The following is a 55,090-nucleotide window of genomic DNA, read 5'->3' as shown; positions in this document are numbered from 1 at the left end:
TTCGTCGACGGCGTCGGCGGCGATGAACGAGCCGAAGAGTGCCGGCCCACCCTCGCACAGGATCTGTCGCAGACCACGGTCGGAGAGTGCCTGGACGACTCGCGCCGGTTCGACGTGTTCCTCGCCGCACGCGACCACGTCGGCGACCGCCTCCAGTGCTGCGCGCTTCGCGGGGTCGGCGCGGTCGGTCGTCACGACGAGCGGCCGGACCGGTGCCTGGGTGAAGACCTCCGAGCGCAGGTCGAGGTCGAGCGAGCCCGACACGATCGCGAACACCGGGTGCAGGGGGAGGCCGTGGTCGTCGCGCCACATCGCGGCGTCGACATCGAGCCGCATGGCACCGTAGCCCTCGTCGCGCACGGTCCCGGCACCGACGAGCACGACATCGGTGAGTCGACGCAGGATGTCGAACACGGTCTTGTCGGCCGGGCCGCCGAGCCCGCCGGAGACGCCGTCGACGGTCGCCCCACCGTCCAGGCTCGTCACGAAGTTCACGCGGACGGTCGTGACGGAGCGGTCCTCGACGGTGTAGGCCGCCACGAGCTCGTCGACCGACAGCGGTCGGTCCTGCGCGGGGACCAGGCTCGTGATGCTGGGGGTGCTCATGTGACTCCTCGAGGGTTCCGGATCAGACGTTGTGGACGGGCGCCACCGGTGCGCGGAAGCCGAGGATCGCCTCGGTCATCCGCACGGCCGCGATCGACTCGGGCACGGCGTGCATCCGCACGATGCGGGCGCCGAGGAGGATGCACGCGGCAGCGGACACCAGGGAACCCTCGAGACGTTCCGACTTCGGCCGATCGAGGGACTCGCCGATGAAGTCCTTGTTCGAGACGGCGGCGAGCGTCGGCAGCCCGAGCGCGGCGATCTCGTCGAACCGTCGCGTGAGCTCGAGCGTCTGCACGGTGTTCTTGTTGAGGTCGTGCCCGGGGTCCACGATGAGCCGTGACTCGGGGATGCCGTGCGAGAGCGCGAGGTCGACGCGGGCTGCGAGGAAGGCGGCGACCTCACCGGCGACGTCGTCGTAGTGGGGACGGGGATGCGGCTGCCTGGGCCTGGCCAGACTGTGCGTGATGACGAGGGTGGCCTCGCTCGCTGCGACGACGTCCGCGAGCGCCGGATCGTGGATCCCCGTGGTGTCGTTGATGACGGAGGCGCCCGCCGCGATGCAGGCCGCCGCCACCTCGGGGCGGAAGGTGTCGACGGAGATGACGACGTCGCTCCGTGCGGCGAGCGCCTCGACGACGGGGAGCACGCGGTCGATCTCCTCGGCGGTGGGGATCTCCGGCCCGGGGGCGAACTTGGCTCCGCCGATGTCGACCCAGTCGGCGCCCTGTTCTGCGGCGGTCACGGCGGCGTCGACGGCGCGGTCGAGTGAGAACGTCGCGCCCTGGTCGAAGAAGGAGTCCGGGGTGCGGTTGATGATCGCCATGACCGCGACCTGCTTCGAGAAGTCGAACGTCCGCGCTCCGATCCGGCGGATCGGTTGGCGGATCGGGGGGAGCGGGAAGCCGCCGGTCCGTTCGGGGTGTCGGTCTGACCGGGGCTCCGTGCTCGTCATGGGTCAATCATGACGCGTCCGGCGCGCGAGGACGCCGCGTGACGCGTCGTCCGCAGCCGATTGACAGCGGTGACCGGCGGGCGATCGGGTCATGGGTGTCGGTGGCTCGGCGTAGGCTGTCCCGGTGACGCTTCAGGGTTTGACTCACGCGCTTCGGCGCGCCGCAACGATCGACGATGCCCTCGCGTACGCGGGCAAGAGCGCGGACTTCTCCGTGATCGACGGGCTGCGTGCACCGCTCCTCGCGGCGCTCATGGACGAGCGCGGTCGGCAGGGTGCCGCCCAGGCGGCCCTCGTCGTCACCGCGACCGGCCGTGACTCCGAGCGGCTCCGCTCCGCGCTCAGCGACCTCATGCCCGAGGCCGAGATCGTCGAGTTCCCGGCCTGGGAGACCCTGCCGCACGAACGCCTCAGCCCGAGCGCCGAGATCGTCGGCCGACGCCTGGAGGCGCTGCGGCGGCTCGGCGCCTGGACAGGGGAGCGGCCGTTCCTCCTCGTCGCCTCCGTTCGCGCCGCGCTGCAGCCCGTGGCCGACAACCTCACCGAGACCGCTCCGATCGAGCTCGTCCAGGGCGGTCGCGGGCACGACCTCGCCGCGATCGCGCTGCGCCTCGTCGAACTCGCGTACACCCGGGTCGACATGGTCTCGCGGCGTGGTGAGTTCGCGTTGCGCGGTGGCATCCTCGACGTCTTCCCTCCGGTCGCCGACCACCCGTACCGGGTCGAGTTCTTCGGCGACGAGGTCGACGGCATCCGGGCGTTCTCGGTCGCCGACCAGCGATCGCTGCCCGAGCCGGTCGACGCGATCCGCCTGCCGCCGTCTCGGGAACTGCTCCTCAGCCCGGCCGTCCGGCAGCGCGCCGCGGAGATGCAGCACGAGTTCCCGAGCCTCACCGGCATCCTCGAGAAGATCGCGGAGGGCATCGCGGTGGAGGGCATGGAGTCGCTCTCCCCGGCCCTCGTCGACCGCCTCGTCCCGATCACCCACTACCTGCCGGATGGAGCGGCCGTCGCCGTCGTCTCGCCGGAGCGCGTCGTCACGCGGTCGATCAGCCTCGCCGAGACGAACCGCGAGTTCCTCGCCGCCGCATGGAGCGCCGCGACCGTCGGTGCGAACGCGCCGATCGACCTCGCCTCCGGCGACTTCATCTCGCTGGGCGCCCTGAAGGAGTCCGTCACCTTCAGCGCTCCCGGCCAGCCGGCACCCGACCACCCGTGGTGGACGTTCAGCGGCTTCCGCGCCGGCCCCGACGTCGAGACGCTCCCGGAGCACCTCGAACTCGACGAGCTCCTCACCGTCACGGTCGACGGCGACACCGTGCCGAGCTTCCACGGCAACGTCGAGGGCGCCATCGAACACGTCGCCGACCGCATCCGCGAAGGGTGGACGGTCGTCGTCGCCGCCCGCGGGGTCGGTCTCGTCGAGCGCGCGGCGGACGTCCTCGCCGAGCACGAGATCGCCGCTCGCATGGTCGACGAGCTACCGGCCGACCCTGAGTCCGGCGTCGCCTACCTGTTGCAGGCCGACGTCGAGGGCGGCTTCGAGCTCGAGACGTCGAAGCTCATGCTGCTCGGCGAGACCGAGTTCTACGGACGCACCGCCGGGTACGACTCGCGCCTGGTCAAGAAGCTCGCCACCCGACGCAAGAACGTCGTCGACCCGATGCAGCTCCGGTCCGGCGACTTCGTCGTGCACCAGACCCACGGCATCGGCAAGTTCGTCGAGATGACCCAGCGCGAGGTCTCGAGCGGCGGACGCAACCCGGTGAAGAGCACCCGCGAGTACCTCGTCCTCGAGTACGCACCCTCCAAGCGCGGGTACCCGGGCGACAAGCTGCTCGTCCCCACGGACCAGCTCGACCTGCTCACCCGCTACGTGGGCGGCGAGGCTCCGCAGCTCAGCAAGATGGGCGGCAGCGACTGGTCGCAGGCGAAGAGCAAGGCGCGCAAGGCCGTCCGCGACATCGCCGTCGAGCTGGTCAAGCTCTACTCGGCGCGCATGGCGTCGAAAGGGCACGCCTTCGGCCCCGACACCCCGTGGCAGCGCGAGCTCGAGGAGGCGTTCCCGTTCGCGGAGACCCCCGACCAGCTGCAGACCATCGACGAGGTCAAGGCCGACATGGAGCGCGAGATCCCGATGGACCGCCTCCTCTCCGGCGACGTGGGGTTCGGGAAGACCGAGGTCGCCGTCCGTGCCGCGTTCAAGGCCGTCCAGGACGGCAAGCAGGTCGCGATGCTCGTGCCGACCACGCTGCTCGTCAAGCAGCACTTCGAGACCTTCCAGGAGCGGTTCGCCGGGTTCCCGGTACACCTGCGGCCGCTCAGCCGGTTCCAGTCCGACAAGGAGGCTCGGGAGGCGCTCGCCGGACTCGCCGACGGCACGGTCGACGTCATCATCGGGACCCACCGGCTCCTCACGGACAAGGTGCAGTTCAAGGACCTCGGTCTCGTGATCATCGACGAGGAGCAGCGGTTCGGTGTCGAGCACAAGGACGCCCTCAAGAAGTTGAAGACGAACGTCGACATCCTGGCCATGAGCGCGACCCCGATCCCGCGCACGCTCGAGATGGCGGTCACCGGCATCCGGGAGATGTCCACGCTCGCCACGCCACCGGAGGACCGCCACCCGATCCTGTCCTTCGTCGGTCCGTACAACGGCAAGCAGGTCGGTGCGGCGATCCGGCGCGAGCTCCTGCGCGAAGGCCAGATCTTCTTCGTGCACAACCGGGTCTCGTCCATCAGTCGGGTCGCGGCGGACCTCGCGGAGCTCGTCCCCGAGGCACGCATCGCCATCGCCCACGGGCAGCTCGGCGAGGCCGCGCTCGAACAGGTCGTGGTCGACTTCTGGGAGCGCCGCTTCGACGTCCTCGTCTGCACGACGATCATCGAGACCGGCCTCGACATCTCGAACGCCAACACGATCATCATCGACCGCGCCGACAAGTACGGCCTGAGCCAGCTGCACCAGCTGCGGGGTCGTGTCGGTCGAGGTCGTGAGCGCGCCTACGCCTACTTCCTCTACGACGAGCACAAGCCGCTCTCCGAGACCGCCCACGACCGGCTCTCGACCATCGCGGCCAACAACGAGCTCGGCAGCGGTATGCAGGTCGCCCTGAAGGACCTCGAGATCCGTGGCGCGGGCAACATGCTCGGCGGTGAGCAGGCCGGCCACATCGCGGGAGTGGGCTTCGACCTCTATCTCCGCATGATCGGCGAGGCCGTGTCCACCTTCCGCGGCGACGTCGCCGAGGGGCAGACCGAGCTCCGGCTCGAGCTACCCGTCGACGCACACATCCCCGAGGAGTACGTCGACAGTGAGCGGCTGCGGCTGGAGGCCTACCAGAAGCTGTCGGCCGCGTCCGGGCCGGCGGCGAAGGACGGTCAGATCGACCTCGTGATCGACGAACTCACCGATCGCTACGGTGAGCCGCCGGCACAGGTGAGCACGCTCATCGCCGTGTCGAGGCTCCGCCAGCGTGCGCAGCGCTCGGGACTCAGCGACCTCATCGCCGTCGGACCGAACCTGCGGGTCACCCCTGCCGACCTCCCCGACTCGATTCAGACGCGGTTGCGACGCATGTATCCCGGCGCGAAGTACCTGGCCCAGACGAACACCGTCATCGTGCCGTTGCCGCGCGTCGGCGACGAACCGCTGGCCGACACCGACCTCATCGCCTGGGTGCAGCAGTTCCTGAACGCGATCTACCCGCTGCCGGAGGGCTCGACGTCGTCCTAGCGGGCAGCAGGAGATGGGCCCGCGGGACGACAGCGTCGGTACCCGCGGCCGATCCGACAGCCGTCGTCCATCCCTAGCGTGGAGGGATGAAGAAGTTCCTCCGCATCGTCCTCACCGGGGTCGTGGCGCTCGTCGCGCTCGTGCTCGCCGGGCTCCTCACGACCACCATCGTCAACACCGCCGCATCGGCTGCTGAAGCCACGCGTATCGAGGAGTACGGGCAGCGGGTCGAGGTCGACGGTAAACGCATGAACGTGTCGGTGACGGGAGACGGTGACCAGACGATCGTCCTCCTGCCCGGCTTCGGCACCGGTTCGCCCGTGCTCGACTTCTCGCCGCTCGTCGGGGAGCTCTCGTCGTCGTACCGGGTGATCGTGGTCGAGCCCTTCGGTTACGGGCTGAGCGACCAGACCGACGTGCCGCGAACGACCGAGAACATCGTCTCGGAGATCCACGAGGCGGTCGCCGGGCTGGGCATCGACCGGTACGTGTTGATGGGGCACTCCATCGCGGGGATCTACGCGCTGGACTACGTCGAGCGGTTCCGCGACGAGGTGACGGCGTTCGTCGGTGTCGACAGCAGCGTGCCCGACCAACCGGGTATGGACGCCGCGCTGCCGGTCGACGCCCTGCGTGCGGCCAAGGCACTCGGCATCACCCGGGTCGTCACGGCGCTGTCGGGCGACCCGTACCCGGATCCGCCGTACGACCAGCACACGCGTGAGCAGCTCGGGATGATCTCGCTGCGCAACACCTCGAGTGCGACGTCCTCGGACGAGATGTCGCGCATCGCGGCGAACTTCCGAGCGGCGAAGGGGAAGACCTTCCCGGCAGACCTCCCGGTGCTGCTCTTCGCCCAGCGGGACAACCTGACGGTGGAGGGGTGGCTGCCGCTTCATGAGGAGCAGGCCGCGAGCGTCGACCGAGGAGAGGTCGTGCCGCTCGACGCCGACCACTACCTGCACCACACGACGTCCCGCGAGATCGCCGCGGACGTCGACCGCTTCCTCGCGACTCCGGGCGTCGGGTAGCCGGTCGACGGGCCAGGCAGTCGGTCTGCGGACGGACGTATGCTGGTGCCCACGATCCCGTCGAGTCGGAGGAACCCATGGCGACCAGCATCCGGACGAAGCAGGAGCCGAAGGTGGTCGTGGCCGACGCCGTGGCCCGGCTCCGACAGACCTTCGACCGCGGCACCACGAAGCCCGTCGCTTGGCGGCTCCGGCAGCTCCGTGCGCTGAAGCAACTGCTCCTCGAACGGGGCGGCGAGCTCGAGCGGGCGCTGGCGACCGACCTGGGCAAGAGCGGTACCGAGGCGCAGATCACCGAGATCGGCCTCCTCGTCGGCGAGATCGACCACACGCTGAAGCACCTGAAGCGTTGGGTGCGGCCCCGACGCGTCGCGGTGCCACTCACCCTCGCCCCGGCGTCGGCATCGGTCGTGGCGGAACCGGTCGGCGTCGTCCTCGTCATCGGCCCGTGGAACTATCCGGTCCAGCTCTGCATCGGTCCCGTCATCGGGGCGCTCGCCGCGGGTGACGCCGTCCTGCTGAAGCCCAGCGAGCTCGCCCCCGCCACGAGCGCCGCACTCGCGCGCCTCCTCCCGGAGTACCTCGACGACCGTGCCGTCGCGGTCGTCGAGGGCGATGCGGAGGTCGCCACCGCCCTCCTCGCCGAGCGGTTCGACCACATCTTCTACACGGGTGGCGCCACCGTGGGCAAGGTCGTCGCCCGGGCCGCGGCGGAGCATCTGACCCCGATCACCCTGGAACTCGGCGGGAAGTCGCCGGTGTACGTCGACGACACTGTTGACCTCGCGGATGCGGCCCGCCGGATCGTCTGGGGCAAGCTCATGAACGCCGGCCAGACCTGCGTCGCCCCCGACTACCTGCTCGCGACGCGGTCGGTCGCCGATCGGCTCGTCCCGTACCTGCGCGACGCGATCGCAGCCCTCTACGGCCCGGACCCCGCCGACAGTGCCGACTACGGCCGCATCATCTCCGACAGGCACTTCGACCGGGTCAGCGGTCTGCTCGACGGTCTCGAACCGGCCCTCGGCGGCGAGGTCGACGCCTCGGAGCGGTACATCGCCCCGACGGTCGTGAACGGCGTCGACACTTCGGCGTCGATCATGCAGGAGGAGATCTTCGGTCCGATCCTGCCGATCCTCCACGTGTCCGGGCTCGAACAGGCCATCGCGCACATCCGGGCGGGGGAGAAACCGCTCGCGCTCTACGTCTTCAGCGATGACCGCGCCACGCGGAAGCGGTTCACGCGCGACACCTCCTCTGGCGCGTTGGCGTTCGGCGTGCCGGCCGCCCACCTCCTCGTGCCGGGTCTGCCGTTCGGCGGTGTCGGGGCCAGCGGGATGGGCGCGTATCACGGTCGCCATTCCTTCGACACGTTCAGTCACGCGAAGGCGGTGTTCTCCAAGCCGCTGTCCCCGGACACGCTGTCGCTCGTCTACCCGCCTTTCACCGAAGCGCGCGACCGGATCGCGCGACTGATCTCGAAGACCGGCAGCACCGACGGCCGCCGCCCGTGGGGAGCCCGTCGGTGAGCAGCGAGCCCGTCGGCGACACCTCCGCTGAGCGCCTCGTCGACGCCATGCGGCAGATCCGCGACCGCTGTGTGTGGACGCAGGGCATCGATCACGACATGCTCGTGCCGTACCTCATCGAGGAGAGCTACGAGCTCGTCGAAGCGGTCGAGGCCGGGACGCGCGACGAACTCGTCGAGGAACTCGGCGACGTGCTGTGGCAGGTCGTCTTCCATGCGGAGATCGCATCCCGTGACGCCGATGCACCGTTCGACTTCGACGACGTCGCCGAGGCCGTCACCCGCAAGATGGTCCACCGTCATCCGCACGTGTTCGGCGACGAAGCAGCGCCGACCCCGGAGGACGTGGTGCGCGTCTGGAACGCCGCGAAGGCCGAGGAGAAGGCGAAGCGCAGCAGCGCGCTCGAGGGGATCCCGCAGGGGATGCCGTCGCTCGCCCTCGCCGACAAGGTGCTCGGCAGGGCCGTGCCGCTCGGAGTCGGACCGATGGCCGTCGCCGATGTCGTCGACGACGAGGACGCCCTGGGGGAGCAGCTCCTCGCCGTGGTCGCTGCAGCACGGGCGAACGGGCTCGACGCGGAACGGGCGCTCCGGGGTGCCGTCCGTCGGTTGAGCGCGCGGGTGCGGGACGCCGAGCGTCCGGTGGCGTCACCGACCGACGACTGAGCGAGGGTCGCCGGGCGCCTGCTCACGGTGCCCGTTCCCCGTCATGCCAGAATTGAGGCATGGCAGCTCCAGTGAACCCGCCGCGCGGCATGCGCGATTTCCTCCCCGCCGACAAGGCCCGCCGGGAGCACGCGCTGGGCACCATCCGTCGCGTCTTCACCGCGCATGGCTTCGACGAGATCGAGACGCCCGTGGTGGAGGAGTACGAGCGGCTGCACTCGGGGCTCGGCGGCGACAACGAGAAGATGGCGTTCAACATCCTCCGGCGGAAGCTCACCCCGGAGGCCATCGTGGCCGCAGCGGACAACCAGACCGAACTCACCGACCTCGGCCTGCGCTTCGACCTCACCGTGCCGCTCGCCCGGTTCTACGCGACGCACCGGGCCGAGCTCCCGCCGGTGTTCCGCTCGATCCAGATCGCGCCGGTCTGGCGCGGCGAACGGCCGCAGCAGGGCCGGTACCGCCAGTTCGTGCAGTGCGACATCGACATCATCGGAGAGTCGTCGAACCTCGCGGAGACCGAGCTCATCATCGCGACCCTCGGGGCCCTCGCCGAGCTCGGCATCACCGGCTGCAGCGTGCGGATCAACGACCGCCGACTCCTCATCGGGATGCTCGAATCGCTGGGCTTCCCCGCCGATGAGCACGCACAGGTGCTCATCACGATCGACAAGCTCGACAAGATCGGTCAGCAGGGCGTGGTCGCCGAACTGCGCGACCGTGGCGTCGACGCCACCGCCGTCGACGCACTCGAGGCCTTCTTCTCCCGTCCGCAGACGATGGAGTTCAACACCTTCGGTGAGCGGGCGATCCGCAAGGCGCTGCCGCTCGGTGCCGATGACGCCGTCGTCGCGGAGCTCGACGCGCTCGGGAAGGGCGTCGCCGCGGCGACCTCCCTCCAAGGTCAGCCGGCCGACCCCTTCGCGAACCCGCTGGTGTTCGACCCCTTCCTGGTGCGGGGCATGGGGTACTACACGGGCGCCATCTTCGAGATCGCGCACCCCGACCTCGGGTACTCGCTCGGCGGCGGTGGTCGCTACGACGGCATGATCGGGCGTTTCCTCGGCCAGGACGTGCCGGCGGTCGGATTCTCGATCGGCTTCGAGCGCATCGTCGACCTCATCGAGCTCCCCGCCGGAGCGGCCGCGGATGCCGTCGTGCTCGTGCACGACCGCGACGTGCCGCCGGTGACGCTGGTCGCGTTGAAGGCCAAGCTCGTCGCCCAGGGGCGTCGGGTGCGCCTCGAAGCCCGCGTGAAGAACCTCAAGGCCCTCCTCGACCGCGTGTCGGCAGCCGGCTTCGGCGCCTTCGCGTTCGTCTCGGCCGACTCGACGCTCGAGTCGCTCGAGTTCAAATCGCTCGACTGACGATTCCCGCGTCCGCTTCCCGATCCTCGGCGCGCTTCCGAGCGGCTGCCCAGCTCGTCGGTGCAGGATGGAGCATTCGGCCGGATCGCCTCCCTCGAGCGATCCGACCGCTCTGCCCCCGATCGAAGAACTGGTTCCCCGATGAGCGTCATGGCCCCTGCAGCGCGCCCGCAGCGCGCCCCGGAGTCGACCGGCCCCACGCGCCGCCGGGCGAGCCTCGTGCGGCGCCCGGCGACGACGCTCGCGCTGGCCGTCGGAGTCCCGCTCGCCCTGCTGACGGCCGCCCACGCCCTCGTCCCCGACATCCTCGGCCTCGGGCTCGTCTGGGACAACGCCCTGCCGTGGACGTGGGTCCTGCTGCCGGTGCTCTTCCTGGTCCTCCTCGTCGCCCGCACGCCGGGCGCCGTCATCGGTCTCCTCGCGCCGACGCTCGTCTGGGCCTTCCTGTTCGGCCCCGGCGTCGTCCCCATGGGCGACGGGCGCTCGGCGGTCCCGGCCGAGGCCTCCCTCACGGTCGCCAGCCAGAACCTCGGGCCGGAGGGCGACCCCGCGGTCATCGCGGGTTCCCTCCAGGCGAGCGGTGCGGATCTCATCGCGCTCCAGGAGATCGAGGACCACGACCGCGAACCACTCGCCGCGACGCTCGACGAGCAGTACCCGTACTCCGTGCTCACGGGGACGGTGGGTCTCTGGAGCCGCTATCCGATCGCCGACTCGGTCGGGCTGAAGCTCGGCCTCGACTGGTACCGGGCGATCAACGCCGTCGTCGACACCCCGTCCGGGGCCGTGAGCGTCTACGTGATCCACGCCGACTCCGCGCGTCCGGGTGCGCACGCCGAACGGGACGTGATGCTCGCGGAGTTGGCCGAAACCGTCGCGGCGAACACCCGTGATCGGATCGTCGTCATGGGCGACTTCAACGCCTCCGCCTCCGACCGGGCGCTCGCCGCACTCCAGAGCGAGGTGACGGAGCCCAACCAGAGTGAGGGCGGCTTCGGACTCACCTGGCCGGCCGGGACACCGCTCATGCGACTCGACCACGTCTTCGTCCGCGGCATGACCGCGACCCACAACGCCGTCGGCGACGCCGAGGGCAGCGACCACCACGGCATCGTGTCGAGCTTCCGGCTCGACCGCTGACCGCGCGCCTCGCGCGACGATCCGCGGCTCTGCGCCCGTTCAGCCGATGTCACTAGACTGAGCGCGGGCGGCCGTCGTACCCGTCCCACGTCCCAATCCCCACAAGGAGAACATCAGTGGCACTCATCGAGGCAGTAGGCGCTCGCGAAATTCTCGACTCCCGAGGCAACCCGACCGTCGAGGTCGAGGTGCTCCTGGAAGACGGCACGGTCAGTCGTGCAGCAGTCCCGTCCGGCGCATCGACCGGTGCGTTCGAAGCGTACGAGCTGCGTGACGGCGATGCCGCGCGTTACCTCGGCAAGGGTGTCGAGAAGGCGGTCGACGCCGTCCTCGACGAGATCGGCCCGGCACTCGAGGGCATCGAGGCGGACGACCAGCGCCTCGTCGACCACACCATGATCGAGCTCGACGGCACCGAGAACAAGAGCCGCCTGGGCGCGAACGCGATCCTCGGTGCGAGCCTGGCGGTCGCCCGTGCCGCTGCGGACTCCGCAGACCTGTCGCTCTACCGCTACGTCGGCGGCGCCAACGCCCACGTCCTTCCGGTCCCGATGATGAACATCATCAACGGTGGCTCGCACGCCGACACCGGCGTCGACATCCAGGAGTTCATGATCCTCCCGATCGGCGCTCCGAGCTTCCGTGAGGCGCTCCGCTGGGGCACCGAGACGTACCACACGCTCAAGGGCCTGCTGAAGTCGAAGGGCTTCGCGACCGGCCTCGGCGACGAGGGTGGCTTCGCCCCCGACTTCGAGCACAACCGTGCGGCCCTCGACTTCATCGTCGAGGCCATCGAAAAGGCCGGCTTCACGGTCGGAACCGACATCGCACTCGGCCTCGACGTCGCCTCCAGCGAGTTCTACAAGGACGGCGCGTACCAGTTCGAGGGCAAGGCGCTCGACAGCACCGAGATGACCGCGTACTACGCCGACCTCGTCGCGAACTACCCGCTCATCACCATCGAGGACCCGCTGGCCGAGGACGACTGGGCGGGCTACGCCCACCTCACCCCCGAGCTCGGCTCCAAGGTCCAGATCGTCGGCGACGACCTGTTCGTCACGAACCCGAAGCGTCTCGCCGACGGCATCGCCAAGGGTGCGGCGAACTCGCTGCTCGTCAAGGTCAACCAGATCGGGACGCTCACCGAGACGCTCGACGCGGTCTCCCTCGCTCAGCGCTCCGGCTACACGACGATCCTGTCGCACCGCTCCGGCGAGACCGAGGACACCACGATCGCCGACCTCGCGGTCGCGACGAACGCGGGCCAGATCAAGACCGGTGCGCCTGCGCGCAGCGAGCGGGTCGCGAAGTACAATCAGTTGCTGAGGATCGAAGAGGAGCTGGGCCAGGCAGCCGTCTACGCCGGCCGCAGCGCCTTCCCCCGGTTCACCGCCTAAGCATCGTCACCTGAAGGCTCTCAGGGGTGCCGATCGGCACCCCTGAGAGCCTTCGTCGTGTGCGGGAGGCGCCTGTGAAGAAGCCATCGATGCCGGCCGGCGGCGGGTCGAAGCCCACGCCGTCCGGCAGCGGAGCAGCGTCCTCCTCGTCCTCCGGCTCGTCGAAGCAGCGACCGGCGTCGAAGCCCCGGTCGAACTCCGCGGATGCCTCCGCCAAGCGCTCCTCCTCGTCGTCCAAGCGCCCGGTGGGAGCCACCGCGAAGCCCGCACGCTCCGCAGCGACAGCCCCGCGGTCGACGACGAAGGCACCGCGATCCGCGTCGGCCGGTTCCTCGGCACCGCGCTCGCGGACCGGCTCGACACGGACCGCCCCGGCACGCCAGTCGGACGCCGGCGGCTGGTTGCGGAGTCTGCGACTGTCCGGGTTCAGCGTCCTGCTCCTCGGGATCCTCGTGCTCGGGGTCGTCGTCCTCGCGCCGAACCTCAAGACCTTCCTCGAGCAGCGGCAGCAGATCGCCGCGCTGGAGGCCGGTGTCGCCGACACCCAGAAGCAGGTGGACGCGCAGCAGGCCGAACGCGAGCGCTGGAACGACCAGAGCTACGTCATGACCCAGGCGCGCGACCGCCTGTTCTACGCTCTACCCGGCGAGGTCAGCTACATCATCATCAACGACGTCGACCCGGCCTCGTTGCCCACCACCGAGACACCCGTGAGCGACACGCTCGTCGACTCGCAGTCCGACTGGCTCGACGGGCTGCTGTCCTCGCTCGTCGCCACCGGCTACTCGCCGGCCCCGGTCGCGACCGAGCCCCCTGCTCCCACGCAGACGACGCCTCCCGCCGGCGGCTGACGTCCGGACGCAGTGGTGAACCCGGCGATAATGGAACCATGAGCACCCCTCCCTTCGGCCCCGTCTCCGAGCGCGACGTCGAGATCGTGTCGGCGCAACTGGGACGCCCGGCGCGGAACGTCGTCGGCATCGCGGCGCGCTGTGTCTGCGGCGCCCCGACGGTCGTCTCCACCGCTCCTCGCCTGGCCGACGGCACGCCGTTCCCCACGTTCTACTACCTGACCCACCCGGCCGCCACGGCCGCGGTCTCCTCGCTCGAGGCGACCCAGGTGATGAACGAGTACAACGAGCTCCTGGCCGAGGACGAAGCGGTCCGCGCTGCCTACGCCACCGCGCACACGGCCTACCTCGCCGACCGCACCTCCATCGCCGAGGTCGCCGAGATCGACGGGATCTCCGCCGGCGGCATGCCGGTGCGGGTCAAGTGCCTCCACGCGCTCGTCGGCCACGCCCTTGCGGCTGGTCCGGGCGTCAACCCCATCGGCGACCTCGCGCTCGACCGCGCGAGCTGGAGCCCCGAGGTGTGCGCATGCGCGGACGGCCAGGCGGGGCAGGGATAGGCCCCGCACGCGACGGGGGTCGCCTGTGGGGGAGTGACGGACCGCGACGCGGAGACCGTCGTCGTCCGCGCGGCCTCCGCGGTGCGCTGTCGGCGCTGTCCGCGGTGCTCCTGGCGTTCTTGCTCGTGGGGACGCAGGCGCTCCCGGCGTCGGCGGACACGGTGCGCGACATGCAGTACTGGCTCGGCGACTACGGCTTCACGACGGCCTGGGAGACGACGAAGGGCGCCGGTGTCACCGTCGCCGTGATCGACACCGGTATCGCGAGCGGGCCGGCGGAGATGACCGGCGCGGTCGCGGGCGGCGTCGACGTCTCCGGGCTCGGGAGTCCCGACGGCCGGACTCCGGTGGGCTCCGAGGGGAGCGAGCACGGGACGCTGGTCGCCTCGATGATCGCCGGTCGTGGTCGCACGGGCGGTGCCGGGGTCATCGGCGTGGCCCCCGAGGCGCGCCTGCTCTCCGTCTCGGTCGGGTTCGGCTCCGACGGGTCGGCCGTCGTCCCCTGGGACGACCAGATCGCGACCGCTGTCCGTTGGGCGGTGGACAATGGCGCGGACGTCATCAACATGTCCCTGACGCGCAACAGTCTCGACTGGCCGACGAGCTGGGACGACGCCTTCCTCTACGCCTTCTCGCACGACGTGGTCGTGGTTGCTGCAGCGGGCAACCGGGGGAGTGGGACGGTCGAGGTCGGTGCTCCGGCGACGATCCCGGGCGTGCTGACCGTCGCCGGTGTGGATCGCACGGGGTCGGCGAGCTTCGACGCCTCGAGCCAGGGCATCACGATCGCCGTCGCTGCGCCGAGTGAGCAACTCGTCGGGGTGACGCCCGCCGGGTCCTACGTGCAGTGGCAGGGGACGAGCGGGGCGGCGCCGATCGTCTCCGGCCTCGTGGCCCTCGTCCGCTCCGCCTGGCCGGAGCTCAGCGCCGCCGACGCCATCAAGCGCGTGACGGCGACGGCGAAGCAGGTGGGCGACTCCGCGCAGAGCCCCATCTACGGTGCAGGTCTCATCGACGCCGCAAAGGCGGTCAGCGGTTCCGTCGGTCCGGCGACGACCTCGCCGGAGCAGCAGCTGTCCGACTGGATCACGCTCTACCGACGGGCACCGCAGGTCCCCGATCCCGATCCGGGTGCCGAGCAGCCGTCGCCGACACCGGAGCCGGTACCCCCGGCGATCCCGGAGAACGAAGCCGTCGAGGTGCGCGCCAACCCCTTCCTCCCGACGCCGAGCACCCTGCTCTACGGCTCGCTGCCACTGGCGCTCCTCCTCGGAACTGGTAGCCTGGTCACGCTCGGTGTCATAGGCGCTACCAGGCATTTCAAGCGGGTGCTGCAGAAGTAGTACTCTGTTCCGATATTCTCAGACACTCATCTGAACCAATCGTCTTGACGTAGGAGATCGTTCGCCGTGCCCAAAATTCTGATCGTCGGTGGTGGTTACGCCGGGTTCTACACCGCATGGAAGCTCGAGAAGCAGCTTCGTCGTGGTGAGGCCGAAGTCACCATGGTCGACCCGCTGCCCTACATGACCTACCAGCCCTTCCTGCCGGAGGTCGCCGCCGGTTCCATCGAGCCGCGTCACGCGGTCGTCTCGCCGCGTCGTCACCTGAAGCACACCAACGTGATCACCGCCAAGGTCACGGGCATCAACCACGCCGAGAAGAAGGCGACCATCACGCCTGAGGTCGGTGAGCCCTGGGAGGTCGACTACGACATCATCGTCGTCACCGCCGGAGCCGTCTCCCGTACCTTCCCGATCCCCGGTGTCGCCGACACCGCGATCGGGCTCAAGACCATCGAAGAGGCCGTCGCGATCCGCGACCGCGTGCTCTCCAACTTCGACAAGGCCGCGAACCTGCCGGCGGGTCCCGAGCGCGACCGCCTCCTGACCTTCACGGTCGTCGGTGGCGGCTTCGCCGGTATCGAGGTCTTCGCCGAGCTGCGTTCGTTCGCGAGCTCGCTGCTGAAGTTCTACCCGCAGCTGTCCTTCGAGGACACGCACTTCCACCTCATCGAGGCCATGGGTCGCATCATGCCCGAGGTCAAGATCGAGACGAGCCACTGGGTCCTCAAGAACCTGGCCGAGCGCGGCGCGCTCGTGCACCTCGACACGCAGCTGCAGTCGGCTGTCGACGGCAAGATCGAGCTCTCGACCGGTGAGTCGTTCGAGTCCGACCTCATCGTCTGGACCGCCGGTGTCATGGCGAACCCGGGCGTCGTCCGCGGTGGCGACCTCCCCGTCGAGGAGCGCGGTCGCATCAAGACCCGCGCCGACCTCCGTGTCGGCACCGACGACGACATCGTCGAGGGCGCCTGGGCGGCCGGCGACGTCTCCGCCGTCCCCGACCTCAGCGGTGGTGGCGTCGGCGGCTTCTGCGTGCCGAACGCTCAGCACGCCGTCCGTCAGGGCAAGCTCCTCGCGAAGAACATCACCGCGGTCCTCCGTGGCGAGGAGCCGAAGAACTACTTCCACAAGAACATGGGTGCGGTCGCCGGTCTCGGCATCGGCGTCGGTGTCTTCCAGTCCGGCAACCTCGCGATCAAGGGCCTCCCGGCCTGGTTCGCTCACCGTGGGTACCACGGGCTGGCCATGCCGAGCTTCGAGCGCAAGTTCCGCGTGTTCGGTGGCTGGTGGAACAACTTCTGGCTCGGACGCGACATCGTCTCCCTGTCGGCCGTGCAGAACCCGCGTGAGGCCTTCGAGACCTTCGCATCGCGCCCGAAGCCCCCGGCAGACGCTGCGGCCCCCGCAGCAGCTCCGGCGGCTCCCGCAGCGGCTGAGAAGCCCGCTCGCAAGGCTCCCGTGAAGCGCAAGCCGAAGGCCGCCCCGGCCGAGGCCGCAGCGCCCGCCGCCGAGGCACCTGCTGCAGAGGCTCCTGCCGGCACCGGCGCCCCCACCGGTGCCGACGACGAGCAGGCCTACGCGACGCCCGCTGAGGAAGTCAGCGCGAACAAGTAGTCCGGTCCGGAGCCCAGCTCCGTTCCTCGAGAGGCGCATGTCATCCGGTCCGCCGGGGCATGCGCCTCTCGGCGTTCGGCGCCTCGATACGATGAGGTGCACGCCCCCGTAGCCCAACTGGCAGAGGCAGGCGACTTAAAATCGCCGCAGTGTGGGTTCGAACCCCACCGGGGGTACCACTTTGCCTCCTCGGCCCAAGCCGCCCCCACCGTGTCGGCCCCTTTCCTGATGAAATGCACGGGTCGTGGGTTGTGCGAGCGGTTCACCGCCGGGTTCGACCGGACGGCGAGGCCATCGCGGACACCGGGAGGTGCCCCGCGGCGAGGACTGCTGCCGCGCCGGCGATCCACGGGTTGCTCAGCCACGCTGCGGCACAGAAGAACACCACGACCGGGAAGACTGCCATCGGAATCGGCACCCACCACCAGCGCTGGTAGAGCATGGTCCCGTCGCGACCGCCGAGCAGATACCGACCCCACAGCGTGTAGTACCCCGCCAACGCGACGAGCGCCGGGATCGCCCACCCCCACATGGGAACTCCCGGTGCGGTGATGGCCGGGACCACCAGGCACGACGCTTGACCTGCACGTTCGAGCCAGATCAGCGGACGAGGTGCCCGCGTGGCGGGGATGGGGACGGTCGGTGGGAACCGCAACAGCAAGAGGTTCGGTGCCAGGACCGCGAGTCCGACGATCAGACCCCACAAGGAAAACCCCATGCTCGGAGGATAGCTCCGACCACGCTCGCCCCTCGTCGAGCGCTCCGCCGACTCCGTGGGCCGATGGCGGCGAACGAGCGGCGTCAGAGCAACGACGACAGGCGCGCCTTCCGTCGGTTCTCCCGGATGATCCACGCGACATCGGGGTGCCGCTCGTCGAGCTCGCGGAACGCGGGAAGGCCCGTTCCGGGCCGGGCAGCCACCGCGACGCTCCAGCAGTACCCGAGTGCCTGTCGGAGTGCTCTGGCGTCGTGCTGTCGGTTTCGTTCTGGCGGCAGCGCGGCCAGGAACGCCGTCGTCATCTGGCACACCTCGATGGCCGCCGCTGCGACAGCCGGGTCGTGGAGCAGTCGCGGCTCACAGATCCCTGCGACGGCAGCGCGTTGCACGAGCGGCGACGCGTCTGCGGCCCATCCGCGAGTGACGTCCGTGAGCGCTGCTGCGTTCCTGTCTCCGAGATGTTGCAGACCGATGGCCACTCCTTCGCGGACCCGCCATCGGGCGTCTGCGGCCAGCTCGCGGGCGATGCCCTCGGGCCCGGACCGATCGGCACGGCTTCCGAGGACGGCGGCAGCGCACATCGCCTGGTACTCACCGCCGTCATCGAGGAGCATGCGGGCATCGGCCTCATCCGCCTGGGCGAGCAGCGCCTCCAGGAGACTGAGGTTCGCTCGTGGACCGGGTAGCCCCGAGTGCTCACCGAGGAGCTGGGGCCACGCACTGCGAGGGACGTTTCGCAACGTCGCGTCCCACTTCGTCGCATCCTCCATGACGTGAGCATATGGTGCCTCGAGTCTCCGTCGCACCGCCGTTCCCATGGAAGGATGGACGCATGGCTACCCGCACGATCACGACGCTCGTCGACGACCTCGACGGTTCCGACATCCCCCGCGGGCTGGGGGAGACGGTCCGGTTCGGCATCGACGGCGAGAACTACGAGATCGACCTGACCGACGACAACGCGGAGGCACTGCGCGAGACGCTTGCGTCGTACGTCGAGGCCGCACGACCCGTCATCGCGTCGGCGTCGCTCCGCCGCCTGCACTGAGCTGACGCCCGCACAGCGCGCTGTACCCGTCTCTGCACGTTCGCCTCGATCCTGCAAGGGTCCCTGCCGGGCGAGGGAGCGCGACTAGCGTGCTCAGCATGAGTACTCCGAGCGACCACGACCACGCACTGAACGACGACGAGCAGACGAGCAAGGACCGCGCGTACAGCCCCTCCAGCGAAGCGGAGACGGCGGCCAAGCAGGACGACGGGCAGCCCGTCGTCCGCGATCCCGACATCGCCTCCGGCATGATCGATGTCGCCCCCGGCACGGGTGGTCCTGACGACAACGGCGACGTCGACGTCGACCCAGGCGAGCTCCACATCCCTCGCGATCCCGACAGCGCGCACTGAGACAACGATGCCTCGGGTGTTGACCCCTGAACGGGGTTCGCAAAACGGACGACGCGAACGCGACACGGCGGTGTTGCGTCACGCAAGGTGCCTCCCGTCCGCTACCTTCGAGGTGGGGGCGTCACCCGTGAGCCGGTCCCGGAAGCCGCAAGCTTCTTGGTCGACCGGTTGCTAGACGCCTCAAGTGAGGGCGAGGTATTCGGGTTACCTCGCCCTCACGCTTGCCCGCCGCATCTCCCGGCCCGACCGCACGTCCTCGACGGTAGGCTGAAACGATGCAGGAGATCACCCCCACCGAACTGAGCAAGCTCGAGCAGGCCGTCATCATCGACGTCCGCGAAGCCGATGAGGTTGCCGTCGCCAGCGTGCCCGGTGCCCGGCACCTGCCGATGTCGTCTTTCCTCGACCACCTCGACGAGGTACCCCGCGAAGAGACCGTGTACGTCATGTGCCACTCCGGTGGCCGCAGCGCCCGCGTCACGGGCTACCTCGAGCAGCAGGGCTACGACGCCGTGAACGTCACCGGAGGCATCTCCGAGTGGGCTGCGAGCGGCCTGCCGGTCGAGCGTCCCGCCGACGCCGGCTGAGGCCTGACGGGCCGACCGACCGTCGAGCGTTCGGCCGTCGGTCAGCGCGCGTCGATCAGCGGCCGGAGGTGACGGTTCCAGGCCCAGGTCCCGGCTCCGACCGCCGCGAACGCGAGTGAACCGAGCAGGAGTCCGACGAGCGTGTCGCCCGCACCCGGAACCGTCGCCGTCGGGCCCAGGAGTCCGAACAGCAGGGTGAAGCCCACGAACGCGCTGCCGAGCCACGCCGGCTTCGACCAGGCGAGGATGGCGCGTCCACCGAGTGGCCCGAGGGGGAGGAGCGCGATCGACGCGGATCCGATCCCTGCGATTGCGGTCAGGTTCACCGCCTCGACCAGCATCGCGCCGACACCACCGTTCGGCTCGCCGGCCAAGGTCGAACCGAGCCAGGCGATCGAACCGAGCCCGGCGGCCGCAGCGATCCGGGCCAGCGCGAGGCGACCCGCGATGCGTGGCGTGATGGCATCGGAATCGGCCTCCACCGAGGCTGTCGAACCGACGTCATGCGTTTCAGGTCTCCGGGTCGGGCGGAGTTCGGTCAGCAGCGAGAAGAGGAGAGCCGGCTGGAGGGCCAGCAGGCGTGAGAGCGCGGTGACGATGCCGACCGTCACCAGTCCGCCGACACGGACGCTGACGCGCATCGACCCCAGACCGGCTCGGCGGGCGACGACGAGCTGCGCGAGGAGGCCCACGACGTTGATCGCGACCACGGCGACGAGCGAGGCGAACCACAGCCGGAGATACGCCGGCTGACCGCTCACGGGGTGCGCGAACATGAGGATGCCTGCCGCGAGCACGGCGGTGACGACGGCCAGCACCGTGCGACTCGGGAGCGGGACCGACGGGACCCGCTCGAACTCGTCCCTCGGTCGATTGCGCCCGGTCACTGCTGCACGACGACGGTCGGCGATCGTGGCGCGCCAGGGGGCGATGGAGGTCGCGAGGAGTCGGGCCGGGATGGCGATGAGCGCCACTGCCGCGAGGGCGAGAAGGGCGGCGAGCCACCACACCGGCTGGCCGCGGCCGTCGATCGTGGAGGCGAGGGTCTGCGTGAACGGCGTCGTCCCCGACCAGAGGCCGCCACCACCGGTGGGCGGGGCGGCACCGGGTGCCGGTTCGCCGCTCGGCGACGGGGTCGGCTGCTGCGTGCCCGGAGCGGGTGTCCCAGGCGCGGGCGCGGGCTCGGTGCCGTCGGACGGCGATGGGGAGGCGGACGGTGCCGGCGTGGCCGATGCATCGCCGAACGTCAGGGTGATCGCCCTGCTCGCCCCACTCGTGTTGCCGGCGGCATCCTGCTGGATCGCGAGGACGACGTGCGCGCCCGCCGGCACGCCACCGCCCGAGCAGCTCCAGGCGCCACCGGTGACGACCGCCGTGCAGACCGACGTCGAGTCGGCGAAGACCGTGACGGTCGCGCCTTCCTCGCCGGTGCCGGCGTAGCTGGCCGCCGAGATCGGCATCGCCTGCCCGGCCGTCGGTGAGGACATCACGGGCGGGGCCGGAGCGTCGCGGTCGACGGTGAGCACGACCGGGGCGGACGCGTCGGAGCGCTCACTGCCGCTGAACGACGCCTGCTGCGTCGCCGTCACGGAGAGGTCGCCGGACGGCAGCGGCTCGCCCAGCACGCAGAACCAACTTCCGGAGCTGTCCGCCGCGAAACTGCAGGTGGCGCCGGAGTCGGCACGGACCGTGACCGTCGCCCCGGGGTAGGCGGTGCCGCGGACGCCGCCGTTGCTCGGCGTCCCCGCGGTGATGGTGGGCGGGCCGAGCGCGGAAACGGAGATCTGCGCGGAGAGCGTCTCCGGACCGCCGACCTCGACGGCGGTGATGAGCAGTCCGCCGCCGTCGGGCAGGTCGATCGTGCAGGACCAGTCGGTGCCGTCGTCCTGCGGCAGGATGCAGACCGGCTCGAGACCGTCGCCGACCTGCAACTGGACCCCCGTGCCGGCGTCCTTCGTGCCGGTGACCGTGGTGCTGCCGCTGCCGATGAAGGAACCGGAATCGGGACTCGTGATGGTCGGCCCGTCGAGGGGCGGCGGAGTCGGCGTCGCAGCGCTCTCACTCGGGGTGGGGAGCGGCTCGGGCGTCGCGGATGCAGGACCCGCAATGGTCGTCGTCCAGAGTCCGGCCGAGAGGAAGACGGCGAGAAGGATCGCGACGCGTCCGATCGAGCGATTCGATCGGACTCCTGTTCCTGCGCGCGCGTGTTCCCCGGTCACCGTTTCCATTCCCCCAAGATCACTGCGGGAAGTCAACCTCCCGCGCCAGATCGGGTCACATTCTCGGCCGATCCGCACGGGAAAACGGTCGCGACAGGTGCGCTCCGGCGGGCGGTCGGCCATACTGGCCCGACTGGGTCATCCGTCCCAGTCGAGTCGACCGCGATGGAGTGGCACGACCCGCAGGCGCCCCGGGAAGGGTTGCGATGCCGAGGATCTCCGTCGTCGACCGACGAGCCGAGCTCATCAGGGCCGCCCTCCGCGTCGTCGCAGCCGAGGGCGTCGCCGCCGCCACGACCAGGGCCATCGTGGCCGAGGCCGGGATGTCGCTCGCCAGCTTCCACTACGCCTTCGCCTCCCGCGACGAGCTCCTCGCCGAATTGGTCGCACACGTCGTCGAGCATGAACGCGTCGTCCTCGACGTCGGCGAACTGCTGACGGACGCGGACGCCGGTCAGGAGCATCCGCCCACCCTCGCGGCCGTCGTCCATGCCGGCCTCGAACGCTACGTCGACCTCCTCCGCGCCGATCCGGCTCGAGAGGCGGCGATGCAGGAGCTCAGTGCCTACGCGATGCGGACGCCGGGCCTCGAGCACCTCGCGCTCGAGCAGTACCGGCGGTACGAGGAGCTCGCGTGTGAGGCGCTCGCGCTCGCCGCCACGGTCAGCGGCAGCACCTGGACCCAGCCGGTCGACGAGATCGCGCGGACCGTCATCGCCTTCACCGACGGGCTGACACTCGGCTGGCTGGTGCGACGCGACGACGCCGAAGCCCGGCGACTCGTCGGGACGGTGGCGCACCTCGTCGCAACCCTCGCCGAACCGGGGCCGAGATGAGCGGCCTCGGCACCGCAGCAGTCGACCACTCGGCCGACCGACGGGTCACCGGGCGATGGGTCGCCGCCTTCGCGGTCGCCTGGCTGGGCGTCTGGATGGCCCAGCTCGCCCCGCTGCAGCTCCTCCTGCCCGCGCAGATCGACGCGACGCTCGCTCCCGAGCACTGGGTGGACAGCGTCGTCGCCTTCGGGGTCGTCGCCGGGGCGGCCGGACTCTGCTCGATCATCGTGTATCCGCTGACGGGCGCCCTGTCCGATCGCACGCGGTCGCGGTTCGGGAGACGCCGCCCGTGGATCGCAGGTGGTGCGCTCGTCTTCGCCCTGGGGCTCGTCCTCCTCGGCCTCCAGACCGGCATCATCGGCATCGGCGTCTGCTGGTGCCTCGCTATCATCGGCTTCTGCATCCTGGGAGCGGCGCTCACCGCGACCATCTCCGATCAGGTGCCCGTCGGACAGCGCGGCTTCGTCTCGGGTTGGATCTCCGCTCCGCAGGCCGTCGGGGTCATCCTCGGCATCGCCCTCCTGCTCCTGCTCGGCACCCGGATGGCCGTCGGGTACCTGGCACTCGCCGTCCTCCTCATCGTGCTCGTCGTACCGTTCCTCCGGCTGCCCGATCCACTCCCGACGGGTGATCGACCCGTGACGCTCACCGTGCACGCGCTCCTGGAGAGCCTCTGGATCTCACCGCGACGGCACCCCGACTTCGCCTGGACCATGCTCAGCCGCGTCCTCGTGAACCTCGGCAACGCCTTCAGCACCTCGCTGCTCTTCTACTTCCTGCTCTTCGGGCTGGGGGACGCCGACGCCGAGACCGACCTGCTGCTGGTCACGATCGTCTACACGGTGTTCGTCGTCGGGTCCTCGATCCTGCTCGGCCGTCTGTCCGACCGCATCGGACGACGACGCGTCTTCGTCGTCGCGGCCTCCGCCTCACAGGCGCTCGCCGCACTCCTGCTCGCGATCTGGCCCTCACTGCCGATGGGGTTCGTCTCGGCGGCACTGATCGGGCTCGGCTACGGCTGTTTCATGTCGGTCGACCAGGCGTTGGCGACGCAGGTCCTGCCGGACCCGGCGTCGCACGGCAAGGACCTCGGCATCATGAACATCGCCCAGGCGGTGCCGCAGGCGGTCGCCCCGCTCATCGGCGCGTGCCTCGTCGCCTGGCTCGGCGGATTCGCCGGCCTCTACCTCGTCTCCGCGGCCTGCGCCGTCGCAGGGGCGGTCGCTGTCACCCGAGTACGAGGAGTGCGCTGATGACCATCGAACTGACCGCCGGCGGCCGGGTGTCCGAGCCGATGCCCTGGCTCGACCCGAGACGGTACTGGGGCGGTATCGAGCGGGCCGTCTCGGACGTCGACTCGCCCGTCGCCGTCCTGCATCTCGGAGCCCTCCGCCACAACACGCACGACATGCTCCGACGTGCTGCGGGGAAACCGATCCGCGTCGCCAGCAAGTCCATCCGCGTGCGAGCGGTGATCGACGCGCTCCTCAGACAACCCGGGTACGCCGGTGTGCTGGCCTACTCCCTGTCCGAGGCGCTCTGGTTGTCCGAGACGGTGGACGACATCGTGGTCGGTTACCCGACGGCGGAGCGCGGTGGCATCGCACGGCTGGCAGCCGACGAACATGCGGCCTCGCGGGTCACCCTCATGATCGACTCCCTCGACCACCTCGACCTCGTCGACGCGGTGACACCCCCGGAGCGACGCGCGCGCATCCGCGTGTGCATCGAGCTCGACGCCTCCTTCCGTGCGCCCGCCCTCGGCCACGTCGGTGTCCGCCGCTCGCCCCTGCGCACGCCGGACGAGGTCCGGGCTCTCGCGGAGGCGGTCGCCGTTCGACCCGGCTTCAGCCTGGTCGGGATCATGGCCTATGAGGCGCAGATCGCCGGGCAGGGGGACGACCTCGCGGGGCGACCGGCGTGGTCGGCTGCGCTCCGCGCGATCCAGCGACGCTCGTGGGCCGAACTCCGGGAACGTCGTGCCGCCGTGGTCGAGGAGGTCCGAGCGGTCGCGGATCTGGAGTTCGTCAACGGCGGTGGGACGGGATCCCTGGAGCTGACCGCGTCCGACGACTCGGTGACCGAGATCGCGGCGGGGAGTGGCGTCTTCGGCGGACACCTCTTCGACCACTACCGGGCGTTCACGCCGGCACCGGCTGCGGCGTTCGGTCTGTCGGTCGTCCGGAAGCCGTCGCCGGAACTGGCGACAATCCTCGGCGGCGGATGGGTCGCCTCCGGTCCGCCGGGGCTCGACCGCCTCCCGCTCATCGCGTGGCCGGAGGGCCTCGAGATGCTCCCGCGCGAGATGGCCGGCGAAGTGCAGACGCCGGTCGCCGGGGCTGCGGCGGCGTCGCTCAGGCTCGGCGACCGCGTCTGGTTGCGGCACACGAAGTCCGGGGAGCTCAGTGAACGGGTGGACGCCTTCCACGTGGTCGGGGACGACGGGGTGGAAGCCGTCCTACCGACGTACCGCGGCGAAGGGCAGGGGTTCGTCTGATGGGCAGGGCGACGGCGTGGACGAACTGGGCGCGCACCGAGCGGGCGTGGCCCGTGCGGGTCGAGCGGCCCGACTCGGTCGGCGCGGTGCAGCGCCTCGTGCGTGCTGCAGCGGGAGCGGGCCTCCCGATCAAGGCGGTCGGAGCCGGACACAGCTTCACCGGGATCGCCGTGGCGCCCGGTGTGCTGCTCGAGCTCGACGCCCTGAGTGGACTGATCAGGGTCGATCGGGAACGCAGCCGGGTGACCCTCCGCGCCGGCACGCGCCTCCACGACATCCCGCGTCTCCTCGAACCGTTCGGTCTCGCCATGCCGAACCTCGGCGACATCGACCGTCAGTCCGTCGCCGGTGCGATCTCCACCGGCACGCACGGGACCGGGATGGCGTTCGGCGGTATCGCGACGCAGGTCGTCGGGGTGACGATGGTGACGGCGGACGGCGAGCTGCTGACGTCGGACGCCGAGCAGGAGCCAGGGCTCCTCCCGGCGCTGGCGCTCGGGCTCGGGGCGCTCGGGATCCTCGTTGAGGTGACGCTGCAGTGCGTCCCGGCGTTCGTGCTGCACGCGGTGGAACGGCCGGAGTCGCTCGACGAGCTGCTGCCCACCCTGCTCGACCGGGCCGCCGCCGTCGACCACTTCGAGTTCTACTGGTTCCCGCACACCGCGACCGCCCTGACCAAGACGAACCACCGGTTGCCGGGTGATGCGCCCACGCAGCCACTCCGCCCGGTCGCGAAGTGGATCGACGACACGCTCCTCGCCAACGGGGTCTACCGGGTCCTCTGCAACACGGGCGTCGTCGCGCCGGCCATCGTCCCGCGCGTGAACCGGCTCGCGGACCGCCTCGTCGGCGACCGAGAGTTCACCGATCGGTCGCCGCGGGTGTTCACCACGAGCCGCACGGTGCGGTTCGTGGAGATGGAGTACGCGGTGCCGCTCGAGCACCTCCCGACCGCGTTCGCCCGGATCCGCACGCTCATCGAGGAGCGGGGGTGGCGGATCTCCTTCCCCATCGAGGTCCGGGTCGCAGCGGCGGACGAGCTGTGGCTCTCCACCGCATCAGGACGCGCGACCGGATACGTCGCCGTGCATCGCTTCTTCCGCGAGGACCCGGGGGAGTACTTCCGCGCCGTCGAGGCGATCATGATCGAGCTGGGCGGTCGGCCCCACTGGGGCAAACTGCACGGCCGTGACGCATCGTCCCTGCGTGGCGCCTATCCTCGCTTCGACGAGTTCACCCGCCTCCGCGACCACCTCGACCCCGGCCGCCTGTTCGGGAACCGCTACCTCGCCCGCGTCCTCGGCGAGTGACAGCCGGCCGGGAGTCCGGTGCGTCCGCGCTGCACGCCTGCTGCGTGCTTCCTCCGAACTCCCCAAGGGCACCGGCGGGTCGCAGGTAGAATGGGCAGACCCGCTCTCCATCGACTCACAAGGAGCCCATCCTCATGGAATGGCTGATCCCAGTCCTCATCGTCGTCGCCCTGGTCGTCATCGTCGGCATCTACTTCTGGGTGACGTACAACTCGCTCGTGACGCTGAACGTGCGAGTCGAGGAGGCGTGGAGCGACATCACCGTCCAGCTGAAACGGCGCGCCGACCTGATCCCGAACCTCATCGAGGCGGTCAAGGGGTACGCGGCGCACGAGAAAGCGGTGTTCGAGAACGTGACGAAGGCTCGTGCCGAAACGCTCACCGCCCAGGGACCGGCGGCCGTGAGTGAGGCCGAGACCCACATGCAGCAGGCGCTGAAGAGCATCTTCGCCGTCGCGGAGGCCTACCCGCAGCTCCAGGCGAGCCAGAACTTCCTCCAGCTCCAGTCCGAGATCGTCGACACCGAGGACAAGATCCAAGCCTCGCGCCGCTTCTACAACGGCGGTGTCCGGGAGCTGAACACCAAGGTCAAGGTGTTCCCGAACAACCTGTTCGCCAAGGGTCTCGGGTTCTCGGAGCACGACTTCTTCGAGGTCACCGACAACGCGGCGATCGCCGAACCGCCGCGCGTCCAGTTCTGACGTGCGGTAGCGCAGTCCCATGTACCGCGCCATCGCCAGGAACAAGCTCAACACGGTCCTGATCTTCGTCGTCTTCCTGGTCATCATCGGCGGCCTCGGTTGGCTCGCGGGGTATCTCTACCAGAACCTGACGATCACGATCGTGGTCCTTGTCGTGGCCGTCGTGTACGCGGTGATCCAGTACTTCTTCGCGGGGCGTCAGGCCATCGCGATGACCGGAGCGCAGCGCATCGAGCTGGCCGACAACCCGAGGCTGTACCGCATCGTCGAGAACCTCGCGATCACGACCGGGACACCGATGCCCGAGGTGTACCTCATCGCCGACCCGGCACCCAACGCGTTCGCGACGGGTCGCGACCCTCAGCACGCGATGGTGGCCGCGACGACCGGCCTCCTCGAGATCCTCAACGACGCCGAGCTGGAGGGGGTCATGGCCCACGAGCTCGGTCACGTCCGCAACTACGACATCCGCGTGTCCATGGTCGTCTTCGGCCTCGTCGTCGCGATCGGGTTCCTCTCCGACATGCTCCTCCGGATGACGATCTGGGGAGGCGGCAACCGGAACAACAACAACGGCGGCAACCCCGTGATGCTCATCATCGGCATCGTGGCGATGCTCGTGGCGCCGCTGCTCGCGACGCTCGTGCAGCTGTCCATCTCGCGGCAGCGTGAGTACCTCGCCGACGCGACGGGGGCCCTCACGACCCGTCATCCGGAAGCGCTCGCGAGCGCGCTGGGGAAGCTCGCCGCGTACGGCCGACCGATGGCGAAGCAGAACTCGTCCATGGCGCACCTCTGGATCTCCGACCCGTTGAAGCCCGGCGCGGTCGCCCGCCTGTTCAGCACCCACCCGCCGCTCGTCGAGCGGATCAAGCGCCTGAGCACCATCGGCGACGGTTTCTAGGCGAGGGCGTCCAGGCCCCGGACACACGAATGGGGCGGCACCCGGAGGTGCCGCCCCATTCGGCGTTCAGGCGAGAACCGTTACTCGGTCTGCTCGTCGGAGTCGAACGTCACCGTGACCTTGTCATCGGCGTCGATCGTGATCTTGCCGGGGAAGTTCAGGTACGTGTCCCACACCTGCTGACCCGCCACGGCGCTGCCGTACCAGGAGGCGTCGAACGAGCCGTCGATGCGGCCGTCCGAGGTGTAGAAGTACGAACCGCTCTCATCGACCTCGACGGTCGGGGGAGAGGTGAGCGTCCAGGTCACCGGGCCGACACTCGTGAACTGCTTCTGCTGCCAGTCCGGCATGACGCCGCAGCTGGTGTCGAGCGTGGTGACGTCGAGGCACTTCTCGATCATCGCGACGACCTGCTTCGTGACCTCGGTCGTGAGCGCCTCGGTGGCGGTCACGTCGATGTCGATGAAGGCTGAGCCCTCACCGGCCGTGTACGACGTGAGGGTGACGGTCTGCGCGTCGCCCTGCAGGAACTTGCTCTCCGGCGGAGCGATCGTGTAGACCGCCGGGTAGGCGAAGAGGCTCTCGTCGGACGCGCCGTCGAAGTTGACGCCGTTGACGCTGAACGCCGTGCCACCGAGACCGGTGTAGACGTTGATGCTGCCGACGAGGGAGCTGGCGAGCTTCCACTGGTCGAAGAACAGGAACTGCTTGCCTTCGCTCTCGAGCGTGACCGAGTCCTCGTACTTCTTGCCGGCGAGTTCGTACGTGACCTGCACGCGTGCCTCGCCGTTGCGGTTGTAGACCCGGCCGACCTCGGGGTTCTTGATGCGCTCGTCGGCGCCCTTGAGGACCTCGTTGGTGAGCAGCGCGGTCGGCTTGACGGCGGCCGGAGCCTCGGCTTCGGCGTCCGCATCCGGATCGGCCGACGCGGAGGGGTCCGGCGTGGCCTCGGGCTCTGCAGACTCGTCGTCGGTGCTGCCGACGATCGACGGGTCCGGCGCGACGAGGCTCGTCGCGAGCTTCGCGTCCCCGGCGGCGATGGCCTTGAGGTATTCCTCGACCTTCGCCTGCGGGCCGAACGCCGTGGTGTTCAGCACACCGATGGTGATGGCGGCTGCAGCGATGAGCACGAGTGCGCCACCGGCGATCGACGACCACAGGATGATCCGCTTCTTCTGCTTCGGGTCCATCGGCTGCTTCGGAGCGCCGGTCGCGTACGGGTTCTGCGCCGTCGCGTACTGGCCGTTGGGCTGCTGGCCCTGCTGGTACGGGTTCTGCGCGCCGGTCTGCTGTCCGGTCTGCTGACCGTAGGGAGCCGGGGGTGCCTGGTTCGGAGTCTGCTGCTGTCCGGACTGGTACGGGTTCTGCTGACCCTGCTGGTACGGGTTCGGGGTCTGCTGCTGGCCCGACTGGTACGGGTTCGGCGTCTGCTGCTGGCCCGACTGGTACGGGTTCGGCGTCTGCTGCTGTCCGGACTGGTACGGGTTGGGCTGCTCCTGACCCTGCTGGTACGAGGGCTGCTGGTCGCCCTGGGACGGCTGGTGCTGCTGCTCGCCCGGGTTCGGCGGGCCTGGTTGCTGTGGTGTGGTGTCGTCGTTGCTCATGGGCGGGTTCCCCTCGTTTCGGACCATGAAGGTGCCCGCCAATCCTATAGTTGTTGTGTATCTCCTGAGAGTGATTGTGCAGGCTGAGCATGGGGAGTAGTGCCCATGTCCGGCGTGAGTGGGAGGAGCCGGGTGCCGACGGCGTGCGCCAACGGTGCCGCCAGCGTCCCGCGGTCGACGACGGCCACCGCATCGAGTCCCTGCCAGTGGGCCGTCTGGCCGAGGAGCTCCGCCAGGCGTCCCGCGATCGCGTCATCGTCGACGGGACGAAGCCCCCTGACGACGGCATCCTGGTGTCCACGCTCGAACCAGGCGGACTGGACCCGCAGGACCCCGGCCTGACGGTCGCTCTTCAGGTCGACGCGCGCGACGATCTCGCCGTCGATGAGGACCGGGAGCACGTAGTAGCCGTAGACCCGCTTGGGCTCCGGCGTGTAGATCTCGATCCGGTAGTGGAGCCCGAACATGCGGAGGGCGCGTTCGCGGAACCAGACGACCGGGTCGAACGGGCTGAGCAGCGCGGCCCCCTCGATCCGCCGCGGCCGTCGGGCGTCGCGGTGCAACCATGCCTCCTGCGGCCCGCCGCGTCGCTCCCAGCCGGCCACGGTCACGGGTTCGAGGACACCGGCGTCCACGAGCTCGTCGACCGCCCGGCGGACCGCGGTCTGCGGCTTGATCCGGAAGTAGTCCGCGAGGTCGGCGACGGTCGCGACGCCGTGCGCTGCGGCGGCCTGCTCGACGAGCGCACGGATCGCATCGGCCCGGTCGATGTCGAGGTCGAGGAGGTGCTGCGGGAGCACCTGCTCGGCCAGTGCGTAACGGCGTTCGAACCGGTCGCGACCGGCCGTGACCACTTCGCCGTAGAGGAACAGGACCTCCAACGCCCGCTTCACATCGGACCATCCCCACCAGGGTCCGCGTCGGACGTTCGCGTCGTGTTCGATCTCACTCGCCTTCAGTGGCCCCTCGACGCGGAGGAGTGCTCGCACCCAGTCCAACATCTCCGTGTTCTGGCTCGCCCAGGTGGTCTCGTCGCCGGCATGCTTCGCGCGGTGCGCGTCCATCCGCCACCGGAACAGCGGCCACGAGTCGCGGGGGATGAAGGCCGCCTCATGCGCCCAGTACTCGAGGTGGGGCGCGTCGGCTCCGAGCGTCAAGCGATCGAGCAGTGTCTTGTCGTACCCGCCGAGCCTCGCGAACAGCGGCAGGTAGTGACTGCGCTCGAACACGTTGACGGAGTCGATCTGCAGGAGCCCCAGCCGGTCGATCGTCGAGCGCAGGGTGCGGGTACCCGCCGGGGTCGTGCGCTGCGGGGCGCCGAGTCCCTGCGCACCGAGCGCGATCCGTCGGGCGAGGGCGGGGGAGAGGGAAGCGGACACGGCCCGACGCTAGCACCGGCGTCGGACACCCGCCGTGCACTGCGGAGGCGCCGCCGCCCACCGGTGTCCGCATGCGCTCACCGACATGTGCCAGCCCTACACTTGAGCAATGGCGGACGACACTCCGAAGACCTGGTGGGGACGCTTCCTCCCCGAAGCGGCCTCGCCCGTGCGCGAACCGGACCTGAGCGGATCGAGCAGCGTCCCGCGCGGCATGCGCGTGGCCGCAGCGTGGTCCTGGCGGATCCTGCTGGTGGCCGCGGTCGTCGCGCTGCTCGTCTTCCTCGTCGTGCAGCTCCGCCTCATCGTCATCCCGCTCCTCATCGCCGTCCTCGTCTCCGCGCTGCTGAAGCCTCTCGTCGACGTCCTGGTGCGTCACCGATGGCCGAAGGGCCTCGCCATCGCACTCGCGATGGTCGGCACGCTCTCCGTGGTGAGCGGACTGATCTTCCTCGCCATCTCGCAGATCACCTCGCAGTTCGCCTCCGTACAGGCCCGCACCATGACCGCCTACGGCGATTTCAAGGCCTTCCTGCTCGCCAGCCCGTTGCACGTGACCGAGACGCAGCTCAACGACTTCATCGCCCAGGCGTTCGACTCGCTTCAGCAGGACAGCCAGGTCCTGCTCTCAGGCGCCCTGTCGATCGGTTCGACGCTCGGCCATGTCGCGACGGGCGTCTTCCTGACGCTCTTCTGTCTGCTGTTCATGCTCATCGACGGTCGGACGATCTGGCGTTGGACGGTGCGCGTCTTCCCGCAGCGGGCACGTCCCGCCGTCGACAGCGCCGGTCGCGCAGGATGGCGGACGCTCGGCAACTACGTCCGCACGCAGATCCTCGTGGCCTCGATCGATGCGGTCGGTATCGGACTCGGCGCGTTCTTCCTCGGCGTCCCGCTCGCGATCCCGGTCGCCGTGCTCGTGTTCCTCGGCTCATTCGTGCCGATCGTCGGTGCCGTCGTGACCGGAGCCGTGGCCGTCTTCCTCGCGCTCGTCTACAACGGTCCGGTCATCGCGCTGCTCATGCTCGGTGTCGTGCTCCTCGTCCAGCAGCTCGAGGGGCATGTCCTGCAGCCGCTCATCATGGGTACGGCCGTCAAGGTGCACCCACTCGCCGTCGTCCTCGCCGTCGCGGGCGGCACGCTCGTCGCCGGCATCCCCGGCGCCCTGTTCGCGGTGCCCGTGGTGGCCGTGATCAACGTGATGGTCCACACCATCGCCAGCGGCACGTGGCGGACCGGCGGCAGTGCGCCGCCGGAACCGGGTACCGACGGCGCCATCTGGCAGACCGTCCCGAGCCCCAGGCGAATCCGTCCGGGCTCCCGCTCGTCCCACGAGCCGCAGGATCGCCCAGGCGATCAGGAGCCCCAGCACCCCAGCGAAGACCTCCGAGAGACCTCGTCCCCAGAAAGTCCAGGACCCCGCACACCATGACCGATACAACGACCACCACACCCGTGTTCCCCGGCCCGTCGCTCGCCGCGTTCGAGCGAGCCAGGGACACCCTCGTCGGCACCGTCCAGCGCACGCCGATGGAGAGTTCCCGCTACCTCGCCGACGTCCTCGGCGTGCCCGTGCATCTCAAGTGCGAGAACCTCCAGCGCACCGGCTCCTACAAGATCCGCGGCGCGTACAACCGCATGTCGAGCCTCACCCCCGAGGAGCGGGCGCGCGGCGTCGTCGCCGCCTCGGCGGGCAACCACGCGCAGGGCGTCGCCTTCGCCGCCCGCGAGCTCGGCATCACCGCGACCATCTTCATGCCCGTCGGCGTCCCGCTCCCGAAGCTCGCCGCCACGCGCGACTACGGTGCGCACGTCATCCTGCGCGGCCACACGGTGGCGGAACCGCTGATCGCCGCCGCCGAGTTCGCCGCGGAGACCGGTGCCATCCTCATCCCGCCGTTCGACCACCCGGACGTCATCACCGGGCAGGGCACGCTCGGTCTCGAGATCCTCGAGGAGGTCCCCGACGTCGAGACGGTCATCGTGCCGATCGGCGGCGGCGGGCTCATCTCGGGTGTCGCGGGGGTCATGAAGCAGCGCGCGGCCCTCGAAGGACGCACCATCCGGGTGATCGGCGTCCAGGCGGCGAACGCGGCCGCGTACCCGGTGTCGCTGGAAGCCGGAACCCCGACGACCATCGCCGTGCAGCCGACCATCGCCGACGGCATCGCCGTGGCCCGTCCCGGTGAGCTCAACTTCGAGATGATCAGCGCGCTCGTCGACGAGGTCGTCACCGTCAGCGAGGACGACCTCGCCCGGGCCATCGTGGTCCTCCTCGAGCGCGCCAAGCTCGTCGTCGAACCTGCCGGAGCCGCCGGTGTCGCGGCGATCCTGGCCGGGAAGATCGAGCCGACCGGCACGACGGTCACCATCCTCTCCGGCGGCAACATCGACCCCCTCCTGCTGCAGCGGGTCGTCAGTCACGGACTCGCGGCCTCTGACCGCTACCTGACCCTGCGCATCCCACTGCCCGACCGGCCGGGCCAGCTCGCACGGACGGCGGAGCTCGTCGCGCAGGCCAATGCGAACGTCATCGAGGTGCTGCACACCCGACACGGACACGGCCTGCAGATCAGCGACGTCGAACTCGAGCTCAGCATCGAGACGCGCGGTCCCGACCACCGCGACCTCGTCGTGCAGACGCTCCGCGAGGCGGGGTACGACCCGCAGATCGTCGACGACTGATCCGACTGCCGGAACGCAGCAGGGCCCCGCCGTGTCGGCGGGGCCCTGCTGCGTCTGGTCGGTCGCGAACGACGCGACCTGCCGGATCAGGAACCGGTGTAGGTCTCCACCGCGCTGATCGACACCGTGATCTCCTTGCCGTTCGGCGCCTCGTAGGTGGTCTTGTCGCCGATCTTCAGACCGAGGATGGCGGCACCGAGCGGGCTGCCTTCGCTGTAGACGTCGAGGTCGGTGTTGCCCGCGATCTCGCGGCTGCCGAGCAGGAACCGCTCCTCGCCGCCCGCGACGACCGCCGTGATGACGGTGCCGGACTCCACGACACCGGTGGACTGCGGTGCCTCGCTCACCTTGGCGTCGCGCAACATCTGCGTGAGCGTCCGGATGCGGGCCTCCTGCTTGCCCTGCTCGTCCTTCGCGGCGTGGTAGCCGCCGTTCTCCTTGAGGTCGCCCTCTTCGCGAGCCGCTTCGATGCGCTTGGCGATCTCCTCGCGGCCCGTCGTGCTGAGGTGTTCGAGTTCCGCCTGCAGTCGGTCGAAGGCCTGCTGGGTGAGGAACGTCTCCTGGATCTGCTCGGACACGATGGAACTCCTTTGCATGGTGGGTCCGCACATGACGGCCGAAACGCCCGTCATATGCCAGACGCCCCGGCGGAATGCCGGGGCGTATGAAGTACTGTCTTCGAGTATCGCACGATCGGCGCGGGAGTGTGGCTCGCGCGCCGACGCCCTCGCTGGTCAGGAGCGGTGCTCGACCACCCAGCAGGTGTCGACGACGCCGGTGTTGCTGAGCTCCGTGGTGCGGACGCTCTCCGTGAAGGTGCGGGTGCGCTGCTCGGACGGCGGCAGCTCGACGATCTTCCATCCGACGACCGCGAACTGCTCGTTGAGTGCCTGGACCGAGCAGGCCATGGGGGTGTCCTGCGGACCGGTGACCTCGAAGGACACGCTGACCATCGTGTCGTCGACGATCTCGTGCGCCGTGTTGCGCGACTCGATGCTCGGCCGACTGCCGTCGAGACCGGCCCACACGACCCACGCGATGAAGACGACGGCGAACGCTGCGGCGGCCAGCCAGATCAGGCGGCGGTCACGGGCACGGTTGCCAGGGGTGCGTCCGTAGCGCGCCGCGATGGCGTCCTGGGGGCCGGCATCCTGCAAGGGAGAGGTCACGTCACGGGCTCCGGTTCGAACGGTTAAGCTGGACCAGGAGTGCGAGACGCCTCGAGGTCGACACCTCAAGCGTATTGCCTCTTCCTGGATGCGGAGTCCCGACCGCGTCGTCACGTCACGAGTCGCGAAGCGGTCCCCTCGCGCAGACCAGCCGGAAGGCGGAGCACCATGACCATGAGACTGCTCGCCGTGCACGCGCACCCCGACGACGAGTCGAGCAAGGGGGCGGCGACCCTCGCGCACTACCGGAGCCTCGGCGCCGAGGTCATGGTCGTCAGTTGCACGGGTGGTGAACGCGGCGACCTCCAGAACCCCGGACTCGCCGACGTCGCGATGATCGAGCGCGACCTCCCCGGGTACCGTCGCCTCGAGATGGCCGCGGCGCAGGAGATCCTCGACATCGAGCACCGGTGGCTCGGCTATCAGGACAGCGGGATGGCCCGCGACGACGGTACGGTCCCACCCGCGAGCTTCGCCGACATCCCCCTCGAGGTCTCGACCGGTGTGCTCGTGCGCATCGTCCGCTCCTTCCGACCGCAGGTCATCATCACCTACGACGAGAACGGGGGCTACCCGCACCCGGACCACATCCGGTGCCATGAGGTGAGCGTCGCCGCGTTCGAAGCGGCGGCCGATCCCACGCGCTATCCCGAAGCGGGCGACCCCTGGCGCGTCGACAAGCTGTACTACGACCGCTCGTTCAGCCCCGCCCGGCTCGAGGCCGTGTACGCCTACCTGCTGGAGCACCACCCCGACGACCCGGCGGTCGAGCGACTGGCCGAGATGCGGGAGTGGATGGCCGGCCGGCCCGATCTCGCGACGACGCACGTGCCCGTCGGCGACTTCTTCGAGGCTCGCGACGCCGCGCTCCGGGCGCACGGCAGCCAGGTGCCGCCGGACTCACCGTTCTTCTTCTGGCCCAACGACGTCCTCCGTGCCGCATGGCCGTTCGAGGACTACCAACTGGTCACGTCGCACGTCGCGTCGACCACTCCAGAGTCGGAGCTGTTCGACGGCATCGACACCAGCGAAGGAACCGCATGATGCACCACCTGTTCACCGAGGTCCTGTTGGCGGTCACGCCGTCGCCGTCGCCCTCGCCGGCGTTCGACGAGAACCAGGTGACGCCGGGACCGTGGGGCTTCGTGATCACCTTCGCCATCGCCGGCATCGTCGTCTTCCTCGTCATCGACATGGTGCGTCGCGTGCGCCGGGTCAACTACCGCGCGGAGATCGACGAGCGGCTCCAGGCCGAGGTCGCCGAGCGGGCAGCCGCGGACCGCGCGGGGAGCGACACCGGTGACGCGGCCCCCGCAGGCGTCGAAGACGACCCTCGCCCGCCGTCGGACCGGTCGGCCCGCTGACATCACCACCGCGACGCCTCGCCGCGCGCCGGGCCACGGGTCGTCAGCGGTTGTAGACCGGGGCGATCGCGATCAGCAGGATCCCGGTCCAGTGGCAGAGGAACGCGAGCACCGTGCACAGGTGGAAGAGCTCGTGGAACCCGAACCGCCCCGGCCAGGGGTTCGGTCGCTTCATCGCGTACATGACCGCGCCGACCGTGTAGAACAGGCCACCGGCGGCGACGAGCACCATCGTGGCGAAGTTGCCGCGGGCGATGTCGCCGAGGTAGGCGACCGCACCCCACCCGAGTGCCAGGTAGAGCGGGACGTAGAGCCACCGTGGGGCGTTGATCCAGAACACGCGGAAACCGATGCCGAGGAGCGCGCCGCCCCAGACGAGCACGAGCAGGAGGTTGCCCTGCGCCGGTGGTAGCGCGAGCACGGCGAGCGGCGTGTAGGTGCCGGCGATCAACAGGAAGATGTTGGCGTGGTCGATCCGCTTGAGGAGGAGCTTGACCGAGGGTCGCCAGGAGAACCGGTGGTAGAGCGCCGAGTTCCCGAAGAGCAGCATCGAGGTGAGCACGAACACCGTCGAACTCCACTTCGCGGCCGCACCCTGTGCGAGCACGACGAGGACGATGCCGGCGACGATCGAGATGGGGAAGATCCCGGCGTGCAGCCATCCGCGCCAGGTCGGTTTGACCTCCTCCGGTGCGGCGGCATCGTCGGCGGCGACCTCGAGCAACGGCAGCTTCGGCAGCTCGGGATCTCCACTCGTCATGGGTCCAGGATACGGGGTGGCACGGAACCCGTACTGGGAGCGATGCAGGAAACTGCACTAGCGTTGCAGGGTGATGACGAGGCATTCCGCACCGGTGGACGGCTTCCTGTACGGCGTCTACGCACGGCGCCTCCGGAAGGCGCTCACTCCGCAGACGCTGCCGCACCATGTCGCGATGATCATCGACGGCAACCGGCGGTGGGCCAAGCAGCTCGGGTACGACACCGCGGCGCACGGCCACCGGGCCGGTGCGGCGAAGATGCGCGAGTTCCTGACCTGGTGCGACGACCTCGGCATCGGCGTCGTCACCCTGTACCTGCTGTCGAGCGACAACCTGGTGAACCGCGCACCGGACGAGCTGGACGACCTCGTCGACATTATCGCCGACCTCGCCGAGGGGCTGTCGCACTACCGTGACTGGCGCGTGAAGCACGTCGGTTCGAGCGACGGGCTCCCGGAGTCGCTGCGCACGGCGTTGACGAGTGCCGAGGAGCGCACGGCCGACCGTGCTGGCATGCACATCAACCTCGCGGTCGGCTACGGCGGTCGCACCGAGATCGTGGACGCGATGCGCGCGATCGTCGCCAAGCACCACCTCGAGGGTCGGAGCCTGGAAGACCTCGCGGCGCTGCTCACCCCCGACCTCATCGGTGAGCACCTCTACACGGGAGGCCAGCCCGACCCCGACCTCGTCATCCGCACCAGCGGCGAACAGCGGATGAGCGACTTCATGCTCTGGCAGAGCGCCCATAGCGAGTTCTACTTCGTCGAGGCGCTCGGGCCCGACCTCCGTGAGGTCGACTTCCTCCGCGCCCTCCGCGACTTCTCCAGGCGGCAGCGGCGGTTCGGCGGATGAGCCGGTCCACGCCCGCCTCGGAGCCGGACGAGCCGGAGACGGCGTCCCGGTTGGAGACCTTCCAAGCAGGATTCGGTGAGGTCGACGGCTATCTCAACTACGGCAGTGTCGGTCCGTTGGCCGCGTCCGTCGTCCTCGAGGCCGCACGCTGGAACGACGTGCTCGCGAGTGCGGCGCCCGGAACGCTCGGCGCGGTCGACGGGCAAGACGAACGGATGCGGACCGCCGTCGGGACGCTCACCGGGTTCCGCGCCGACCAGGTCGTCGCCCAGCCCAACACCTCGCAGGGCCTCATGCACGCGATGTTCGGTCTGAGCGGCACGGTCCTGCTCTCCCGCCTGGAATACCCCACGCTGCCGCTCGCCGCGGAGCGGGCCGCCGAGCACCGGCACGTGCTCACGCCGAGATGGCTCGAGACGCGACGCGGACACGTGACGGCCGAGAGCGTGCGCGAACAGCTCGACGACACCGTCACCGCCGTGGCCGTGAGCCTCGTCGACTACCGCACCGGATACGTCTGCGACCTCGAAGCCGTCCGCGAGGTGATCGGCGACCGCCTCCTGATCGTCGACGCCATCCAGGGCTTCGGCGTGGTCGACGCCCCCTACGCCGTCGCCGACGTGGTCGCCTCGGGCGGGCAGAAGTGGATGCGCGCAGGCTGGGGCACCGGATTCCTCGCCCTGAGCGACCGCGCCGTCGAGCGGCTCGAGCCGGTCTTCTCGGGCGTGACCGGCACCGACGAGGCCTGGCCGTTCAGCGCGACCCCGGCACCGAGCCGATCCGTGCGCGCATACTCGATCACCAGGCCCGACCCGCTCGCGGCGGCGCGGTTCGCCGCGTCGCTGGAAGACACGGTCGCCGTCGGGACCGCGACGGTGCACGCCGCGATCGCCGAGCTCACGGCCGAGGTGATCGAGCTCGCGGACGAGTTCGGTGTCGCGGTGGTCTCCTCGCGAGACGAGCACGATCGCGCGGGCATCGTCGTCCTGGAGCCGGAGGAGTCCGTCCTCGACACGTTGTGGACCTCGCTCGAGAACCACGGCGTCACCGCGACGATCCGCGCCGGGGCCGTGCGGCTCAGCGTGCATGCCGGTACCAGTCGGCAGACGCTGGACCGACTGCGCGGTGCGCTGCTCTCGTTCGCGACGGCCGCGAGCTACTGAGCCGCCGTCCGACCACCGGCGGTCCAGGAGACGGCCCCCATCTGTTCACCTCCCCGTAACAGGACACGGGGCGTGTCGTCGCATCGATGTCGGTGGCCGGACGTACGTTCATCTCATCGGGCATGGAGCCCGGTCGAGACGGCCACACAAGTTCGGCTCGAAACCCTGCAGGCGGCCGTTTCGCACAGTGATCCGAGCATCAGATGCTCGGGGTGGGAGTGGTTGTGGCCTCGCGAGAAATCCAGAACACGTCAGCCGGCATCGAGACGCGGGATGCGTCGACGAGACCGAGCCGACGACCTGCCGACCACACGGTGAGCGGGGGAGATCAGGCGCAGGCCGAGATCACCTACGTGCTCGACACCTCCGTGCTGCTGTCGGACCCCAAGGCGCTCTTCCGGTTCGCCGAGCACGCCGTCGTCATCCCGGTCGTCGTCATCAGCGAGCTCGAGGGCAAGCGCAACGACCCCGAGATCGGCTACTTCGCACGTCAAGCACTCCGCATCCTCGACGAGCTCCGCATCGAGCACGAACGCCTCGACTTTCCGATCCCGGTCGGTGACGGCGGATCCCTGCGGGTCGAACTCAACCACTCGAGCATGGCCTCGCTGCCGTCCGGTCTCCAGCTCGGCGACAACGACTCGCGCATCCTCGCGGTCGCGCTGAACCTGGCGAACGACGGACTGGCGGTCACGGTGGTGTCCAAGGACCTGCCGCTGCGCGTCAAGGCGGCGTCCATCGGTCTGCAGGCGGAGGAGTACCGGGCGGAACTCGCGGTCGACTCCGGCTGGACGGGCATGTCCGAGATCACCCTCGGCTCCGAGGACATGAGCACGCTGTGGGAGCGCGAGGAGGGGACGACGCCGATCATCGAGGACCTGCCGATCAACACGGGCCTCGTGATCCACTCCGACCGGGGATCCGCACTCGGGCGGGTCACGGGCAAGCGCAGCTACAAGCTCGTCCGCGGCGACCGCGACGTCTTCGGTCTGCACGGACGCTCGGCCGAGCAGCGGCTCGCGATCGACCTCCTGCTCGACCCCGAGATCGGGATCCTCTCGCTGGGAGGTCGAGCCGGGACGGGGAAGTCCGCGCTCGCCCTCTGCGCGGGTCTGGAGGCCGTCCTCGAGCGACAGGCGCACAAGAAGATCATGGTGTTCCGGCCGCTGTACGCGGTCGGCGGCCAGGAGCTCGGGTACCTGCCCGGCGACCAGGGCGAGAAGATGAACCCCTGGGGACAGGCGATCTTCGACACGCTCGGCGCGGTCGTCTCGCAGAACGTGCTCGACGAGGTGGTGGAGCGGGGCATCCTCGAGGTGCTGCCGCTGACGCACATCCGAGGCCGTTCGCTCCACGACGCCTTCGTGATCGTCGATGAGGCGCAGTCGCTCGAACGCAACGTGCTCCTCACGGTCCTCAGCCGGATCGGGCAGAACTCGCGGGTCGTCCTCACGCACGACGTCGCCCAGCGCGACAACCTGCGCGTCGGCCGCCACGACGGCGTCGCCTCGGTGATCGAGACGCTCAAGGGGCACCCGCTGTTCGCGCACGTCACGCTGACGCGCTCGGAGCGCTCGGCCATCGCGGCACTCGTGACCGAGATGCTCGAAGGGAACGAGCTGGCCTAGCGGCCGTCGGCGGAGCGGGCCGACAAGGCTCGCTCCGCCGCCTCCGGCCGCCTGTGGAGAACGCCGGAGGCCGGCACGATGATCCTCCTATCCTGACGGGATGCCCTCGCGACCGACCTCCACCGGCAGGCGGCTCCGCCCGCGTGTCGCCACCGCGGCGATGGCCGGCTCGACGCTGCTGCTCGTAGCCGTAGCCGTTGCCCGGCTCGGCCCCGACCTGCGTCCGGTCGTCATCGTGCTCGTATGGCTCGCCTGCATCACGCCGCCGCTCGTGCGCAGCGACGTCGCGGAGCGGCGGCTCCCGAACCGTCTCGTGCTGCCGGCGCTCACCATCGCGGTGCCGCTCACGGCCATCGATGCCGCCGTGCGTCAGGTGGCCCCGCTCGAACCGCTCCTGATGGGGTCCGCGGTCGGAGCCGTCCTGTACGCCTGCGCCCTCTTCGGCGGGCTGGGCATGGGGGACGTGAAGCTCGGCGCGCTGCTCGGCCTCGCGGTCGGCTGCTTCGGGACGTCCGCGGTCCTCCTCTTCGCGGTGGTGTCGGTCTTTTCGGCCGGCCTCGCGGGTGTGGTCGCCGTGCTGGTCGCACGCTCACGTGGTGGCTCCGCTGGCTGGCGCACCCGCATCCCGTTCGGCCCGTTCCTGCTCCTCGGCTGCTGGGGCGCGATCGCCGCCACGGCGTGACCACACGGACGGAGACGGCCCCGGAACCGCGAGGGTTCCGGGGCCGTTCGGTGTTTCGACGAGCGGGTCGACTCAGCCGGGGTGCGTCATCGAGAGGACGTCGAGCGCCGTGTCGAGCTGCTCCTCCGTGATCTCGCCACGTTCGACGAAGCCGAGGTCGACGACGGCCTCGCGGACGGTGAGGCCCTTGGCGACGGAGTGCTTGGCGATCTTCGCCGCCGACTCGTAGCCGATGATCTTGTTCAGCGGGGTGACGATCGACGGCGAGGAGCCGGCGAGTGCCGCAGCGCGGTCGAGGTTGGCCTCGAGGCCGTCGACGGTCTTGTCGGCGAGGACCCGGGTCGCGTTCGAGAGGAGACGGATGCTCTCGAGGAGCGCCGTGCCCATGACCGGGATCGCGACGTTGAGCTCGAAGGAGCCCGACGCGCCGGCCCAGGCGATGGTCGCGTCGTTGCCGACGACCCGTGCGCCGACCATCAGGACGGCCTCCGGGATCACGGGGTTCACCTTGCCTGGCATGATCGAAGATCCCGGCTGGAGGTCGGGGATGTGCAGCTCGCCGAGACCGGTGTTCGGGCCGGAGCCCATCCAGCGGAGGTCGTTGCAGATCTTCGTGAGGCTGACCGCGATGACCCGGAGGGCTCCCGAGGCGTCGACGAGTCCGTCGCGTGCGCCCTGGGCCTCGAAGTGGTCCTGCGCCTCGGTGATGGGCAGCTCGGTCTCCTGCGCGAGCAGCTCGATGACGAGCTGGGGGAAGCCCTTCGGCGTGTTGATGCCTGTGCCCGTCGCGGTTCCGCCGAGCGGGACCTCTGCGACCCGGGGGAGCGCCGTGCGCACACGCTCGATGCCGAGACGCATCTGGCGCGCGTAGCCACCGAACTCCTGGCCGAGGGTGACCGGCGTGGCGTCCATGAGGTGCGTCCGGCCCGGCTTCACGGCGGTCTTCCACAGCTCGGCCTTGCGTTCCAGCGAGACGGCCAGGTGGTCGAGGGCCGGGATGAGGTCGTCGATGAGGGCGCTCGTGACGGCGATGTGCACGGAGGTCGGGAAGACGTCGTTCGAGGACTGCGAGGCGTTGACGTGGTCGTTGGGGTGCACCGGGCTGCCGAGGCGCGCGCTCGCGAGCGTCGCCAGAACCTCGTTCATGTTCATGTTCGACGAGGTGCCGCTGCCGGTCTGGTAGGTGTCGACCGGGAACTGCGCGTCGTGCGCGCCGGTGATGACCTCGTCGGCCGCTGCGGCGATCGCGTCGGCGACACCCTGGTCGAGGACGCCGAGCTTGGCGTTGGCGAGTGCCGCGGACTTCTTGATCCGGGCCAATGAGGCGATCTGCGCCGACTCGAGCCCGCTGCCCGAGATCGGGAAGTTCTCGACCGCCCGCTGCGTCTGCGCACCGTAGAGGGCGTTCGCGGGGACCCGCACCTCACCCATGGTGTCGTGTTCGATGCGGTACTCGGTTGCTGAGGTGTCTACCACGCTGTTCGTTCTCCTTCGTGCGATTGCGGTGGTGCTGCGCTCGACCGGTCGGTGAGCGGGGTGGAGGTCATTCGGGGACGGTGACGTCGCCGATCACGATGTCGGCGACGGCGGTGCCCTCGAGGAGCTTGTAGTTCGCGCCGATGATGGCGACCGTCCCGGCCGCCACGGCGTCGCTGATGAGCTCGGAGCGCGAGACGACCTCCATGACGGTGCGGCGGAGGTGGCGTCGTCCGACCTCGGAGGTGTCGACGGAGGCGGCGTCGATCGGTGCAGGGCCGGCGACAGCGCTCACGGCGGGGACGATCTGCTGGATCAGCTGGTCGATGTACGGGGGGAGCGGGGTGGCGTCCTCGATCTGCGAGTCGATGGCCGCGCGGACGGCGCCGCACTCGTCGTGCGCGAGCACGAGGATGAGCGGGACCTGCAGGACACCGACGGCGTACTCCAGGGTGCCGAGCACCGAGTCGGAGACGATCTGACCGGCGTTGCGGACGACGAAGAGGTCGCCGAGCCCTTTGTCGAAGATGATCTCGGCCGCGAGGCGGGAGTCGGAGCAGCCGAAGATGACCGCCTCCGGGGCCTGGGAGTGCGCGAGCGTGGCGCGGCGTTCGACGTCCTGGCGGGGGTGGGCGGGCTGACCGGCGACGAACCGCGCGTTACCGCGCTGCATCTCGCGCCAGACGGCACCGGGGCGCTTCTGGGTCATTCTGAGTCCGTTTCTGCAGGGGCGCCCGACGGGGCGTCGAGGTTGGCGGTGACCCCGGTGCGCACGGAACGTGCGACATCGAGGACGTACTCGGGCTTCGCCGTGCCGAACACGGCGATCGTGCTCCGACCGGCGACGGTCGACAGGGCGTACGCGACGTTGCCGTCGTCGGAGCCGCTGCCGTTCGCGTATTCGACCCACTCGACGCCGTCGATCGTGACGGTTCCGGTGGGGCGGGCTTCGTCGAGCTCGGCGAGGAGCCAGGTGTCGTTGGCGTCGACGCCTTGGACGAGGCCGACGAACTCGTCGTCGGGGGAGATGAGTCCGACGTTCCAGGAGCGGATGTCGGGTGTGCCGGCGACCGGTGACGCTGCGGTGCGGACGTCGGCGTAGTTGCTGCCCCAGTCGTCGCCGAGCTCGGGGGTGAGGAGCGGGACGGGGAGGTCGGGCTGCGCCTGGCCGGCGAGCTGCGCGTAGTCGACGGTCGGGCGCTCCGGGGCTTCACCTCGGGGCACGGCGAGCACGATCACGACCACGAGGCCGACCGTGGCCAGGAGCGACAGGACGAGGTTGTTGACGGTCTTGCGCGAGCGGTACAGGCGGGAGTTCTCCGCCTTGCGGTCGGCGGTCTCCTGCGGCGTCTCGGGGCGGCCGAGCTCGGCAACGACGCGCGGCGGCTTGGTGTCCTTCACCGCGATGCGTCCGGAGTGCCGGATCCGAGCTGGGCGGCGCGTGCCGCGTCCAGCCGTGCCTTCGCGCCGATCAGCCACTCCTCGCAGCGCTGGGCGAGCTGTTCGCCGCGCTCCCAGAGGCGGAGGGAGTCCTCGAGCGACGCCGAGCCCTGCTCCAGCTCGGACACGACACGCACGAGCTCGTCGCGTGCCTGCTCATAGCTGAGCTCCTGGACATCGGAGGGGGTTGGCATGCTTCTATCCTATTCGTCGTCGGTCCGGGCGGCAGCCGTGGCCGGGCCGGTACTGGAGGCGCCGATCGCGCCGGAGGCGAGGGTGACCAGGAGCTCCGTCCCGGCGGGCGCGTCGCCCTCGGCACGGATGACCGCGCCACCCGGGACGCCGGACTCCGGGTCCGCTCGTTGGACGATGGCGTAGCCGCGGTCGAGCGTGCGCTGCGGCGACAGGGCGCGGAGGTGTGCGCGGAGTTCCGTCACCTCGCGCTGGGAGCGCTCGACGGCGCGGTCGATGAGCTCGGCACCCCTGGCGACCGTTCGGGTCAGCTCGTCCGCCCGCGAGTCGACGATCCAGGACGGGTCGGCGAGCGCGGGACGGGTGCGGAGCGTCGCGAGTCGGTCGATCTCGTGACCGAGCAACGAGGTCACCCGGGACGACAACCGGACGCGGGCCTGCTGCACGCGAGCGAACTCCTCCGCGACGTCGGGGACGACCCGCTTGGCGGCATCGGTCGGTGTGGAGGCACGGAGGTCGGCGACGTCGTCGAGCAACGGGCGGTCCGCCTCGTGGCCGATGGCGCTCACGAGGGGTGTGGTGCAGGCGGCCGCGGCACGGACCACGCGTTCGTCGCTGAACCCGAGGAGGTTCTGGAAGTCGCCACCGCCGCGCGCGACGATGATGACGTCGACCTCGGGGTCGGCGTCGAGCGTCTGCAGAGCGCTCACGACGTCGCCGGGGGTGCGGTCGCCCTGGACGGCGGCGTGGACGACGCGGAACCGGACCGAGGGCCAGCGCAGTTCCGCGTTGCACAGGACGTCCTTCTCGGCGTCGGAGTCCTTGCCGGTGACCAGCCCGATGCACTGCGGGAGGAACGGGAGCGGCCGTTTGCGCGACGCGTCGAAGAGCCCCTCCTCGGCGAGCTGCCGACGGAGTCGCTCGAGTCGCTCGAGGAGGTCGCCGATGCCGACGTGCTTCATCGCCATGACCTGCATGGTGAGTGTGCCGCCCTTGAGCCAGTAGTTCGGCTTGACCAACGCGACCACGTGGTCGCCCTGTTTGAGGTCGGCGGGGATCTTCGCGCGGACGGACGACCAGATGGTGAACCCGACCGTCGCATCGATCTCGAGGTCTTTGAGCTTGCCGTAGACGTTGCCGCCCGAGGCGCCCCACTGCGTGATCTCGCCCTCGACCCAGACCGTGCCGAGGCGGTCGATGTAGTCGCGGAGCTTCGTGCCGAGGAGCGCGACCGGCCAGGGGGCTTCCATGGTGGCCGGTGCATCGCTCATCCCTCAAGCCTAGCCGCGAGCACCGACGGCGCGGCGGTCGCGGACCACCCGGCCGTTCACGGCCGACTCCCGAGCGCTGCCGCGTAGAATCCACACGTGACCGATCTCCGCGACGCCCCAGCCATCGGCCTCGGCATGCCGAGGCTCCGACGTATCGCCGGACGTCTCGCAGACCTCCCCGTCGCCGGGGAGAAGCGCGTCCTGCTGGCAGCCCCGCGCGGTTACTGCGCCGGCGTGGACCGCGCGGTCGTCGCCGTCGAGAAGGCGCTCGAGCACTACGGCGCGCCGGTGTACGTCCGGAAGCAGATCGTCCACAACGTGCACGTCGTCGATCAGCTCGAGGCCCAGGGCGCCGTGTTCGTGGAAGAGGTCGACGAGGTGCCGTCCGGCGCGCACATCGTCTTCAGTGCGCATGGCGTCTCGCCAGCCGTGGTCGATGCCGCCGCCGACCGCGGGCTGCTCGCGATCGACGCCACCTGCCCGCTCGTCACGAAGGTCCACCGCGAGGCCGTGCGCTTCGCCCGCGACGACTACGAGATCCTGCTCATCGGACACGAGGGGCACGAGGAGGTCGAGGGCACGGCCGGTGAGGCGCCCGACCACGTCACGCTCGTGACGAGCCCGGAAGCCGTCGACGACCTCGTCGTCGCCGACCCCGACAAGGTCGTGTGGCTCTCGCAGACCACGCTGTCGGTGGACGAGACCATGGAGACGGTCCGCCGCCTGCGCGAGCGGTTCCCGAAGCTCCAGGATCCGCCGAGCGACGACATCTGCTACGCGACCCAGAACCGTCAGGTGGCCATCAAGAAAGTAGCCCAGGACGCCGACCTCGTGATCGTGGTCGGGTCGGCGAACTCCTCGAACTCGGTGCGCCTCGTGGAGGTCGCCCTCGAATACGGCGCGAAGGCCGCCTACCGCGTCGACTACGCACACGAGATCCAGCAGGCCTGGCTCGACGGTGTCGTCACGGTCGGTGTCACCAGCGGCGCCTCCGTGCCGGAGGTCCTCGTCGACGAGGTCCTCGAAGAACTCTCCGGAGCCGGCTACGGCGCGGTGCAGGAAGTCAAGACGGCCGAGGAGGACCTCATGTTCTCCCTGCCGAAGGAGCTGCGCAAAGACCTTGCCGGCACGACCGATCCGCGCGCCCTGGGAGGGCGTCGACCATGAGCGAATCCCGCCCCCGTCCGCAGTTCGGTGAGTACGCGTCCCCCGAGGAGCAGCGTGCCCGGATCGCCGAGCCCATCGACGAGCAGCGGGCGGAGGAGCTCGGCATCGCGCCGGTCGTCCCCGTCGAACGGCAGCCACGGCAGCAGCAGGAGCCGACCCTCCGCGAGCAGACGCGCGAGCAGGCGCATGAGCCTGGGGTGATGCAGCCGGGCGCTCCGACCGTGGCCGCTAGACGTCCTGTCGCCGGAGACCGCATCGCGACGTCGATCCTGCTCGGACTCGGCCTCGTCGGCCTGATCGTGACCATGCCGGGCCTGCTCGACCTCCCGGGCCTGATCCGCCCCGCACTCGTGCAGATGGGTGTCTCGGGGTACTCCTCGGACGGTCTCGCGAGCGCCATGGGCATCCTGGCGCTCGGTCTCCAGATCGCCCTGTGGGTGGGCGCCATCATCCTGTCGAGCCGGTCGCTCCGCGCGGGTCGATTGACCTTCTGGATCCCGCTCGTCGCCGGTGTCGCGGCGAACCTGGTCGTGGTGATCTGTCTCGCCGTGGCGATGGGCGCCGACCCGGCGTTCATGGAGTACGTCCGCTCGCAGCAGCCGTAGTCATCCACACACGAAGAACGGGCCCGGCAGCGATGCCGGGCCCGTTCTGTTCGTGCAGGTGACTAGGAGGTGCTGGTGCCGTACGAGCCGAGCTGCTTCGTCGACTCCACGACGCGAGCGGCCATCGCCGACTCGGCGACCTTGCCCCAGGCACGGGGGTCGTAGAGCTTCTTGTTGCCGACCTCGCCGTCGAGCTTCAGCACGCCCTCGTAGTTCGAGAGCATGTAGCCGGCGATCGAGCGGGTGAACGCGTACTGCGTGTCGGTGTCGATGTTCATCTTGACGACACCGTTCGCGACGGCCTCGGCGATCTCGGCGTCGGTGGAACCCGACCCACCGTGGAACACGAGGTCGAGCGGCTTGGGGCCGTGGCCGTACTTGGCGGTGAGGCCGTCCTGGATGGTCTTCAGCAGCTCGGGCTGGAGCTTGACGTTGCCGGGCTTGTAGACGCCGTGCACGTTACCGAAGGTGAGGGCGGCCATGTAGCGCCCCTGCTCGCCGAGGCCGAGCGCCTCGACGGTCGCGATGGCGTCGTCGAGGGTGGTGTACAGGTGCTCGTTGATGTCGTGGCTGACGCCGTCCTCTTCGCCGCCGACGACGCCGATCTCGACCTCGAGGATGGCGTTGATGGCCTTGGTGCGCTTCAGCATCTCGGTCGCGATCTCGAGGTTCTCCGTGAGCGGGACCGCCGAGCCGTCCCACATGTGGGACTGGAAGATCGGGTTGCGACCGGCCTTGACCTCTTCTTCGGAGGCGGCGATGAGCGGCATGACGAAGCCGTCGAGCGCGTCCTTCGGGCAGTGGTCGGTGTGGAGCGCGACGGTGACGGGGTAGTTCTTGGCGACCTCGGTGGCGAACTTCGCGAAGGCGATCGCGCCGGCGGCGCGGTTCTTCACGGTGTGGCCGGCGAAGTAGTCGGCGCCGCCCGTGGTGACCTGGATGATGCCGTCGGAACCGGCCTCGGTGAGGCCCTGGAGGACGGAGTTGATGGTCTGGCTGCTCGAGACGTTGAACGCCGGGTACGCGAACCCGTTCGACTTCGCCTTGTCGAGCATCGCTGCGTACTGTTCCGGGGTGGCGACGGGCATGTCTTCTCCTTGCGTGGGGACGATTCGCCTTGAAGTCTAGTGACTCGGGCTCCGAGGCATACGGCACGATGGGGACATGATCGAGCGCACTCCGGACACCGACCTCCTCGACGGCTTCCTCGACGCCACGCGGGCCGCCGCTGCCGCCGTCGCGGGTCTCGTGGGTGGCGGCGACGGCATGCAGATCGACGGGGTCGCCGTCGACGCGCTCCGCCGGGCGCTCGAATCGCTCCCGGTCGACGGGCGCGTCGTCGTGGGGGAGGGGGAGAAGGACCAGGCGCCCATGCTCTTCGTGGGCGAACGCTTCGGCACGGGTGCGGGGCCGGCGATCGACCTCGCCGTCGACCCCGTGGACGGCACCAAGCTCGCGGCCGCCGGGAAGCCGGACTCCGTCGCCGTGATCGCCATCGCCCCGCGCGGTGCGATGTTCGACATCGGCCCGGCGTACTACCTCGAGAAGCTCGTCGCGGCCGGTGGGGGACGCGAGCTGTCGCTCGGTGACCCGATCGCGGTGACCCTCGACCGGCTCGCCGCGCGTGTGGGGCGGCCGGTCGAGCAGCTCCGGGTCGCGGTCCAGGACCGCCCCCGGAACGCGGCGACGGCCCAGGCCGTGACCGCCGCCGGTGCGGAGCTCGTGAGCTTCATGGACGGCGACGTCGCCCTGTCCCTGCGTGCCGCGGCCACCGACGGCGACCTCGATCTGCTCCTCGGCGTGGGCGGGGCCCCGGAGGGCATCCTCACGGCTGCCGCGGTCCGGGCCCTCGGTGGCTGGATGACGGCGCGCTTCGCACCGCAGTCGCCGGAGGAACGGGCGCGGCTCATCGAGGCAGGGACCGATCTCGACCGCGAGGTCCCACTCGACGAACTCTGCCGCGACGACGCCTGGCTGCTGCTCAGTGCCGTCACGTCGACCGCGCTCGCCGCCGGAGCCGAACTCGCCGGAGTCCGGGTCGAAGGGGACGGCGGTGTCATGGTCGAGTCCGTCGTCGTCGGTCCCGGGAGCCCGCTGACGAGGTCACGGAAGCGCCTCGATCGAGACACGCCCACCGGCCTTCCCCGCCCGGTTCGATAGGCTGAAACCCTCATCCACCGAAGCGTCGTGTCCCACGAGGCGAGCGATCCATGGAGGATCCAGTGACCCAGCCTGAAACCGGCTCCCACTATCTGCAGCCCGACCGCAACCTCGCCATGGAGCTCGTGAGAGCGACGGAGGCCGCCGCGATCCGGGCGGCGCCGTTCATCGGGCGAGGCGACAAGAACGCCGCCGACGGTGCGGCGGTCGACGCCATGCGCGCCTTCCTCGGCACCGTCAACTTCGACGGCGTTGTCGTCATCGGCGAGGGCGAGAAGGACGAAGCGCCCATGCTCTTCAACGGCGAGCACGTCGGCAACGGCCGCGGCCCGTCCTGCGACATCGCGGTCGACCCGATCGACGGCACGAGCCTCACCGCCGCCGGCCGGCAGAACGCCCTCTCCGTCATCGCCGTGTCCGACCGTGGCAGCATGTTCGACCCGTCCGCGGTGTTCTACATGGACAAGATCGTCACCGGCGCCGACGGCATCGGTGTCGTCGACATCAGCCAGTCCATCGGCGACAACATCCGCGAGCTCGCGAAGGCCAAGGGCAAGCAGCCCGAGGACATCCGCGTCGCCGTCCTCGACCGACCGCGCCACGCGCAGCTCATCGAGGAGATCCGCGCGGCCGGTGCCGGGACGCGGCTGCTGCTCGACGGCGACGTCGCGGGTGGCATCAACGCCGCGCGCTACGACTCCCGGATCGACATGTGCGTCGGCATCGGCGGCACGCCCGAGGGCATCATCACCGCGTGTGCGGTGAAGGCGCTCGGTGGCCTCATCCAGGGCAAGCTCATGCCGAAGGACGACGCCGAACGTGAGCGTGCGCTCGCGGCCGGTCACGACCTCGACCGTGTCCTCGGCGCGAACGACCTCGTCCGCGGCGACAACACGTACTTCGTCGCGACGGGCGTCACCCACGGTGAACTCGTCGACGGTGTGCAGCGCAAGGGTCCGATCATCCGCACCGAGAGCCTCGTGCTGCGGTCGCGTTCCGGCACCATCCGTCGTGTCGAGGCGGACCACCTCGCTGCGAAGTGGCTGTAGCCGCTCCTCCAGCAGCGCGAAGCGCCCGGTTCCACCTCACGGTGGTGCCGGGCGCTTCGTCGTGCGGCGTTCGTGCCGGTCAGTCCTGGAGCCGGTGCGCGAGCCGGGCCTCGAGCTCGCTCGGCTCGGCATCGGACGGCTCCGGCGAGGGCTGCGCCTCCGGTGCGGTGAGGCGCTTCGGTGAGGCGTCGCTCTGGCTCACCTGACCGATGACCGTCGCCTCGTCGAGGGCGTCGAGCTTGCGCGCCGTGACGAGCACGCGGGTCTCGAACGACGAGGCGAACTGGTTGTAGTTGGTGACCGTGCTCTCGATCGACCGGCGCAGGCGGTCGGCGTGGTCCGACAGCGTCGAGAGCCGCTGGTAGAGCTCCTTGCCGAGGTCGAACAGTCGCTTCGCGTCCTCGGTGAGGACGTCCTGCTGCCAGGTGAACGCGACCGTCTTGAGGACCGCCCACAGGTTGACGGGGGAGGCGAGGGCGACCCGTTTGCCGAAGGCGTAGTCGAGCAGGCTCGCGTCGGCCTCGAGCGCTGCGGCGAGGAGCGACTCGCTCGGGATGAAGCAGATGACGAACTCCGGGCTCGACTCGAGGCCGCGCCAGTACCCCTTCGCCGCGAGGGCGTCGACGTGCGACCGCACGGCCTTCACATGCTGCGCGAGGAGGGCGGTGCGTCGCGCGGCCTCCTCGCCCGTCGCGGTGACGGGGATGGTGCTGGCTTCGAGGTACTGCGCGAACGGCACCTTCGCGTCGACCGCGATCGACTTGCCGCCGGGGAGTCGCACGACCATGTCGGGTCGGCCGACGCCGTTGTCGGAGGTGATGCTCGACTGCAGGTCGAAGTCGACGCGTTGCGTGAGGCCCGCGGCTTCGACGACGTTGCGGAGCTGGGTCTCACCCCAGACGCCGCGGGTCGCGTTGTTCCGGAGCGCCGAGGCGAGCGACTCCGTCGTGGACCGCAGGCGTTCCTCGGACTCCGAAGCCGTCTTCAGCTGCTGGGCGAGCTCACCGTGCTGGCGGCTGCGCTGCTGCTCGAGTTCCGCGACCTTCGCCTGCATGTGTTCGAGGCTGTGCTGGACGGGCGCGAGGGCCTGCAGGACCTGACTCTCCTCGTGTTCCTGGCGCGATCGTCGTTCGGCGTCGGCGCGGTGGCGTTCGGCGAGCTCGCGGTACTGCTCGCGCTGGGCGTTCAGCTCACGCCCGAGACCGTCGGCTGTGGCGTCGAGGGCGGCGAGTTCGGCGCGCAGTGCGGCGCGGAGTTCCGCCTCCTTCGCGGAGGCGTCGGCGAGGAGCTGCGCCTGCTGGCCACGGAGGTCGGCGAGCTGGGCGGTGTGCCTGGCCTCGAGCAGCGCGGGGTCGACCGAACCCGCGCCGGTGCGCCGCTGCAGCAGGAGGACCGCCACGGCTGCGCCGATGACGAGTCCGATGAGGAGGCCGATCCCGAGGGCGAGTGCGCTGTCCATGCCCTCAGTGTGTCGCGGGCCGCCGACATCGGTCGGAGGCCGCGCGGCGACCGCGGGCTCAGGCGGCGACGGCCGTCCCGATGCGACCGATCTTGACGCTCGTGAGCTGCGCGAGTTCGGCGATCGAGGAGGCGCCGTGGCGGGCGGCCGCGTGGATGATGATGTGCGCGGAGGCCTCGGCGTCGCCGGTGGCGTCGTGGTGCTGGAAGTCGTCGAACCCGGCGGCGAGAGCGGCCACCGGGAGCCGGTAGGAGTCGAGCTGATACGTCTTGCGTGCGACGTTGAGACTGCACAGGTAGCTGAGGTCGGGGCAGTCGAGGCCGGTGGCTGCGCAGCCACCGCGGATGACGCCCATGTCGAAGCCGGCGTTGTGTGCGACGAGCGCGTCACCCTGGGCGAAGTCGAGGAGGGTGTCGAGCTGGTCCGCCCAACCGGGCGCACCGAGGACGTCGGTCGCGACGATCCCGTGGATGCGCGTGTTCCACTCGAGGAACGCGTCGTGTCCGGCAGGGGGCTGGATGAGCCAGCCCGCGCGGTCGACGACGACGCCGTCTCGGACCCTGACGAGGCCCACGCTGCAGGCGGAGGCGGATGACGAGTTCGCGGTCTCGAAGTCGATGGCGGTGAAATCCAGTGGCACGTCCTCACCCTCGCACCAGCGTCCGACACCGCCCGGGTGGCACGCCGCATGCCGCTCGATCGACCGTGCCGATCCGTGCCCTGAGCGGAGGCGCGACCCACGGGGCCGCGCGGCCAAGTACGATAGACCCTCGTGGCTCTTACTCTCGGCATCGTCGGCCTGCCCAACGTCGGCAAGTCCACCCTGTTCAACGCGCTCACGCGCAACAACGTGCTCGCAGCGAACTATCCGTTCGCGACGATCGAGCCGAACGTCGGCGTGGTCGAACTGCCCGACGCCCGGCTCGGCAAGCTCGCGGAGATCTTCGGCAGCGAGCGCATCCTGCCCGCCGCGGTGTCCTTCGTCGACATCGCCGGCATCGTCAAGGGCGCGAGCGAGGGGGAGGGGCTCGGCAACAAGTTCCTCGCGAACATCCGCGAGGCCGACGCCATCGCGCAGGTCGTGCGCGGCTTCGCCGACCCCGACGTCGTGCACGTCGACGGCGACGTGAACCCGGCCTCCGACATGGAGACCATCAACACCGAGCTCATCCTCGCCGACCTCGAGACGCTCGAGAAGGCGGTCACCCGGTTCGAGAAGGAGGTCAAGGGCAAGAAGCTCGACCCCTCCGTCCTCGCGGCGGCGAAGGAGGCGCAGGACGCGCTGAACGCCGGCACCCCGCTCTCGGCGACGAAGATCGACCTCGCGCCCATCAAGGAGCTCGGTCTCCTCACGGCCAAGCCGTTCATCTACGTCTTCAACGTCGACGAGGAGGTCCTCCAGGACCAGGCGAAGCTCGACGAGCTGGCCGCGCTCGTGGCGCCGGCGAAGGCCGTCTTCCTCGACGCCAAGCTCGAGTCGGAGCTCGTCGACCTCGACGAGGACGACGCCCGCGAGATGCTCGAGTCGACCGGCCAGACCGAGTCCGGCCTCGACCAGCTCGCACGCATCGGTTTCGCGACGCTCGGCCTGCAGACCTACCTCACGGCGGGGCCGAAGGAGTCTCGTGCTTGGACGATCCCGCAGGGTGCCAAGGCGCCCCAGGCGGCCGGCGTCATCCACACGGACTTCGAGAAGGGCTTCATCAAGGCCGAGGTCATCTCCTTCGACGACCTCGTCGAGACCGGCTCCGTCGCCGAGGCCCGTTCCAAGGGCAAGGCCCGCATGGAGGGCAAGGACTACGTCATGCAGGACGGCGACGTCGTGGAGTTCAGGTTCAACGTCTAGCCCGTCGAAAGCGCGCGTTCCGTCGTCGACAGGCGCTCCAGTCGACGGAATGAGCGTTCTCGGTGGTGGTCACCGCTTCCGCCGCTGTTCCGCGATCCACGTGTGATCGGCGATCGCCGCTGAGACGGCTTTGCGATACTGCGGGCCGTCTGCGCTGCGGTACAGATCCCTGCTGAAGAACTTCGACTCAGCTCGATAGGGTGCGCTGTTGTGGACACGCGTCGCGAGATCCGACAGGACATCGTGGTCGCCCGCGAGGTAGGCGGCGAGCTCGGTGTCGTTCAGCCGGATGAGCGCGGAATCGTCGATGAGGGCGCTGTAACTGTACCTCGCGTGGAGGTAGAGCGAACCCTCCTGCTCGACGAGGAACCACATTCCCGGTTCATGGTCGACGTAGCGCATGTCCATGCCTCGATTCTCCCAGCGGTCCGGAGGTCCGTAGGTCCGGGGAGGGGTGTTCCTACCATGAACCGGTTCATCGCAAGGAGTATGTAACGACTCGCGTTATTAACGAGGTGCGTTATACCCTGCTACGATGATCAGGTCGTTCGGCAGCCGGGATACCGAGCGATTGTGGCGTCGGGAACGAGTGCGGTCGATCGATCCTCGGATCCATCGGGTTGCGCTTCGGAAGCTTCGCCAGGTGGGTGCCGCAGAGATGCTCGACGATCTTCGGGTCCCACCGGGCAACCGACTCGAGCCGCTCAAGGGCGATCGTGCCGGGCAGCACAGCATCAGGATCAACGACCAATGGAGAATCTGTTTCGTGTGGACGGCCACGGGGCCCGAGGAGGTGGAGATCGTTGACTATCACTGACTCGAGCGGCAAGCTCGCACCGATCCACCCCGGTGAAGTGCTCATACAGGACTTCATCGAGGGGTTCGGGATCACACAGAACAAGCTGGCGGTGTCCATCGGAGTCCCACCACGTCGCATCAATGAGATCGTCCACGGCAAGCGGTCCATCACAGCGGACACCGCGCTCCGGCTTGCGAAGTACTTCGGCACTTCGGCGCAGTTCTGGCTCAACCTGCAGATGCGCTATGAGCTCGATCTCGCCGAGGATCGGCTTTCGCAACAGATCGCGGCGATCACGCCACTGAAGCCTGCTGCCGCGTAGCGTCATACTTCACGCCGAGAGTGCGTGTTCTGTCGCCTGTGTGC

At 69.7% G+C, this 55,090-nt stretch carries 55 protein-coding genes and 1 tRNA gene (1 of these 56 cut by a window edge); 36 read left to right on the top strand and 20 right to left on the bottom strand.

What is annotated here, in order from left to right:
- A protein-coding gene (locus tag BIU99_RS10540; protein WP_064296476.1) for a pyrimidine reductase family protein crosses the window boundary here: on the bottom strand, positions 1 to 606 show its 5' portion. Its footprint begins 147 nt before the window's first position; the window shows 606 of its 753 coding nt (coding positions 1–606); the start codon lies at positions 604 to 606; its stop codon lies off the left edge, out of view.
- A 22-nt stretch (positions 607 to 628) separates the two neighbouring features.
- Positions 629 to 1,561, bottom strand: coding sequence for a dihydropteroate synthase (folP, locus tag BIU99_RS10535; protein ID WP_064296475.1), 933 nt, complete (start codon positions 1,559 to 1,561; stop codon positions 629 to 631).
- 124 nt (positions 1,562 to 1,685) lie between these two features.
- Here folP and mfd point away from each other — a divergent pair, with 124 nt between their 5' ends.
- The 7 genes from mfd (at position 1,686) to eno (ending at position 12,426) form a co-directional block, all read left to right on the top strand.
- Positions 1,686 to 5,297, top strand: coding sequence for a transcription-repair coupling factor (gene mfd / locus BIU99_RS10530; RefSeq protein ID WP_064296474.1), 3,612 nt, complete (start codon positions 1,686 to 1,688; stop codon positions 5,295 to 5,297).
- Between the two features lie 86 nt (positions 5,298 to 5,383).
- On the top strand, positions 5,384 to 6,328 hold the full coding sequence (locus tag BIU99_RS10525; protein ID WP_071261093.1) for an alpha/beta fold hydrolase: 945 nt from the start codon (positions 5,384 to 5,386) through the stop codon (positions 6,326 to 6,328).
- A gap of 77 nt (positions 6,329 to 6,405) precedes the next feature.
- Positions 6,406 to 7,857 carry an aldehyde dehydrogenase family protein gene (locus tag BIU99_RS10520; RefSeq protein WP_082916210.1) on the top strand — a complete coding sequence of 484 codons (1,452 nt, stop codon included), beginning with the start codon at positions 6,406 to 6,408 and terminating at the stop codon, positions 7,855 to 7,857.
- Positions 7,854 to 8,522 carry a MazG family protein gene (locus BIU99_RS10515; RefSeq protein ID WP_231884408.1) on the top strand — a complete coding sequence of 223 codons (669 nt, stop codon included), beginning with the start codon at positions 7,854 to 7,856 and terminating at the stop codon, positions 8,520 to 8,522. Before BIU99_RS10520 ends, BIU99_RS10515 begins: the two co-directional genes overlap by 4 nt.
- A gap of 59 nt (positions 8,523 to 8,581) precedes the next feature.
- Complete coding sequence (gene hisS, locus BIU99_RS10510) at positions 8,582 to 9,889, top strand: histidine--tRNA ligase (protein ID WP_083397293.1); 1,308 nt, start codon at positions 8,582 to 8,584, stop codon at positions 9,887 to 9,889.
- A 141-nt stretch (positions 9,890 to 10,030) separates the two neighbouring features.
- Complete coding sequence (locus tag BIU99_RS10505) at positions 10,031 to 11,029, top strand: endonuclease/exonuclease/phosphatase family protein (protein ID WP_071261091.1); 999 nt, start codon at positions 10,031 to 10,033, stop codon at positions 11,027 to 11,029.
- Positions 11,030 to 11,145: 116 nt separating this feature from the next.
- Complete coding sequence (eno, locus tag BIU99_RS10500; RefSeq protein ID WP_064296470.1) at positions 11,146 to 12,426, top strand: phosphopyruvate hydratase; 1,281 nt, start codon at positions 11,146 to 11,148, stop codon at positions 12,424 to 12,426.
- Here the strand turns inward: eno and BIU99_RS19955 are convergent.
- A complete protein-coding gene (locus BIU99_RS19955) occupies positions 12,416 to 12,664 on the bottom strand; it encodes a hypothetical protein (protein WP_217634984.1) in 249 nt (82 codons plus the stop codon). The two genes, eno and BIU99_RS19955, sit on opposite strands and share 11 nt — an antisense overlap.
- A 7-nt stretch (positions 12,665 to 12,671) precedes the next feature.
- On the opposite strand from BIU99_RS19955, the gene BIU99_RS10490 reads away from it, so the two are divergent.
- From BIU99_RS10490 to BIU99_RS10470, 5 genes are all read left to right on the top strand, one after another.
- Positions 12,672 to 13,277 carry a septum formation initiator family protein gene (locus BIU99_RS10490; protein WP_083397292.1) on the top strand — a complete coding sequence of 202 codons (606 nt, stop codon included), beginning with the start codon at positions 12,672 to 12,674 and terminating at the stop codon, positions 13,275 to 13,277.
- A gap of 38 nt (positions 13,278 to 13,315) precedes the next feature.
- On the top strand, positions 13,316 to 13,837 hold the full coding sequence (locus BIU99_RS10485) for a DUF501 domain-containing protein (protein ID WP_064296467.1): 522 nt from the start codon (positions 13,316 to 13,318) through the stop codon (positions 13,835 to 13,837).
- Complete coding sequence (locus BIU99_RS10480; RefSeq protein WP_082916207.1) at positions 13,807 to 15,180, top strand: S8 family serine peptidase; 1,374 nt, start codon at positions 13,807 to 13,809, stop codon at positions 15,178 to 15,180. Before BIU99_RS10485 ends, BIU99_RS10480 begins: the two co-directional genes overlap by 31 nt.
- A 66-nt stretch (positions 15,181 to 15,246) precedes the next feature.
- A complete protein-coding gene (locus tag BIU99_RS10475) occupies positions 15,247 to 16,797 on the top strand; it encodes an NAD(P)/FAD-dependent oxidoreductase (RefSeq protein WP_083397291.1) in 1,551 nt (516 codons plus the stop codon).
- A 102-nt stretch (positions 16,798 to 16,899) separates the two neighbouring features.
- A tRNA-Leu gene (locus BIU99_RS10470) sits at positions 16,900 to 16,976 on the top strand.
- 83 nt (positions 16,977 to 17,059) lie between these two features.
- Here BIU99_RS10470 and BIU99_RS10465 read toward each other — a convergent pair.
- Together BIU99_RS10465 and BIU99_RS10460 are read right to left on the bottom strand one after the other, a co-directional pair.
- Positions 17,060 to 17,515, bottom strand: coding sequence for a hypothetical protein (locus BIU99_RS10465; RefSeq protein ID WP_071261089.1), 456 nt, complete (start codon positions 17,513 to 17,515; stop codon positions 17,060 to 17,062).
- An 83-nt stretch (positions 17,516 to 17,598) separates the two neighbouring features.
- Positions 17,599 to 18,285: a hypothetical protein gene (locus BIU99_RS10460; protein WP_071261088.1), complete on the bottom strand. Its 687-nt coding sequence runs from the start codon at positions 18,283 to 18,285 to the stop codon at positions 17,599 to 17,601.
- 62 nt (positions 18,286 to 18,347) lie between these two features.
- On the opposite strand from BIU99_RS10460, the gene BIU99_RS10455 reads away from it, so the two are divergent.
- The 3 genes from BIU99_RS10455 (at position 18,348) to BIU99_RS10445 (ending at position 19,503) form a co-directional block, all read left to right on the top strand.
- A complete protein-coding gene (locus tag BIU99_RS10455) occupies positions 18,348 to 18,563 on the top strand; it encodes an Lsr2 family protein (RefSeq protein ID WP_071261087.1) in 216 nt (71 codons plus the stop codon).
- Positions 18,564 to 18,661: 98 nt separating this feature from the next.
- A complete protein-coding gene (locus BIU99_RS10450; RefSeq protein ID WP_064296578.1) occupies positions 18,662 to 18,916 on the top strand; it encodes a hypothetical protein in 255 nt (84 codons plus the stop codon).
- A gap of 275 nt (positions 18,917 to 19,191) precedes the next feature.
- A complete protein-coding gene (locus tag BIU99_RS10445) occupies positions 19,192 to 19,503 on the top strand; it encodes a rhodanese-like domain-containing protein (protein ID WP_064296463.1) in 312 nt (103 codons plus the stop codon).
- Positions 19,504 to 19,544: 41 nt separating this feature from the next.
- Here BIU99_RS10445 and BIU99_RS10440 read toward each other — a convergent pair whose 3' ends face one another.
- Positions 19,545 to 21,731 carry a hypothetical protein gene (locus BIU99_RS10440; protein WP_139205396.1) on the bottom strand — a complete coding sequence of 729 codons (2,187 nt, stop codon included), beginning with the start codon at positions 21,729 to 21,731 and terminating at the stop codon, positions 19,545 to 19,547.
- Positions 21,732 to 21,928: 197 nt separating this feature from the next.
- On the opposite strand from BIU99_RS10440, the gene BIU99_RS10435 reads away from it, so the two are divergent.
- From BIU99_RS10435 to BIU99_RS10410, 6 genes are all read left to right on the top strand, one after another.
- Complete coding sequence (locus BIU99_RS10435) at positions 21,929 to 22,558, top strand: TetR/AcrR family transcriptional regulator (protein WP_071261085.1); 630 nt, start codon at positions 21,929 to 21,931, stop codon at positions 22,556 to 22,558.
- Positions 22,555 to 23,811, top strand: a complete 1,257-nt coding sequence (locus BIU99_RS10430) for an MFS transporter (protein ID WP_071261084.1) — start codon at positions 22,555 to 22,557, stop codon at positions 23,809 to 23,811. The genes BIU99_RS10435 and BIU99_RS10430 overlap by 4 nt, the downstream gene beginning before the upstream one ends.
- On the top strand, positions 23,811 to 25,055 hold the full coding sequence (locus BIU99_RS10425) for an alanine racemase (protein WP_071261083.1): 1,245 nt from the start codon (positions 23,811 to 23,813) through the stop codon (positions 25,053 to 25,055). Before BIU99_RS10430 ends, BIU99_RS10425 begins: the two co-directional genes overlap by 1 nt.
- Positions 25,055 to 26,365 (top strand): D-arabinono-1,4-lactone oxidase, encoded by a 1,311-nt coding sequence (locus tag BIU99_RS10420; protein ID WP_071261081.1) that lies wholly within the window; start codon positions 25,055 to 25,057, stop codon positions 26,363 to 26,365. Before BIU99_RS10425 ends, BIU99_RS10420 begins: the two co-directional genes overlap by 1 nt.
- Before the next feature lie 134 nt (positions 26,366 to 26,499).
- On the top strand, positions 26,500 to 27,066 hold the full coding sequence (locus BIU99_RS10415) for a LemA family protein (protein WP_064296457.1): 567 nt from the start codon (positions 26,500 to 26,502) through the stop codon (positions 27,064 to 27,066).
- Between the two features lie 19 nt (positions 27,067 to 27,085).
- Positions 27,086 to 27,970 carry a M48 family metalloprotease gene (locus tag BIU99_RS10410; RefSeq protein ID WP_071261079.1) on the top strand — a complete coding sequence of 295 codons (885 nt, stop codon included), beginning with the start codon at positions 27,086 to 27,088 and terminating at the stop codon, positions 27,968 to 27,970.
- 80 nt (positions 27,971 to 28,050) lie between these two features.
- Here BIU99_RS10410 and BIU99_RS10405 read toward each other — a convergent pair whose 3' ends face one another.
- Both BIU99_RS10405 and BIU99_RS10400 read right to left on the bottom strand, forming a co-directional pair.
- Positions 28,051 to 29,574 (bottom strand): hypothetical protein, encoded by a 1,524-nt coding sequence (locus BIU99_RS10405; RefSeq protein ID WP_071261077.1) that lies wholly within the window; start codon positions 29,572 to 29,574, stop codon positions 28,051 to 28,053.
- Positions 29,575 to 29,618: 44 nt separating this feature from the next.
- The gene (locus BIU99_RS10400; protein WP_071261076.1) at positions 29,619 to 30,953 is read right to left on the bottom strand and encodes a winged helix-turn-helix domain-containing protein; all 1,335 of its coding nucleotides are present in this window, start codon (positions 30,951 to 30,953) and stop codon (positions 29,619 to 29,621) included.
- Positions 30,954 to 31,062: 109 nt separating this feature from the next.
- Here BIU99_RS10400 and BIU99_RS10395 point away from each other — a divergent pair, with 109 nt between their 5' ends.
- Positions 31,063 to 32,385 carry an AI-2E family transporter gene (locus BIU99_RS10395; RefSeq protein ID WP_071261075.1) on the top strand — a complete coding sequence of 441 codons (1,323 nt, stop codon included), beginning with the start codon at positions 31,063 to 31,065 and terminating at the stop codon, positions 32,383 to 32,385.
- On the top strand, positions 32,382 to 33,638 hold the full coding sequence (ilvA, locus tag BIU99_RS10390) for a threonine ammonia-lyase (protein WP_064296452.1): 1,257 nt from the start codon (positions 32,382 to 32,384) through the stop codon (positions 33,636 to 33,638). Before BIU99_RS10395 ends, ilvA begins: the two co-directional genes overlap by 4 nt.
- A gap of 86 nt (positions 33,639 to 33,724) precedes the next feature.
- Here ilvA and greA read toward each other — a convergent pair whose 3' ends face one another.
- Together greA and BIU99_RS19950 are read right to left on the bottom strand one after the other, a co-directional pair.
- A complete protein-coding gene (greA, locus tag BIU99_RS10385; protein WP_240555708.1) occupies positions 33,725 to 34,216 on the bottom strand; it encodes a transcription elongation factor GreA in 492 nt (163 codons plus the stop codon).
- Between the two features lie 156 nt (positions 34,217 to 34,372).
- On the bottom strand, positions 34,373 to 34,807 hold the full coding sequence (locus BIU99_RS19950; protein WP_175484378.1) for a DUF4307 domain-containing protein: 435 nt from the start codon (positions 34,805 to 34,807) through the stop codon (positions 34,373 to 34,375).
- Between the two features lie 168 nt (positions 34,808 to 34,975).
- On the opposite strand from BIU99_RS19950, the gene mca reads away from it, so the two are divergent.
- Together mca and BIU99_RS10370 are read left to right on the top strand one after the other, a co-directional pair.
- Complete coding sequence (mca, locus tag BIU99_RS10375) at positions 34,976 to 35,851, top strand: mycothiol conjugate amidase Mca (RefSeq protein WP_064296449.1); 876 nt, start codon at positions 34,976 to 34,978, stop codon at positions 35,849 to 35,851.
- Positions 35,848 to 36,171: a hypothetical protein gene (locus BIU99_RS10370; protein ID WP_079002042.1), complete on the top strand. Its 324-nt coding sequence runs from the start codon at positions 35,848 to 35,850 to the stop codon at positions 36,169 to 36,171. Before mca ends, BIU99_RS10370 begins: the two co-directional genes overlap by 4 nt.
- Before the next feature lie 43 nt (positions 36,172 to 36,214).
- On the opposite strand, the gene BIU99_RS10365 is transcribed toward BIU99_RS10370, so the two are convergent.
- Complete coding sequence (locus tag BIU99_RS10365) at positions 36,215 to 36,931, bottom strand: hemolysin III family protein (RefSeq protein ID WP_064296448.1); 717 nt, start codon at positions 36,929 to 36,931, stop codon at positions 36,215 to 36,217.
- A 73-nt stretch (positions 36,932 to 37,004) separates the two neighbouring features.
- Between BIU99_RS10365 and BIU99_RS10360 the strand changes: the two genes are divergently transcribed.
- From BIU99_RS10360 to BIU99_RS10345, 4 genes are all read left to right on the top strand, one after another.
- The gene (locus BIU99_RS10360) at positions 37,005 to 37,787 is read left to right on the top strand and encodes an isoprenyl transferase (protein WP_064296447.1); all 783 of its coding nucleotides are present in this window, start codon (positions 37,005 to 37,007) and stop codon (positions 37,785 to 37,787) included.
- Positions 37,784 to 38,950 carry an aminotransferase class V-fold PLP-dependent enzyme gene (locus tag BIU99_RS10355; RefSeq protein WP_071261070.1) on the top strand — a complete coding sequence of 389 codons (1,167 nt, stop codon included), beginning with the start codon at positions 37,784 to 37,786 and terminating at the stop codon, positions 38,948 to 38,950. Before BIU99_RS10360 ends, BIU99_RS10355 begins: the two co-directional genes overlap by 4 nt.
- 203 nt (positions 38,951 to 39,153) lie before the next feature.
- Positions 39,154 to 40,578, top strand: coding sequence for a PhoH family protein (locus tag BIU99_RS10350; protein ID WP_082916204.1), 1,425 nt, complete (start codon positions 39,154 to 39,156; stop codon positions 40,576 to 40,578).
- A 100-nt stretch (positions 40,579 to 40,678) separates the two neighbouring features.
- Positions 40,679 to 41,260, top strand: a complete 582-nt coding sequence (locus BIU99_RS10345; protein ID WP_071261068.1) for an A24 family peptidase — start codon at positions 40,679 to 40,681, stop codon at positions 41,258 to 41,260.
- Positions 41,261 to 41,332: 72 nt separating this feature from the next.
- Here BIU99_RS10345 and BIU99_RS10340 read toward each other — a convergent pair whose 3' ends face one another.
- From BIU99_RS10340 to xseA, 5 genes are all read right to left on the bottom strand, one after another.
- Positions 41,333 to 42,736, bottom strand: coding sequence for an aspartate ammonia-lyase (locus BIU99_RS10340; protein ID WP_079002052.1), 1,404 nt, complete (start codon positions 42,734 to 42,736; stop codon positions 41,333 to 41,335).
- Positions 42,737 to 42,803: 67 nt separating this feature from the next.
- Positions 42,804 to 43,445 (bottom strand): carbonic anhydrase, encoded by a 642-nt coding sequence (locus BIU99_RS10335; RefSeq protein WP_064296442.1) that lies wholly within the window; start codon positions 43,443 to 43,445, stop codon positions 42,804 to 42,806.
- Positions 43,442 to 44,137, bottom strand: a complete 696-nt coding sequence (locus BIU99_RS10330; RefSeq protein ID WP_167620449.1) for a DUF4245 domain-containing protein — start codon at positions 44,135 to 44,137, stop codon at positions 43,442 to 43,444. The genes BIU99_RS10335 and BIU99_RS10330 overlap by 4 nt, the downstream gene beginning before the upstream one ends.
- Entirely contained in the window at positions 44,134 to 44,370 is a 237-nt protein-coding gene (locus BIU99_RS10325) for an exodeoxyribonuclease VII small subunit (protein WP_064296575.1), read from the bottom strand. Before BIU99_RS10325 ends, BIU99_RS10330 begins: the two co-directional genes overlap by 4 nt.
- A gap of 9 nt (positions 44,371 to 44,379) precedes the next feature.
- Entirely contained in the window at positions 44,380 to 45,639 is a 1,260-nt protein-coding gene (xseA, locus tag BIU99_RS10320; RefSeq protein ID WP_071261066.1) for an exodeoxyribonuclease VII large subunit, read from the bottom strand.
- 135 nt (positions 45,640 to 45,774) lie between these two features.
- Between xseA and BIU99_RS10315 the strand changes: the two genes are divergently transcribed.
- Positions 45,775 to 46,806: a 4-hydroxy-3-methylbut-2-enyl diphosphate reductase gene (locus BIU99_RS10315; RefSeq protein WP_071261248.1), complete on the top strand. Its 1,032-nt coding sequence runs from the start codon at positions 45,775 to 45,777 to the stop codon at positions 46,804 to 46,806.
- On the top strand, positions 46,803 to 47,411 hold the full coding sequence (locus BIU99_RS10310) for a DUF6264 family protein (protein ID WP_064296440.1): 609 nt from the start codon (positions 46,803 to 46,805) through the stop codon (positions 47,409 to 47,411). Before BIU99_RS10315 ends, BIU99_RS10310 begins: the two co-directional genes overlap by 4 nt.
- A 62-nt stretch (positions 47,412 to 47,473) precedes the next feature.
- Here BIU99_RS10310 and fbaA read toward each other — a convergent pair whose 3' ends face one another.
- Positions 47,474 to 48,499, bottom strand: coding sequence for a class II fructose-bisphosphate aldolase (gene fbaA, locus BIU99_RS10305; protein WP_064296439.1), 1,026 nt, complete (start codon positions 48,497 to 48,499; stop codon positions 47,474 to 47,476).
- A gap of 76 nt (positions 48,500 to 48,575) precedes the next feature.
- Here fbaA and BIU99_RS10300 point away from each other — a divergent pair, with 76 nt between their 5' ends.
- The gene (locus BIU99_RS10300) at positions 48,576 to 49,571 is read left to right on the top strand and encodes a fructose-bisphosphatase class II (RefSeq protein ID WP_071261064.1); all 996 of its coding nucleotides are present in this window, start codon (positions 48,576 to 48,578) and stop codon (positions 49,569 to 49,571) included.
- 50 nt (positions 49,572 to 49,621) lie between these two features.
- Positions 49,622 to 50,620 carry a class II fructose-bisphosphatase gene (gene glpX / locus BIU99_RS10295; RefSeq protein WP_064296437.1) on the top strand — a complete coding sequence of 333 codons (999 nt, stop codon included), beginning with the start codon at positions 49,622 to 49,624 and terminating at the stop codon, positions 50,618 to 50,620.
- A 79-nt stretch (positions 50,621 to 50,699) separates the two neighbouring features.
- On the opposite strand, the gene rmuC is transcribed toward glpX, so the two are convergent.
- Together rmuC and BIU99_RS10285 are read right to left on the bottom strand one after the other, a co-directional pair.
- Positions 50,700 to 52,079, bottom strand: a complete 1,380-nt coding sequence (gene rmuC / locus BIU99_RS10290) for a DNA recombination protein RmuC (protein ID WP_083397289.1) — start codon at positions 52,077 to 52,079, stop codon at positions 50,700 to 50,702.
- 58 nt (positions 52,080 to 52,137) lie between these two features.
- A complete protein-coding gene (locus tag BIU99_RS10285; protein WP_071261062.1) occupies positions 52,138 to 52,719 on the bottom strand; it encodes an exonuclease domain-containing protein in 582 nt (193 codons plus the stop codon).
- A 132-nt stretch (positions 52,720 to 52,851) separates the two neighbouring features.
- Between BIU99_RS10285 and ychF the strand changes: the two genes are divergently transcribed.
- Positions 52,852 to 53,925 (top strand): redox-regulated ATPase YchF, encoded by a 1,074-nt coding sequence (gene ychF, locus BIU99_RS10280; protein ID WP_064296436.1) that lies wholly within the window; start codon positions 52,852 to 52,854, stop codon positions 53,923 to 53,925.
- A 69-nt stretch (positions 53,926 to 53,994) separates the two neighbouring features.
- Here ychF and BIU99_RS10275 read toward each other — a convergent pair whose 3' ends face one another.
- A complete protein-coding gene (locus BIU99_RS10275) occupies positions 53,995 to 54,333 on the bottom strand; it encodes a hypothetical protein (RefSeq protein WP_071261061.1) in 339 nt (112 codons plus the stop codon).
- A gap of 127 nt (positions 54,334 to 54,460) precedes the next feature.
- Here BIU99_RS10275 and BIU99_RS10270 point away from each other — a divergent pair, with 127 nt between their 5' ends.
- Complete coding sequence (locus BIU99_RS10270; protein ID WP_071261059.1) at positions 54,461 to 54,742, top strand: type II toxin-antitoxin system RelE/ParE family toxin; 282 nt, start codon at positions 54,461 to 54,463, stop codon at positions 54,740 to 54,742.
- A complete protein-coding gene (locus tag BIU99_RS10265) occupies positions 54,729 to 55,046 on the top strand; it encodes a HigA family addiction module antitoxin (RefSeq protein ID WP_071261058.1) in 318 nt (105 codons plus the stop codon). The genes BIU99_RS10270 and BIU99_RS10265 overlap by 14 nt, the downstream gene beginning before the upstream one ends.
- Positions 55,047 to 55,090: the final 44 nt, after the last annotated feature.

It is taken from the genome of Plantibacter sp. MMLR14_011 (assembly GCF_001865025.1).
In the GTDB taxonomy this organism is placed as follows: Bacteria; Actinomycetota; Actinomycetes; order Actinomycetales; family Microbacteriaceae; genus Plantibacter; species Plantibacter flavus_A.
The sequence above is the reverse complement of the archived record's forward strand: the minus strand, read 5'-3'. Positions and strand labels throughout refer to the sequence as shown.

What these genes read in the sequence shown, in the direction of transcription:
- ilvA (WP_064296452.1), top strand. Translation starts at nt 32,382, where the DNA reads ATGACCGATACAACGACCACCACACCCGTGTTCCCCGGCCCGTCGCTC.
- BIU99_RS10395 (WP_071261075.1), top strand. Translation starts at nt 31,063, where the DNA reads ATGGCGGACGACACTCCGAAGACCTGGTGGGGACGCTTCCTCCCCGAA.
- BIU99_RS10425 (WP_071261083.1), top strand. Translation starts at nt 23,811, where the DNA reads ATGACCATCGAACTGACCGCCGGCGGCCGGGTGTCCGAGCCGATGCCC.
- BIU99_RS10520 (WP_082916210.1), top strand. Translation starts at nt 6,406, where the DNA reads ATGGCGACCAGCATCCGGACGAAGCAGGAGCCGAAGGTGGTCGTGGCC.
- BIU99_RS10310 (WP_064296440.1), top strand. Translation starts at nt 46,803, where the DNA reads ATGAGCGAATCCCGCCCCCGTCCGCAGTTCGGTGAGTACGCGTCCCCC.
- BIU99_RS10450 (WP_064296578.1), top strand. Translation starts at nt 18,662, where the DNA reads ATGAGTACTCCGAGCGACCACGACCACGCACTGAACGACGACGAGCAG.
- BIU99_RS10440 (WP_139205396.1), bottom strand. Translation starts at nt 21,731, where the DNA reads ATGGAAACGGTGACCGGGGAACACGCGCGCGCAGGAACAGGAGTCCGA.
- BIU99_RS10420 (WP_071261081.1), top strand. Translation starts at nt 25,055, where the DNA reads ATGGGCAGGGCGACGGCGTGGACGAACTGGGCGCGCACCGAGCGGGCG.
- fbaA (WP_064296439.1), bottom strand. Translation starts at nt 48,499, where the DNA reads ATGCCCGTCGCCACCCCGGAACAGTACGCAGCGATGCTCGACAAGGCG.
- mca (WP_064296449.1), top strand. Translation starts at nt 34,976, where the DNA reads ATGACCATGAGACTGCTCGCCGTGCACGCGCACCCCGACGACGAGTCG.
- BIU99_RS10460 (WP_071261088.1), bottom strand. Translation starts at nt 18,285, where the DNA reads ATGGAGGATGCGACGAAGTGGGACGCGACGTTGCGAAACGTCCCTCGC.
- BIU99_RS10315 (WP_071261248.1), top strand. Translation starts at nt 45,775, where the DNA reads ATGCCGAGGCTCCGACGTATCGCCGGACGTCTCGCAGACCTCCCCGTC.
- BIU99_RS10350 (WP_082916204.1), top strand. Translation starts at nt 39,154, where the DNA reads ATGCTCGGGGTGGGAGTGGTTGTGGCCTCGCGAGAAATCCAGAACACG.
- BIU99_RS10430 (WP_071261084.1), top strand. Translation starts at nt 22,555, where the DNA reads ATGAGCGGCCTCGGCACCGCAGCAGTCGACCACTCGGCCGACCGACGG.
- BIU99_RS10480 (WP_082916207.1), top strand. Translation starts at nt 13,807, where the DNA reads ATGCGCGGACGGCCAGGCGGGGCAGGGATAGGCCCCGCACGCGACGGG.
- folP (WP_064296475.1), bottom strand. Translation starts at nt 1,561, where the DNA reads ATGACGAGCACGGAGCCCCGGTCAGACCGACACCCCGAACGGACCGGC.
- BIU99_RS10505 (WP_071261091.1), top strand. Translation starts at nt 10,031, where the DNA reads ATGAGCGTCATGGCCCCTGCAGCGCGCCCGCAGCGCGCCCCGGAGTCG.
- BIU99_RS10270 (WP_071261059.1), top strand. Translation starts at nt 54,461, where the DNA reads ATGATCAGGTCGTTCGGCAGCCGGGATACCGAGCGATTGTGGCGTCGG.
- BIU99_RS10300 (WP_071261064.1), top strand. Translation starts at nt 48,576, where the DNA reads ATGATCGAGCGCACTCCGGACACCGACCTCCTCGACGGCTTCCTCGAC.
- BIU99_RS10465 (WP_071261089.1), bottom strand. Translation starts at nt 17,515, where the DNA reads ATGGGGTTTTCCTTGTGGGGTCTGATCGTCGGACTCGCGGTCCTGGCA.
- BIU99_RS10370 (WP_079002042.1), top strand. Translation starts at nt 35,848, where the DNA reads ATGATGCACCACCTGTTCACCGAGGTCCTGTTGGCGGTCACGCCGTCG.
- BIU99_RS10455 (WP_071261087.1), top strand. Translation starts at nt 18,348, where the DNA reads ATGGCTACCCGCACGATCACGACGCTCGTCGACGACCTCGACGGTTCC.
- BIU99_RS10345 (WP_071261068.1), top strand. Translation starts at nt 40,679, where the DNA reads ATGCCCTCGCGACCGACCTCCACCGGCAGGCGGCTCCGCCCGCGTGTC.
- BIU99_RS10445 (WP_064296463.1), top strand. Translation starts at nt 19,192, where the DNA reads ATGCAGGAGATCACCCCCACCGAACTGAGCAAGCTCGAGCAGGCCGTC.
- rmuC (WP_083397289.1), bottom strand. Translation starts at nt 52,079, where the DNA reads ATGGACAGCGCACTCGCCCTCGGGATCGGCCTCCTCATCGGACTCGTC.
- BIU99_RS10485 (WP_064296467.1), top strand. Translation starts at nt 13,316, where the DNA reads ATGAGCACCCCTCCCTTCGGCCCCGTCTCCGAGCGCGACGTCGAGATC.
- BIU99_RS10405 (WP_071261077.1), bottom strand. Translation starts at nt 29,574, where the DNA reads ATGAGCAACGACGACACCACACCACAGCAACCAGGCCCGCCGAACCCG.
- BIU99_RS10435 (WP_071261085.1), top strand. Translation starts at nt 21,929, where the DNA reads ATGCCGAGGATCTCCGTCGTCGACCGACGAGCCGAGCTCATCAGGGCC.
- BIU99_RS10360 (WP_064296447.1), top strand. Translation starts at nt 37,005, where the DNA reads ATGACGAGGCATTCCGCACCGGTGGACGGCTTCCTGTACGGCGTCTAC.
- BIU99_RS10325 (WP_064296575.1), bottom strand. Translation starts at nt 44,370, where the DNA reads ATGCCAACCCCCTCCGATGTCCAGGAGCTCAGCTATGAGCAGGCACGC.
- xseA (WP_071261066.1), bottom strand. Translation starts at nt 45,639, where the DNA reads ATGAGCGATGCACCGGCCACCATGGAAGCCCCCTGGCCGGTCGCGCTC.
- BIU99_RS10355 (WP_071261070.1), top strand. Translation starts at nt 37,784, where the DNA reads ATGAGCCGGTCCACGCCCGCCTCGGAGCCGGACGAGCCGGAGACGGCG.
- hisS (WP_083397293.1), top strand. Translation starts at nt 8,582, where the DNA reads ATGGCAGCTCCAGTGAACCCGCCGCGCGGCATGCGCGATTTCCTCCCC.
- BIU99_RS10275 (WP_071261061.1), bottom strand. Translation starts at nt 54,333, where the DNA reads ATGGACATGCGCTACGTCGACCATGAACCGGGAATGTGGTTCCTCGTC.
- BIU99_RS10365 (WP_064296448.1), bottom strand. Translation starts at nt 36,931, where the DNA reads ATGACGAGTGGAGATCCCGAGCTGCCGAAGCTGCCGTTGCTCGAGGTC.
- BIU99_RS10410 (WP_071261079.1), top strand. Translation starts at nt 27,086, where the DNA reads ATGTACCGCGCCATCGCCAGGAACAAGCTCAACACGGTCCTGATCTTC.
- BIU99_RS10525 (WP_071261093.1), top strand. Translation starts at nt 5,384, where the DNA reads ATGAAGAAGTTCCTCCGCATCGTCCTCACCGGGGTCGTGGCGCTCGTC.
- glpX (WP_064296437.1), top strand. Translation starts at nt 49,622, where the DNA reads ATGGAGGATCCAGTGACCCAGCCTGAAACCGGCTCCCACTATCTGCAG.
- BIU99_RS10335 (WP_064296442.1), bottom strand. Translation starts at nt 43,445, where the DNA reads ATGACCCAGAAGCGCCCCGGTGCCGTCTGGCGCGAGATGCAGCGCGGT.
- BIU99_RS10415 (WP_064296457.1), top strand. Translation starts at nt 26,500, where the DNA reads ATGGAATGGCTGATCCCAGTCCTCATCGTCGTCGCCCTGGTCGTCATC.